This window comes from Streptomyces sp. NPDC002144 (assembly GCF_053593695.1).
On record NZ_JBSFDB010000002.1, the window covers coordinates 444,140 to 500,128 of the forward strand.

The 55,989-nt window shown below is 71.9% G+C and carries 51 protein-coding genes and 1 pseudogene (1 of these 52 running past the window's edge); 26 read left to right on the plus strand and 26 right to left on the minus strand.

Features of this window, described 5'->3' with window-relative positions; genetic code table 11:
* Positions 1-1,611, minus strand: a pseudogene (locus tag ACWCQ1_RS04540) (hypothetical protein); its annotated part reaches 702 nt to the left of the window's first position; the annotation flags it as partial.
* Between the two features lie 283 nt (positions 1,612-1,894).
* Between ACWCQ1_RS04540 and ACWCQ1_RS04545 the strand changes: the two are divergent.
* The gene (locus ACWCQ1_RS04545) at positions 1,895-2,710 is read left to right on the plus strand and encodes a DeoR/GlpR family DNA-binding transcription regulator (protein ID WP_133045144.1); all 816 of its coding nucleotides are present in this window, start codon (positions 1,895-1,897) and stop codon (positions 2,708-2,710) included.
* Between the two features lie 92 nt (positions 2,711-2,802).
* A complete protein-coding gene (locus ACWCQ1_RS04550; RefSeq protein ID WP_358599930.1) occupies positions 2,803-3,273 on the plus strand; it encodes an SRPBCC family protein in 471 nt (156 codons plus the stop codon).
* Positions 3,274-3,333: 60 nt separating this feature from the next.
* On the opposite strand, the gene ACWCQ1_RS04555 is transcribed toward ACWCQ1_RS04550, so the two are convergent.
* Positions 3,334-4,458, minus strand: coding sequence for an L-cysteine desulfhydrase Cds1 (locus ACWCQ1_RS04555; protein WP_133045142.1), 1,125 nt, complete (start codon positions 4,456-4,458; stop codon positions 3,334-3,336).
* Between the two features lie 328 nt (positions 4,459-4,786).
* Between ACWCQ1_RS04555 and ACWCQ1_RS04560 the strand changes: the two genes are divergently transcribed.
* Positions 4,787-5,110 (plus strand): hypothetical protein, encoded by a 324-nt coding sequence (locus ACWCQ1_RS04560; protein WP_133045141.1) that lies wholly within the window; start codon positions 4,787-4,789, stop codon positions 5,108-5,110.
* A gap of 214 nt (positions 5,111-5,324) precedes the next feature.
* The gene (locus ACWCQ1_RS04565) at positions 5,325-5,849 is read left to right on the plus strand and encodes an ATP-binding protein (RefSeq protein ID WP_451025831.1); all 525 of its coding nucleotides are present in this window, start codon (positions 5,325-5,327) and stop codon (positions 5,847-5,849) included.
* 79 nt (positions 5,850-5,928) lie between these two features.
* Here ACWCQ1_RS04565 and ACWCQ1_RS04570 read toward each other — a convergent pair whose 3' ends face one another.
* From ACWCQ1_RS04570 to ACWCQ1_RS04580, 3 genes are read right to left on the minus strand one after another with little or no spacing between them, the layout of a single operon-like run.
* Entirely contained in the window at positions 5,929-8,490 is a 2,562-nt protein-coding gene (locus ACWCQ1_RS04570; RefSeq protein WP_451025832.1) for an ABC transporter permease, read from the minus strand.
* Positions 8,487-9,236: an ABC transporter ATP-binding protein gene (locus tag ACWCQ1_RS04575; protein ID WP_451025833.1), complete on the minus strand. Its 750-nt coding sequence runs from the start codon at positions 9,234-9,236 to the stop codon at positions 8,487-8,489. Before ACWCQ1_RS04575 ends, ACWCQ1_RS04570 begins: the two co-directional genes overlap by 4 nt.
* Positions 9,233-9,514 (minus strand): SHOCT domain-containing protein, encoded by a 282-nt coding sequence (locus tag ACWCQ1_RS04580; protein WP_451025834.1) that lies wholly within the window; start codon positions 9,512-9,514, stop codon positions 9,233-9,235. Before ACWCQ1_RS04580 ends, ACWCQ1_RS04575 begins: the two co-directional genes overlap by 4 nt.
* Positions 9,515-9,693: 179 nt before the next feature.
* On the opposite strand from ACWCQ1_RS04580, the gene ACWCQ1_RS04585 reads away from it, so the two are divergent.
* The 3 genes from ACWCQ1_RS04585 to ACWCQ1_RS04595 are packed head-to-tail and all read left to right on the plus strand — an operon-like array spanning position 9,694 to position 11,755.
* Positions 9,694-10,254, plus strand: coding sequence for a TetR/AcrR family transcriptional regulator (locus ACWCQ1_RS04585; protein WP_451025835.1), 561 nt, complete (start codon positions 9,694-9,696; stop codon positions 10,252-10,254).
* Positions 10,255-10,265: 11 nt separating this feature from the next.
* The gene (locus ACWCQ1_RS04590) at positions 10,266-10,850 is read left to right on the plus strand and encodes a DUF4865 family protein (RefSeq protein WP_358599914.1); all 585 of its coding nucleotides are present in this window, start codon (positions 10,266-10,268) and stop codon (positions 10,848-10,850) included.
* Positions 10,847-11,755: a phosphotriesterase family protein gene (locus ACWCQ1_RS04595; protein ID WP_358599911.1), complete on the plus strand. Its 909-nt coding sequence runs from the start codon at positions 10,847-10,849 to the stop codon at positions 11,753-11,755. Before ACWCQ1_RS04590 ends, ACWCQ1_RS04595 begins: the two co-directional genes overlap by 4 nt.
* Before the next feature lie 16 nt (positions 11,756-11,771).
* Here ACWCQ1_RS04595 and ACWCQ1_RS04600 read toward each other — a convergent pair whose 3' ends face one another.
* Both ACWCQ1_RS04600 and ACWCQ1_RS04605 read right to left on the minus strand, forming a co-directional pair.
* Complete coding sequence (locus ACWCQ1_RS04600; protein WP_133045133.1) at positions 11,772-12,299, minus strand: SMI1/KNR4 family protein; 528 nt, start codon at positions 12,297-12,299, stop codon at positions 11,772-11,774.
* A gap of 34 nt (positions 12,300-12,333) precedes the next feature.
* Positions 12,334-13,803: a ketol-acid reductoisomerase gene (locus tag ACWCQ1_RS04605; protein ID WP_451025836.1), complete on the minus strand. Its 1,470-nt coding sequence runs from the start codon at positions 13,801-13,803 to the stop codon at positions 12,334-12,336.
* 88 nt (positions 13,804-13,891) lie between these two features.
* Between ACWCQ1_RS04605 and ilvY the strand changes: the two genes are divergently transcribed.
* Positions 13,892-14,740, plus strand: coding sequence for an HTH-type transcriptional activator IlvY (gene ilvY / locus ACWCQ1_RS04610; RefSeq protein ID WP_451025837.1), 849 nt, complete (start codon positions 13,892-13,894; stop codon positions 14,738-14,740).
* Between the two features lies 1 nt (position 14,741).
* Here the strand turns inward: ilvY and ACWCQ1_RS04615 are convergent, their stop codons facing one another.
* Entirely contained in the window at positions 14,742-15,197 is a 456-nt protein-coding gene (locus ACWCQ1_RS04615; protein ID WP_451025838.1) for an RpiB/LacA/LacB family sugar-phosphate isomerase, read from the minus strand.
* 20 nt (positions 15,198-15,217) lie between these two features.
* Complete coding sequence (locus ACWCQ1_RS04620) at positions 15,218-16,459, minus strand: ROK family protein (protein WP_133045129.1); 1,242 nt, start codon at positions 16,457-16,459, stop codon at positions 15,218-15,220.
* Between the two features lie 157 nt (positions 16,460-16,616).
* Here ACWCQ1_RS04620 and ACWCQ1_RS04625 point away from each other — a divergent pair, with 157 nt between their 5' ends.
* A complete protein-coding gene (locus tag ACWCQ1_RS04625; RefSeq protein ID WP_451025873.1) occupies positions 16,617-17,750 on the plus strand; it encodes a methyltransferase in 1,134 nt (377 codons plus the stop codon).
* On the opposite strand, the gene ACWCQ1_RS04630 is transcribed toward ACWCQ1_RS04625, so the two are convergent.
* Complete coding sequence (locus tag ACWCQ1_RS04630) at positions 17,751-18,599, minus strand: class II fructose-bisphosphate aldolase (protein ID WP_358599906.1); 849 nt, start codon at positions 18,597-18,599, stop codon at positions 17,751-17,753.
* 20 nt (positions 18,600-18,619) lie between these two features.
* On the minus strand, positions 18,620-19,501 hold the full coding sequence (locus tag ACWCQ1_RS04635; protein ID WP_451025839.1) for an SIS domain-containing protein: 882 nt from the start codon (positions 19,499-19,501) through the stop codon (positions 18,620-18,622).
* A 486-nt stretch (positions 19,502-19,987) separates the two neighbouring features.
* On the opposite strand from ACWCQ1_RS04635, the gene ACWCQ1_RS04640 reads away from it, so the two are divergent.
* Both ACWCQ1_RS04640 and ACWCQ1_RS04645 read left to right on the plus strand, forming a co-directional pair.
* Complete coding sequence (locus ACWCQ1_RS04640) at positions 19,988-21,826, plus strand: glycoside hydrolase family 15 protein (RefSeq protein ID WP_133045126.1); 1,839 nt, start codon at positions 19,988-19,990, stop codon at positions 21,824-21,826.
* Between the two features lie 21 nt (positions 21,827-21,847).
* Complete coding sequence (locus tag ACWCQ1_RS04645) at positions 21,848-23,350, plus strand: amidohydrolase (RefSeq protein ID WP_451025840.1); 1,503 nt, start codon at positions 21,848-21,850, stop codon at positions 23,348-23,350.
* Between the two features lie 19 nt (positions 23,351-23,369).
* On the opposite strand, the gene ACWCQ1_RS04650 is transcribed toward ACWCQ1_RS04645, so the two are convergent.
* From ACWCQ1_RS04650 to ACWCQ1_RS04665, 4 genes are all read right to left on the minus strand, one after another.
* On the minus strand, positions 23,370-23,666 hold the full coding sequence (locus tag ACWCQ1_RS04650) for a hypothetical protein (RefSeq protein ID WP_133045125.1): 297 nt from the start codon (positions 23,664-23,666) through the stop codon (positions 23,370-23,372).
* 105 nt (positions 23,667-23,771) lie between these two features.
* Entirely contained in the window at positions 23,772-24,758 is a 987-nt protein-coding gene (locus tag ACWCQ1_RS04655) for an alpha/beta fold hydrolase (RefSeq protein ID WP_451025841.1), read from the minus strand.
* Between the two features lie 128 nt (positions 24,759-24,886).
* Positions 24,887-25,870, minus strand: coding sequence for a S1C family serine protease (locus tag ACWCQ1_RS04660; protein ID WP_207929830.1), 984 nt, complete (start codon positions 25,868-25,870; stop codon positions 24,887-24,889).
* Between the two features lie 574 nt (positions 25,871-26,444).
* Positions 26,445-27,554 (minus strand): GNAT family N-acetyltransferase, encoded by a 1,110-nt coding sequence (locus tag ACWCQ1_RS04665; protein ID WP_451025842.1) that lies wholly within the window; start codon positions 27,552-27,554, stop codon positions 26,445-26,447.
* Positions 27,555-27,922: 368 nt separating this feature from the next.
* Here ACWCQ1_RS04665 and ACWCQ1_RS04670 point away from each other — a divergent pair, with 368 nt between their 5' ends.
* Positions 27,923-29,095: an acyl-CoA dehydrogenase family protein gene (locus ACWCQ1_RS04670; protein ID WP_451025843.1), complete on the plus strand. Its 1,173-nt coding sequence runs from the start codon at positions 27,923-27,925 to the stop codon at positions 29,093-29,095.
* A 3-nt stretch (positions 29,096-29,098) separates the two neighbouring features.
* On the opposite strand, the gene ACWCQ1_RS04675 is transcribed toward ACWCQ1_RS04670, so the two are convergent.
* Both ACWCQ1_RS04675 and ACWCQ1_RS04680 read right to left on the minus strand, forming a co-directional pair.
* Positions 29,099-29,923 (minus strand): SMP-30/gluconolactonase/LRE family protein, encoded by an 825-nt coding sequence (locus tag ACWCQ1_RS04675; RefSeq protein ID WP_358599886.1) that lies wholly within the window; start codon positions 29,921-29,923, stop codon positions 29,099-29,101.
* A gap of 97 nt (positions 29,924-30,020) precedes the next feature.
* Positions 30,021-30,719 carry a FadR/GntR family transcriptional regulator gene (locus ACWCQ1_RS04680; protein WP_451025844.1) on the minus strand — a complete coding sequence of 233 codons (699 nt, stop codon included), beginning with the start codon at positions 30,717-30,719 and terminating at the stop codon, positions 30,021-30,023.
* A gap of 308 nt (positions 30,720-31,027) precedes the next feature.
* On the opposite strand from ACWCQ1_RS04680, the gene ACWCQ1_RS04685 reads away from it, so the two are divergent.
* Genes ACWCQ1_RS04685 through ACWCQ1_RS04710 form a run of 6 tightly spaced genes read left to right on the plus strand, consistent with a single transcriptional unit; the run spans position 31,028 to position 37,753 of the window.
* Complete coding sequence (locus ACWCQ1_RS04685; RefSeq protein WP_358599880.1) at positions 31,028-31,924, plus strand: proline iminopeptidase-family hydrolase; 897 nt, start codon at positions 31,028-31,030, stop codon at positions 31,922-31,924.
* 32 nt (positions 31,925-31,956) lie between these two features.
* A complete protein-coding gene (locus ACWCQ1_RS04690) occupies positions 31,957-33,687 on the plus strand; it encodes an ABC transporter substrate-binding protein (RefSeq protein ID WP_451025845.1) in 1,731 nt (576 codons plus the stop codon).
* The gene (locus tag ACWCQ1_RS04695) at positions 33,684-34,709 is read left to right on the plus strand and encodes an ABC transporter permease (protein ID WP_451025846.1); all 1,026 of its coding nucleotides are present in this window, start codon (positions 33,684-33,686) and stop codon (positions 34,707-34,709) included. Before ACWCQ1_RS04690 ends, ACWCQ1_RS04695 begins: the two co-directional genes overlap by 4 nt.
* 5 nt (positions 34,710-34,714) lie before the next feature.
* Positions 34,715-35,683 (plus strand): ABC transporter permease, encoded by a 969-nt coding sequence (locus tag ACWCQ1_RS04700; protein WP_451025847.1) that lies wholly within the window; start codon positions 34,715-34,717, stop codon positions 35,681-35,683.
* Positions 35,676-36,719 (plus strand): ABC transporter ATP-binding protein, encoded by a 1,044-nt coding sequence (locus tag ACWCQ1_RS04705; protein WP_358599868.1) that lies wholly within the window; start codon positions 35,676-35,678, stop codon positions 36,717-36,719. Before ACWCQ1_RS04700 ends, ACWCQ1_RS04705 begins: the two co-directional genes overlap by 8 nt.
* Positions 36,716-37,753, plus strand: a complete 1,038-nt coding sequence (locus ACWCQ1_RS04710) for an ABC transporter ATP-binding protein (RefSeq protein WP_451025848.1) — start codon at positions 36,716-36,718, stop codon at positions 37,751-37,753. Before ACWCQ1_RS04705 ends, ACWCQ1_RS04710 begins: the two co-directional genes overlap by 4 nt.
* Positions 37,754-37,757: 4 nt before the next feature.
* Here ACWCQ1_RS04710 and ACWCQ1_RS04715 read toward each other — a convergent pair whose 3' ends face one another.
* Entirely contained in the window at positions 37,758-38,201 is a 444-nt protein-coding gene (locus ACWCQ1_RS04715) for a hypothetical protein (protein WP_451025849.1), read from the minus strand.
* Positions 38,202-38,467: 266 nt separating this feature from the next.
* Between ACWCQ1_RS04715 and ACWCQ1_RS04720 the strand changes: the two genes are divergently transcribed.
* Positions 38,468-40,285: a protein kinase domain-containing protein gene (locus tag ACWCQ1_RS04720; protein ID WP_451025850.1), complete on the plus strand. Its 1,818-nt coding sequence runs from the start codon at positions 38,468-38,470 to the stop codon at positions 40,283-40,285.
* A 103-nt stretch (positions 40,286-40,388) separates the two neighbouring features.
* Positions 40,389-41,060, plus strand: coding sequence for a LuxR C-terminal-related transcriptional regulator (locus ACWCQ1_RS04725; RefSeq protein WP_133045111.1), 672 nt, complete (start codon positions 40,389-40,391; stop codon positions 41,058-41,060).
* 139 nt (positions 41,061-41,199) lie between these two features.
* Here the strand turns inward: ACWCQ1_RS04725 and ACWCQ1_RS04730 are convergent, their stop codons facing one another.
* Positions 41,200-42,255: a glycoside hydrolase family 5 protein gene (locus ACWCQ1_RS04730; RefSeq protein WP_358599857.1), complete on the minus strand. Its 1,056-nt coding sequence runs from the start codon at positions 42,253-42,255 to the stop codon at positions 41,200-41,202.
* A gap of 193 nt (positions 42,256-42,448) precedes the next feature.
* On the opposite strand from ACWCQ1_RS04730, the gene ACWCQ1_RS04735 reads away from it, so the two are divergent.
* Entirely contained in the window at positions 42,449-43,495 is a 1,047-nt protein-coding gene (locus ACWCQ1_RS04735; protein ID WP_358599854.1) for a LacI family DNA-binding transcriptional regulator, read from the plus strand.
* Between the two features lie 13 nt (positions 43,496-43,508).
* Here ACWCQ1_RS04735 and ACWCQ1_RS04740 read toward each other — a convergent pair whose 3' ends face one another.
* The gene (locus ACWCQ1_RS04740; protein ID WP_451025851.1) at positions 43,509-44,321 is read right to left on the minus strand and encodes an SAM-dependent methyltransferase; all 813 of its coding nucleotides are present in this window, start codon (positions 44,319-44,321) and stop codon (positions 43,509-43,511) included.
* A gap of 199 nt (positions 44,322-44,520) precedes the next feature.
* Between ACWCQ1_RS04740 and ACWCQ1_RS04745 the strand changes: the two genes are divergently transcribed.
* Positions 44,521-45,807, plus strand: a complete 1,287-nt coding sequence (locus tag ACWCQ1_RS04745; RefSeq protein WP_451025852.1) for a PP2C family protein-serine/threonine phosphatase — start codon at positions 44,521-44,523, stop codon at positions 45,805-45,807.
* Positions 45,808-45,873: 66 nt separating this feature from the next.
* Here ACWCQ1_RS04745 and ACWCQ1_RS04750 read toward each other — a convergent pair whose 3' ends face one another.
* Entirely contained in the window at positions 45,874-46,314 is a 441-nt protein-coding gene (locus tag ACWCQ1_RS04750) for an ATP-binding protein (protein ID WP_208786152.1), read from the minus strand.
* A 233-nt stretch (positions 46,315-46,547) separates the two neighbouring features.
* Between ACWCQ1_RS04750 and ACWCQ1_RS04755 the strand changes: the two genes are divergently transcribed.
* The 4 genes from ACWCQ1_RS04755 to ACWCQ1_RS04770 all read left to right on the plus strand — a co-directional run bounded on the left by ACWCQ1_RS04755 (position 46,548) and on the right by ACWCQ1_RS04770 (position 51,003).
* Complete coding sequence (locus ACWCQ1_RS04755) at positions 46,548-47,426, plus strand: helix-turn-helix domain-containing protein (protein ID WP_451025853.1); 879 nt, start codon at positions 46,548-46,550, stop codon at positions 47,424-47,426.
* The gene (locus tag ACWCQ1_RS04760; RefSeq protein WP_133045104.1) at positions 47,423-47,683 is read left to right on the plus strand and encodes a DUF397 domain-containing protein; all 261 of its coding nucleotides are present in this window, start codon (positions 47,423-47,425) and stop codon (positions 47,681-47,683) included. Before ACWCQ1_RS04755 ends, ACWCQ1_RS04760 begins: the two co-directional genes overlap by 4 nt.
* Before the next feature lie 33 nt (positions 47,684-47,716).
* Entirely contained in the window at positions 47,717-48,523 is an 807-nt protein-coding gene (locus tag ACWCQ1_RS04765) for an SAM-dependent methyltransferase (protein WP_451025854.1), read from the plus strand.
* A gap of 197 nt (positions 48,524-48,720) precedes the next feature.
* Positions 48,721-51,003 carry a glycosyl hydrolase family 95 catalytic domain-containing protein gene (locus ACWCQ1_RS04770; protein ID WP_133045102.1) on the plus strand — a complete coding sequence of 761 codons (2,283 nt, stop codon included), beginning with the start codon at positions 48,721-48,723 and terminating at the stop codon, positions 51,001-51,003.
* A 123-nt stretch (positions 51,004-51,126) separates the two neighbouring features.
* On the opposite strand, the gene ACWCQ1_RS04775 is transcribed toward ACWCQ1_RS04770, so the two are convergent.
* The 5 genes from ACWCQ1_RS04775 to ACWCQ1_RS04795 form a co-directional block, all read right to left on the minus strand.
* Complete coding sequence (locus ACWCQ1_RS04775; RefSeq protein WP_451025855.1) at positions 51,127-52,047, minus strand: DUF6807 domain-containing protein; 921 nt, start codon at positions 52,045-52,047, stop codon at positions 51,127-51,129.
* Between the two features lie 90 nt (positions 52,048-52,137).
* Positions 52,138-53,418 carry an NAD(P)/FAD-dependent oxidoreductase gene (locus ACWCQ1_RS04780; RefSeq protein ID WP_133045100.1) on the minus strand — a complete coding sequence of 427 codons (1,281 nt, stop codon included), beginning with the start codon at positions 53,416-53,418 and terminating at the stop codon, positions 52,138-52,140.
* Complete coding sequence (locus ACWCQ1_RS04785; RefSeq protein WP_133045099.1) at positions 53,415-54,209, minus strand: amino acid ABC transporter ATP-binding protein; 795 nt, start codon at positions 54,207-54,209, stop codon at positions 53,415-53,417. The genes ACWCQ1_RS04780 and ACWCQ1_RS04785 overlap by 4 nt, the downstream gene beginning before the upstream one ends.
* A complete protein-coding gene (locus tag ACWCQ1_RS04790) occupies positions 54,206-54,973 on the minus strand; it encodes an amino acid ABC transporter permease (protein ID WP_358599839.1) in 768 nt (255 codons plus the stop codon). Before ACWCQ1_RS04790 ends, ACWCQ1_RS04785 begins: the two co-directional genes overlap by 4 nt.
* Positions 54,974-54,983: 10 nt before the next feature.
* Positions 54,984-55,922: a substrate-binding periplasmic protein gene (locus ACWCQ1_RS04795; RefSeq protein WP_451025856.1), complete on the minus strand. Its 939-nt coding sequence runs from the start codon at positions 55,920-55,922 to the stop codon at positions 54,984-54,986.
* Positions 55,923-55,989: the final 67 nt, after the last annotated feature.

Genomic DNA, 55,989 nt, shown 5'->3' on the forward strand with positions numbered 1-55,989 from the left:
GGCCGGTCCGGGGGCCCGGTCGGTGAGGCTCGCGCCGACGATGGCGCCGGCGCCCAGGAGCAGGGTCGCGGTGGAGGCGACGGCGACGACGAGGGGGGCGCGGTCGGTGAGCGTGGCCATCGCGCGCGTGGTGGCGATGGCGCGGGTGCGGGCGGGGTCGACGGATTCCCCGGGGTGGTCGAGCTCCACCTCTCCCAGCTCGGTGCGGCGCAGCAGCCAGGCGCGCCGTCCGAGGCCGGCGCACAGCACCAGCAGGACGAGAAGCAGGACGGGGATCACGGACGCCTGCCAGGTCAGCAGGACCGGCGGGCCGGCGAGGAACGTGCCGGTGCCGTCCAGCCAGTCGGACACCCGCTGGGAGACACCGCCGGACATCACTCCGCCCAGGGCGCAGGCCAGCATCGCGACGGCGGGTCCGCCCAGGCCGCGCAGGACCGCACGCCGGTCGGGGGCGGTTCGGTACAGCGCACGGGCGATCACGGCGAGGGCGACGACCAGGGCCCCCTGGATCAGGGCGAGCCCGCCGAAGGTGGTGCCGCCACCGGGCAGCCGGCCGGCCGACTCCCACCCCGGGCGCTCCCAGCCCGCGTATCCGGCGGCGAGGAGCAGCAGAAGGAGGGCGGCGAGCAGCAGGCGTCGTACCAGCCGCGTGTCGAGTTCCTGGTCGAGGCTGTTCTCGGTGCGCCCCCGGCGGCAGACCACCCACAGCACGACGAGAGCGGTGGCGGCGAGGGCCGTGTACAGCAGGACGCCCAGGGTCTCGAGTACGGCGGGACCGTCCGGTCCGCGGTCGAAGCGCGAGGCGGACGAGGCGACGGCCGCGGCGACCGTCAGCAGTCCGGCGGCGGTGTGGGCGGCGCGCAGCCGGGCGACCAGGCGGCGGCCGTACCAGAAGCCGGGGCGGCCCAGGGATGTGTGGTCGCCGTCCTCGTCGGGCTCGTCGAGGTGGGGGACCGGCCGCACCGACTCGTACGCGCTCCAGGTGCGGCGGGAGAGGTACCACAGCAGCCCGGTCAGCGCGGCGGGCACCACGGCGGCCAGCGCGAGGCGGCGCCCGGGTCTGCTCCACCAGCCGTCGTGCGAGAGGTCGGGCGACAGGAAGCCCAGCCAGGAGTGCCGCTCGGCGCACGCGCGTGTGCCCGCGCACTGCCAGGCGGCGAGGTCGAGGGCCACCTCGCAGGCGGCCGCGACCAGCAGCACCGTCAGGGTCAGACCGACCAGCCGGACCAGCAGTCCGTAGAAGCGCACGGTGCGCGACCGGCCCCGCGCGGTGGGCCGCATCCAGTGGGCGAGGTTGGCCACCATGAAGGGCAGCAGCAACAGCCACAGGGCGCGGGCGCTGTTCCCGGAGGTGAGATTGCACCAGACGTACGCCTCCGGGACCGGTCCGGCCCGGTGGTCGTCGGGTCTGTGCTCCGCGTCGACGTCCTCGGTACGCCGGAAGAGGGCCGCCGTGTCGTCGCCGGCGATCCGCACCGTGCGCGGATCGTCGAGCATCTCCTGCGGTGTCGTCCCGCCCACGCCGTGGACCAGCAGTTCCAGGGCGATCCCGGATCCCCCGGGCCCCTCGGCGGGGTCGGCGTTCGAGACACGTTCCTGCGCACGTTCCACTGTTCGCACTTCCCCCGTGACGCGCCGTCGGCATGTGTCCGTGCGGGCACAAGGGTTGCCGCTGGGGCAGCCGCGTACACCTCTTCTCACGGAATTTCCCCGATACGTGTGCCGTAGGAGGAAGGCGTGTGGCGCGGGTGGCGCGGGATCGGCGTGCCGGTCGGTGGCGTCATCGGCGGGGGCACGTGCGAGGATGGGACCTCCCGCGCACCGGACGCGGGAAAGAATGCCCTCGTCGGAGGGGGCGTGGCGGGCTGATTGAGGCGAAAGGACCGGAGCGTACGTGAGTGAGAATCAGAACCTCCTCGCGGAGCAGCGGCGCTCCCTGATCCTGGACGAGGTGCGGCGCCGGGGCGGGGTTCGTGTGAACGAGCTGACGCGCAAGCTCGGCGTGTCGGACATGACCGTGCGCCGTGATCTGGACGCGCTGGCCCGGCAGGGCGTGCTGGAGAAGGTGCACGGCGGCGCGGTGCCGGTGGTCGAGGCGAGCACGCACGAGCCGGGCTTCGAGGCCAAGTCGGGTCTGGAGCTCACGGCCAAGGAGGACATCGCGCGCGCGGCGGCCGAGCTGGTCACGCCGGGTACGGCGATAGCGCTGTCGGGCGGTACGACGACGTACGCGCTGGCGCATCAGCTCGTCGACGTGCCCGATCTGACGGTGGTGACCAACTCGGTGCGGGTGGCCGACGTCTTCCACGCGGCGCAGCGCACCACGGGTCCCCGGCAGGGCGCGGCCACGGTGGTGCTGACCGGCGGGGTGCGCACGCCGTCCGACTCGCTGGTGGGGCCGGTGGCCGACCAGGCGATCGCGGCGCTCCACTTCGACGTGCTCTTCCTCGGTGTGCACGGGATATCGGTCGAGGCCGGCCTGTCCACGCCGAACCTCGCGGAGGCGGAGACCAACCGTCGTCTGGTGCAGTCGGCGCGGCGGGTCGTGGTGGTCGCCGACCACACCAAGTGGGGTGTGGTGGGCCTGAGTTCGTTCGCCGCGCTGGAGCAGGTCGACACGCTGGTGACGGACGCCGGGCTGGCGGGCGAGGCGCGCGAGGAGATCGCCGAGCATCTGCGGCGGCTGGTGGTTGCGGGCGAGGAGGAGTGATCCCGGCCGGGCGGTGCTGACATCTGACGGACCGCCAGTTATCGTGACGTTGCCCCGGTCAACCACCCTTCCCGTCAAGGGGGTTCACGTCCATGGCCCATCGTCTGCGTCCCGTCGGACTCGACTTCGTCGACACGGCACCCGTACGGCTGGTGTTCGCGCGGGAGATCTCCGCGTCACCCAAGGCGGTCTTCCACGCCCTCAACGACGACGTGCCGGGGTGGGCGGAGTGGTTCGCGGCCGTGACGCACGCCCGCGCGATCGACGGCGGGGCGGGGCGTGACATCCGGCTCAGGGGCGGCGGACGCTTCCGCGAGACGGTGATCGCGGCGAAGGAGGCGGAGGTGTACGCCTACCGGGTGGACGTGACCAACGCGCCCGGGGCCCGCGCCCTCGCCGAGGAGTGGCGGCTCGTGCCGGCCGGGACCGGCACGCGGGTGCAGTGGACGTTCGGCGCGGACGGGACGGCCCTCTTCCGCTTCGCCCTGAAGACGGCCCGCGCAGGACTCGGCCGGGCCTTCCGCGACGCGGTCGTGTCACTGGACCGGCGCCTGCAGAGCTAGGGCCTGCTGCGAAAGTCCCGCCTCCCCCGCGACGCCGGGCACGCTCCCCGCCCAGAGGCCCTAGCAGGGCCACACGCCCGTTTCCAGCAGGGAGTCGATCGCCGTGGTGTACGGCTGGATGTCCAGGCCCTGCTCGGTGAGCCACGTGTCCGAGTAGTACTTGTCGAGGTAGCGGTCGCCCGGGTCGCACAGCAGGGTCACCACGCTCCCCCGCCGGCCCTGGGCCACCATCTCGGCGACGATCTTCAGCGCGCTCCACAGCCCGGTGCCGGTCGAGCCGCCCGCCTTGCGGCCGATGGCCCGCTCCAGGGCCCGTACGGCGGCCACGCTGGCCGCGTCGGGCACCTTCATCATCCGGTCGATTGCGCCGGGCACGAAGCTCGGTTCCATCCGGGGCCGGCCGATGCCCTCGATGCGCGAGCCGCAGTCGCAGGTGACGTCCGGATCGCCGGTGGTCCAGCCCTCGAAGAAACAGGAGTTCTCGGGGTCGGCGACACAGATGCGGGTGTCGCGCTGGGTGTAGTGGACATAGCGGGCCAGGGTCGCGGAGGTGCCTCCGGTGCCGGCCGTGGCGACGATCCACGCGGGCTCGGGGAACCGCTCCAACTCCAGCTGCCGGAAGATGGATTCGGCGATGTTGTTGTTGCCGCGCCAGTCCGTGGCCCGTTCCGCGTAGGTGAACTGGTCCATGTAGTGGCCGCCCGTCTCCACCGCCAGACGGGCGGACTCCTCGTACATCCGGCGCGAGTCGTCCACGAAGTGGCACCGCCCGCCGTGGAACTCGATGAGGCGGATCTTCTCGGCGCTCGTCGTGGCGGGCATGACCGCGATGAAGGGCACGCCGATCAGCTTCGCGAAGTACGCCTCGGAGACGGCCGTCGAGCCGCTGGACGCCTCGATCACCGGGCGGTCCGGACGGATCCAGCCATTGCACAGGCCGTAGAGGAACAGCGAGCGGGCGAGGCGGTGCTTGAGGCTGCCGGTGGGGTGGGTGGACTCGTCCTTCAGGTACAGGTCGATGCCCCACCTCTCGGGGAGCGGGAAACGGAGAAGGTGCGTGTCCGCCGATCGGTTCGCGTCGGCCTGCACTTTCCGGACGGCTTCTTTCAGCCAGTCGCGATAGTCGGCGTCGCTGTGGTCGACGTCGAGGGTCGCGCCGGTCCGGGTCTGCTGGGGGGTGGTCACGGCGGGGCTCCTTACGCTGCGCGCCGACGGCACATCGCGCTGCCGACGCACCGATCATATGCACCTTCCACACGCTTCTCACCTGCATAAACACCACTTTGAGCAGCCCAAAGCACGGCCTGGGGCAGCGGCGCGGGGGGCGTGGGGGCGCATTCGCGCGAGTGCTCCGGGCGCCCGGGCCGTACGGGCCGTGCGCACTGGTGCTCGACGCCGGGTGCGGGCAGACTGCACCGAACGGGGACGCACACTGGATCACGAACGCGCTGAGCCAGGGCCCAGGTGGGCGCACAGGCCGGCGCGACCGGACGCGTACGAGGGGGCGGGCGGCATGGCGGAGCCGGAGTTCACGGCGACGGGCGTGCGGATCGGGAAGCGGCTGCGTTCACTCACCCGGGCCGGGCAGGTCCGGATCAGCGACGGCAGGCTCGAGTTGCTCACCAGCTACGGCAGCGAGATCGACAGCGCGCCGGTGCAGGCCGTACGGGCCTCGAAGCCCTGGTTCGCGGCGGAGGACCGGGCGCTCGCGGACCTCAACGGCAAGCGGTACACGCTGACCCTGGGCGAGCACGATCCGGCGCCGGGCGAGCCGGGGCCGCCGGCGGCGCGCCGGTTCATCGAGGCCGTGCGGCGGGCCGCGGGGCGCGGCGGCTGAATGCGTGGTCCGACGACGGAGGGCGACGGCTTCTTCACGATGAGTTGCGCTCTGGCATCCCCTGCGTCACGCTGGTCTCACGTCACTCTGGGTTTACCGGCGACAACGCTGCGAACCAGCCGCCGGGCACGACAGCAGCCGTCCGTTTCTCACCGGCCCGTTGCTGGATCCGAATCCCGTGTTCTTCCGGACCTCAAGTCGGGGAGTCGCAGCCGTGATCAGTCACCCAAGCAGGCACTGCACGGTGGAGCTCCAAGCCCTGCCGTCGCGGATCGGCCAGGTCCGCAGAATCCTTTCAGCGCAGTTGCGCTACTGGCATATGGACGCCCTCATAGACCGTGCGGCGCTCGGTCTGACCGAACTGCTGAGCAATGTGCACCGGCATGCCCAGCCGGACAAGGTGTGCACCGTGGAGATCGAGCTGCTGCTGGACCGGCTCACCGTCTCCGTGCGTGACCACGACCCCCGGCTGCCCGAGGTGCGGGACGTGGAGTCCTCCGCCACGAGCGGGCGCGGGCTGGCCATGGTGGCGGCCGTCAGCGAGAGCTGGGGGGTGCGCCCGGACGGTGAGTCGGGCAAGGTCGTCTGGTTCACGCTGCCCGCCGCGTCGGCCGCGCTCGCGGCACCGGCCCGTCCACCGCGCCGCGTGGCCGAGAAGCCGGTGCGCCGGTTCGTCGAGGCCGTGGCCGAGGGACACCGGGCCGGACACGTTCCTGCCCGGTCGGCCGTCGGCAGTTGATCGGACATGCTCCCGCCCGGTCAGCCGTTGGCGGTTGACCGGGCGGTGATCGTCCGAGCGGGTCGGCCCGTCGGCGCGCCTATTCGGCGGCTATCGCGTGCAGCACGTCCAGATGTGCCGCACGCCGGGCCGGGCGGAGGCCCGCGAGGGCGCCCGCGGCGAGGCCCACCAGGGCCACGACGAGCAGTCGGGCGGGCGGGATCGCGAAGGCGAAGCTGCTGTCGGCGGCACCGTCCGAGGCCCTGACCAGGACCCAGCCGAGGAAGGCGCCCAGGCCGAGCCCGCCGGCGGTGCCGAAGGCGGCGACCAGGACCGACTCCCAGCGGACCATGGCCCGCAGTTGCGCGCGGGTCTGGCCCACCGCGCGCAACAGGCCCAGTTCGCGCGTGCGTTCATGGATCGCCAGGGTCAGCGTGTTGGCGATGCCGAGCAGTGCGATGAGGACCGCGAGGGCGAGCAGCGCGTAGACGAGCGTGAGCATCATGTCGATGCCGCCGGCCGAGGACTGCGCGTACTCATGGCGGGTCTGGACGCTGGGGTTGCCGTACCGCGCGGCCACTTTCCCGACCGCCGCCTTGCCCGCGTCCGCGCTCACCCCCTTCTTGAACGTGACGGCGACCAGGGTGTCGGAGTCCTGGGTGCGGTGCGGGGCCCAGGCCGCCCGGGTGATGACGTAGTCACCGGCGAGTTCGGACCGGCCGTACAGGGCGCGGACGGTGAAGGTCTCCTTCTTGCCGTCGGTGAAGGTGAGTCGGGCCCTGTCGCCGGTGGTGAGGTGCTGTTCGGCCGCCTCCTTGCGGGTGATGGCGATGCCGTCGGTGCCCAGGTCGCGCAGGGAGCCCTGGACGGTGCCGAGGTCGAAGGTGCGTTGCAGGGCGACGGGGTCGGTGACCGTCAGGGCCCGTCCCGCGCCGTCCACTTTCGCCACTCCGCGGCCGAGGCCCACGGCGGTGTCGACCTGCGGCAGGCGCTGGATCGCTCCGGCCAGGCGCGGGCTCAGTCCGCTGCCGCCCGCGCCGAAGGACGGGGTGCTGACCGCCACGTCGCCGGCGAAGGAGCGGGAGACGGTCTGGTCCATGGTGGCCTTGAGGGAGGCGCCGAAGACCGTGAACAGGGACACGACCGCCACGCCGATCATCAGCGCACTGGCCGTGGCGGCCGTCCGCCTGGGGCTGCGCAGCGCGTTGCGGCGCGCCAGAGCGCCGGTGACGCCCCGGAGCCTGCCCAGCGGCGCGCCGAGGACGTTCAGGGCGGTGGTGGCGGCGACCGGGCCCAGGACCACGAACGCGACCAGGGCGAGTACGGCGCCGAGTCCCGCCGTCCACACGGACGGTGAGACCAGCACTCCGCTGAGCGTCGCCGCGACGGCGAGGGCGGCCAGGCCCAGGCCGGTGACCGCGCGGGTGCGGGAGGCGCCGGAGGTGTCGACGGCCGTCTCGCGCAGGGCGGCCAGCGGGGCGGTGCGGCCGGCGCGTACGGCGGGCAGGAGCGCCGAGCCGAGGCAGACCACGATGCCGACCGCGAGCGGCAGTGCCATGGACAGAGCGCTGATCACCAAGTCGCCGTCGGGGAAGGGGAATCCGATCGCCGGGAAGAGTGCCTGCAAGCCGGCGGCGATGCCGATGCCGCCCGCGAGGCCCGCCGCCGACGCGGCCACGGCGACGGCGGTTGCCTCGACCAGGGAGGTCGCGGTGACCTGCCGGCGTGAGGCACCGAGGGCCCGCAACAGGGCGTTCTCGCGGGTGCGTTGGGCGACGACGATGGCGAAGGTGTTGTGGATGGAGAAGGTCGCGACCAGCAGGGCGACGCCGGAGAAGACGAGGAGGAAGGTGGTGAAGATCGTCAGGAACTGGCTGGAGATCATGTCCGTGTTCTCCTGGGCCGACTCCTGACCGGTGATCGCCTCGACGCCCCTGGGCAGGACGGGAGTCAGACGCTCGACGAGCTGCTTCTCGCCGATGCCGGGTCCCGCCCGCACCTTGATGGTCGCCGCCTGTCCGGTCCTGGCCGTGAGGTACTTCTCGGCGTCGGCGCGGGTCATGCCGGTGAAGGTCACCTGGGCCATGCCGTCCTCGCCCCCGAAGGTCGCGAGACCCACGATCGCCACCTTGACGGGGTCCGGGGTGCGCAGTGTCGTGGTGTCGCCGATCTTCAGGTCGCCCTTCTTCGCGGCGCCCCGGTTGACGACGACCTCGCCCGTCCGCCGCGGGGCGCGGCCCTGGGCGAGTCGGTACGGGTTCAGCTTCGGGTCGGTGATCCAGTTCCCGGCGAGTGTGGGCGGGCCCTGGCCGCCGATGGCCTTGCCGTTCCTGCCGACGAGCTGGCCGGCGCCCTCGATGTCGGGCTCGGCGGCCGCGACGCCCGGCACCCTGGCGAGGGTGCCGGCCAGGGAGGTGGGAACCGGCTGCCGTACGCCCTGGCTCTCGCCGGGCGCGGTGATGGTGTCCGTGCTGCGGACGACGGCGTCCGTGCCGCTGGTCGCGTCGCCGAACATGGTGGCGAATCCGGCGCGGAGCGTGTCGCCCATGACGAGGGTGCCGGCCAGGAAGGCCACGCCCAGGAAGACGGCGACGAAGGTGCCGGCGAAGCGGCGCTTGTGGGCGCGCAGGGAGGTGGCGCTCAGCCGGACGGCGGCGTTCATGACGGCACCTCGAAGGCCTTCATCCGGTCCAGGACCCTGTCGGCGGTGGGGGCTTCCATGCGGTCGACGAGGCGTCCGTCGGCGAGGAAGACGACCTCGTCGGCGTGGGCGGCGGCCACCGGGTCGTGGGTGACCATGACCACCGTGCGGGCGGTCTCGCGCGCGGTGCGGCCGAGCAGGCCGAGGATCTCCCCACCGGCCCGGGAGTCGAGGTTGCCGGTCGGCTCGTCGGCGAAGACGACGTCCGGACGGCCCGCGAACGCCCGTGCCACGGCGACGCGTTGCTGCTGGCCGCCGGAGAGTTCGGCGGGCCGGTGGTGCAGGCGGTCGCGCAGACCGACGACGTCGATCAGCGCGTCGATCCACTCCGGGTCGTCCCTGCCGCCCGCGAGGTCCAGGGGCAGGGTGATGTTCTCGGCGACGGTCAGTGTGGGCACCAGGTTGAACGCCTGGAAGACGAAGCCGACGCGGTCGCGGCGCAGCAGGGTGAGCCTGCGGTCGTCGAGGGCGCCGAGGTCGGTGTCGCCGATGTGGGCGGTGCCCGAGGTGAGCGTGTCGAGGCCGGCCGCGCAGTGCAACAGCGTGGACTTTCCGGAGCCCGAGGGGCCCATGATCGCGGTGAAGCGGCCGGCCGGGAAGTCGACGCTCACCCCGTCCAGGGCCCTGACCTCGGTGTCGCCGCGGCCGTACACCTTCACGGCGTCGACGACCCGGGCGGCCGTCCGCACGGTGGTCGCGGTCGTCATGCCGGACCGCCCTTGCGGCCGAACTGCTCGTCCAGGACGGACAGCCGGCGCCAGTACTCGTCCTCGTCGATCTCACCGGAGGCGAAGCGCCGGCCGAGCACGGCGAGGGGCGAGTCGCCGGTGGGCCGGTCGTCCGTCCGGTACCAGGGTCCGCGGCGGCCGCGGCGGACGGTACGGCGCAGGAAGGCGGCGACGCCGATCACGACGGCCGCCCAGATCAGCGGGAAGAAGAGGATCCAGGGGCCGGGGCCGCCGTGCCAGTCGGCGAGGGTCTGCATCTCGGGTCATCTCCTCAAGAGGGTCCTGTGGGTGATGCCTCGAGACTCGCGCCGGAAGGGGGTCCGGGTCGTCGTACGGCCAGCGGCAGTGCGCCTACCTCCCGGGGAGTACGAGCGCCTTCCCCCGGCTGCTTCCTCCGCCCTCGACGGCTGTAACTACTAGTATGTACAGTGGCTTCATGAGCACTGCGGACCGACTCGTCGAATCCACCCGCGAGCTGCTGTGGGAGCGCGGTTACGTGGGCACCAGCCCGAAGGCGATCCTGGAGCGGGCGGGCGCCGGACAGGGCAGCATGTACCACCACTTCAAGGGCAAGCCGGATCTCGCGCTCGCGGCGATCCGGCGGACGGCCGAGGAGGTGCGGGCCACCGCGGAGGGAGTGCTCGGCGGGCCGGGGACGCCGTACGAGCGCATCGAGGCGTATCTGCTGCGCGAGCGCGACGTGTTGCGCGGCTGCCCGATCGGCCGACTGACCATGGACCCGGACGTCATCGCGAGCGACGAACTGCGTGCCCCGGTCGACGAGACGCTCGACGCCATCCGCGAGCTGATCGCCGGGATCGTCGAGGAGGGCAAGGAACAGGGCCTGTTCGGGCCCGCCCTGGACGGCGAGGAGATCGCCGCGACGGTTCTCGCGACCGTGCAGGGCGGTTACGTCCTGGCCCGCGCCTCCGGCTCCCCCGCCGCCTTCGACGCCGGCGTCCGCGGACTGCTCTCCCTGCTCGCACCCCCGGCCTGAGGAGGCACCGGATGCACGCCATGCAGTACGAGCTGACCCTGCCCGCCGACTACGACACGGGCATCATCCGTGCCCGTGTCGCGCGGATCGGGCATCTGCTGGACGGCTGGGAGGGGCTGGGTGTCAAGACGTATCTCCTGCGCGAGCGCGGGCGGTTCGGGTCTCCGGTCAACCAATACGCGCCCTTCTATCTCTGGAACACCATGGAGGGCATGAACGCCTTCCTGTGGGGCGGTGCCTTCCAGGGCCTCAGCGATGACTTCGGGCGACCGTCGGTGCGGCAGTGGTCGGGAGTGGCGTACGAGGAGGGGGGCGCCGCCGGTTCAGTCGCCAGGTTCGCGGTGCGCGGGCGCCGACCCGTCCCGGAGGGAGCGGAGTTGGCCCAGGTCATGGGCGACGCGGCGCGGGAGACCGAGCGGCTGGCCGGGGAGGACGGGGCGGTGCTCGCGGCTGCCGCCGTGGACACGAGCCGTTGGGAGCTGGTCCACTTCTCGCTCTGGGAGCACGACGCGCCCAAGGCCGAGGGAGATGTGTTCCAGGTGCTGCACACGTCGGCGCCGGGCCGGGAGCGGTTGCCGCGGGGGCGACAGTGGTGAGTGCGGTCCGCACGGTACTGGGGGACGTACGGCCGCAGGAGCTGGGTGTGTGCGACGCGCACGACCATCTGTTCTTCGGCACTCCGCTGCTGCCGGGCCAGGAGTTGCGGTCCCTGGGCGCGGCGCGGGAGGAACTGGCCGCGTTCCGGGCTCAGGGGGGCGGCGCGGTGGTGCAGTGGACGCCGTACGGACTGGGGCGGCGGGCAGCCGATCTGCCGTCGCTGTCCCGGGAGACCGGGGTGCACGTCGTCGCGGCGACCGGGCTGCACCAGGCCGCCCACTACACCGAGGACGCGCTCGCCGGGCTGCGCGGGAAGCTGGCCGAGGTGTTCGTCTCCGAACTCACCGACGGTATCGGCGTGTCGGGGGTGCGGGCGGGGCTGATCAAGGTCGCCGGAGGCTTCCACGCCCTCGACGCGCACGCCCGCTGGACGATGACCGCGGCGGCCGAGGCGCACCGGGCGACGGACGCCCCGATCGCCGTGCACCTGGAGCTGGGGACGGGCGCGCTGGACGTACTGGACCTGCTGTGCGGGGAGTTGGGGGTCCCACCGCACCGGGTGATCCTCGGCCACCTGAACCGCTCCCCCGACCTCGTGGTGCAACGCCAGGCCGCGGAGACGGGTGCGTATCTGGCCTTCGACGGCCCGTCACGTACCCATCACGCCACCGACTGGCGCATGCCCGACGCCGTGGCGGCCCTCGCCGAGGCGGGCTTCGGTGACCGTCTGCTGCTCGGCGGGGACACGGTGACGGACAGCGCCCGCTCGGTCAACGGCGGCCCGGGGATGCCGTATCTGCTGCGAAGGGTCCGGCCGCGGCTCTCCCTCCTGCTGGGCGACGACCTAATGGACCGCATCTTCACGCGGAACCCGGGGCGCGCGTTCGGGGTGGAGTGGCGCTGACCGTCCGGGACCGGCCTCAGCGGCAGAGTTCGTCGAGGTCGTCGGAGAAGGTCGGGAACTCCGCCTGTGCCTCGGCGATGATCTCCTCGGCCGGGCGGCGCGGAGACGTGGCGTGCTGCTCGGCGAGTTTCGTCAGCTCCGCGTTCGGCCGGGCGTCGCGTCGGCCGAACTCGACGACCTCCATCGGTCCGAGGCCGTCGGCCAGCAGCCACAGGAAGTCGGAGAGGCTGCCGGCGACCACGCCCCGCTCCCCCTCCGAACCGAGGAACACCACGGGCTGTTCCGGGAGCGGTCGCCCGGGTCGCACATACCAGAGGGCGACAAGACCGCCGGTGCCGTCCTGCCCGAACACCCGGTAGGCGTCACCGTCGACCTCCCGGTTCCCGGTCCAGTTGCGCAGCCAGTCAGTGGTCTCCTCGGCGGAGTCGAAGGCATCGTACGGCTCGAAGTCGACGCCCTCACCGTCGTCGTAGTCGAACTCCACCTGGGCCACGGCGGCCAGGGCGGCCGGAAAGCGGCGGTCACCGCCGGTTCTCTCAGTCATGCGCGCAGGCTATCCGCGGCCACTGACACTCGGCCTAGTCCACGGAGATGTCCACCGAGGGACGCAGTTTCGCCGCCGCCGCCAGGGCCTCGTGGACGGGGTGGGTGTCGAAAGCGTCCAACATGGGCCTGTCGGCGGGGTTTTCGGCGGCCGGGTAGGCGATCTGCTCGTAGGCGGACTGGAATCGCGGACCCCAGCGGCGGGTGCCGAGGCGGGCGGTGCGGGAGCAGTTGTCGACCATGTGGGCGACGTTGCGGGCATGCATGTACGGGAGCAGGGAGTCGACAGCCTCGATGACGGACTCGTTGACGATCTCCGACCAGGGGTGGCCGCGCTCGGCGAACTCGTCGATCTGGGCGGTCATCGTGGCGACGAACACGCCGGCGGTGAACGGGTCGACGGGCAGCTCGTGTCCGGCGCGCCGGGCGTGTGCGCGCTCGCTGACCGACCACATCGGGGACCCCCCGATCTCGCTCATCGGGCGGCTGCCCAGCCGCCGTTCGGCGAGGATCACGCTGCGCAGTTCGGTGCCGTCGGCGACCTCGTCGTAGATCTCTGTGACGATCTCGCGGGCGGGTGCGTAGGTGGCCGTGTACGCGCGGTCGAAGACGTCACGGGCGGCCGGATCGAGGTTCTCGCGGACGGCACGCAGTCCGGTGCGGGAGATGGTGCGGGCGACGGGGCCGGTGACGTTCTCGCAGGACCGCTCGTAGGCGGTGACCTCGTCGTCCCCGGCGAGGCGGTAGCGGGTGTAGAGACTCTCGACGATGCCGTGGACCGCGCCGAGCAGGATGGCGCGTTCTCCGACGATGTCGGAGAGGTACTCGCTCTCGAGCGTGGTACGGAAGGTGTACGGCGATCCGAGCGCGACCGACCAGCCCAGCGCGAGGTCGCCGGCCCGTCCGGCCGGGTCGGCGTGGACGGCGTAACTGCTGTTGATCCCGGCGCCGTTGATCTCCTCCCCCTGTTGGTACAGGCGCCGCACGGAGTCGCCCATGCCCTTGGGACAGACGGCGATGACACCGTGACCGGGCGGGAACTCCCCTCCCGTTTCCCGGAGGTGGCCGAGCAGGAAGCCGTGCGAGAGACCGATGACCGCACCGGGCTTGAGGGCCGCGAAGATCTCCCGGTGATGGGTGGCGAGGGCGGCGTCCGCGATCAGCAGGATCAGCAGGTCGCTGTCGGCGGCCACGGCGAGCCAGTCGCCGAGCGTGCCGTCCTCCTCGGTGAAGCCATGGGCACGGGCGTCGGCGGCCGAGGCGGAGCCCGGGCGCAGCCCGACGGTCACCCGGATGTCCGTTCCGGCGAGGGAGTCACGCAGGTTGAGGGCCTGGGCGCGGCCCTGCGGGCCCCAGCCGAGGACGCCGACGCGGTCGACGCCGGCGAAGGCCTGCGGCAGCAGCGGGAAGAGGTGTCGGCCGCCGCGCAGGATGGTCTCCGCGCCGCCGGGCACGTCCATCGTCTCGAGCGGAAACACGCGGGAGGTGCAGGTGGTCGAGGGCATGGTCGAGTTGTAGGCTCCGGGCGAACGTTGCGGCAAGCGCAACTTGTGCAGCGCCGTGTTGCGCGATACGAAAGGGCCAGGTGAGCCGGTGCGGGACGACCATCGGGAGTTGCGGCTCTTCCTGCATCTGGCGCAAACGCTGAACTTCGGGCGGACGAGCCTGGACTGTCACGTCAGCCCGGCGACGTTGACGCGGACGGTGCAGCGGCTGGAGGCGGATCTCGGGCATCGGCTCTTCGAGCGCGGGCCGCGCGGGGTGTCGCTGACGCCGGAGGGGCACCGGTTTCGCGAATACGCCGTTCAGGCACTGGAGTTGTGGCGCTCCTACCGGGAGGAACACCCCGACCCGGCCCGACTCACCGGCCGTCTGGCGCTGTTCGCCACGGTGACCGCCTGTCAGGCCCTGCTGCCGGACCTGTTGGCTCCCTTCCGCGCCGCCCATCCGCAGGTGCGCCTCGATCTGCGCACCGGCGACGCGGCGGCCGCGCTGGCCCGTCTCGACGAGGGCGAGGTCGACGCGGTCGTGGCGGGGATCCCGGCGCGGCTGCCCGAGCCGCTGATCAGCCGCACGGTGGCGGTCAGCCAGTTGGTCCTCGTCACGGCACGCGGACTTCCGGATCCGCAGCTCGACGGTCCGTTCGTGCTGCCCCACCGGGGGCTGGTACGTGAGGCGGCCGACCGCTGGTTTCGCGCCCGGGGGGCGACACCGGACGTCGTCTGCGAACCGGACGGTCACGAAGGGCTGTTGACGCTGGTCGCCCTCGGTTGCGGCACCGGAGTGGTTCCCCGCCTGGTACTGGAGCACAGCGCGGTGCGCGACCGGCTGACGGTGGTGTCCACGGATCCGGCGCCGGATGTGCTGCCGATCGGGTTGTGCGTCCGGCGGGCGGATCTGCGGCGGCCGCTGGTGGCGGCGCTGTGGAGTGTGTGCCAGTGAGTCAGGGGGTCGCCCTGTCTCCGTCGAGACGTTCGACGCGCTCCACGTTCCGGCGGTCCTCCGTGTCCGTGCTGGCCTCGGCGGCGAACCAGGCGTCGAGGATCTCCTTCAGCAGGGGCTCCGACGTCAGCCGCAGACTGAGGGCGAGCACGTTGGCGTCGTTCCAGCGGCGGGCGCCGTCCGCGGTGTAGGCGTCGGTGCACAGGGCGGCCCGTACGCCAGGGACCTTGTTCGCGGCGATGGAGGCGCCGGTGCCTGTCCAGCAGCACACGACCGCCTGGTCCGAGGCGCCGGAGGCGACGTCCCGAGCGGCCGCCTCCGAGGAGGCGGCCCACTGGGGGTCGTCGCCGGGGCTCAGCGCGCCGTGCGTCACGACCTCGTGACCCCGCTCGGTCAGCTGCGCGAGGAGCGAGCGCGCCACGGGTTCGTCCATGTCGGAGGAGACGGAGATCCGCATGCCCCGAGAGTACGTCGCGCTCAGGCTCCGAGCGCGGCCAGGGGATCGTCCAGGACCGGCTGCCACGCCAACTCCGCCGCTCCGACCAGGCTGTTGTGATCCAGGGTGCAGGGCAGGATCGGCACGCTGCCGCTCTGCCCCCACAGGCTGCGGTCGGCCACGACGGCGCGCAGCCGGTCGGGGTCGGCCTCGAGGAGGGTGCGGTGCAGGCCGCCGAGGATGATGCGGTCGGGGTTGAGGATGTTGACGAGGCCTGCGAGGCCCAGGCCGAGGCGGTCGATGAGGGTCTCGGCGGCCGTACGGACGGTCGGGTCGGCGTAGTGGTCGCGGACCAGGTCGTCGGCCTGTTTGAGCAGGGAGTCCGCCGGGCCCGGATCACGCCCGGCGGCCGTCAGCAGGGCCAGCGGGTCGGCCTCGACGTCCAGGCAGCCGCGGCTGCCGCAGTGGCAGGGGCGGCCCGCTGGATTGACGGTGAGGTGGCCGACCTCCAGGGCGAGGCCCGAACTGCCCGTGTGCAGACGGCCGTCGAGGACCAGCGCGCCGCCCACGCCCCGGTGTCCGGTGGCCACGCACAGCAGGTCCCGGGCGCCGCGGCCGGCGCCGTGCCGGTGTTCGGCGAGGGCGGCGAGGTTGACGTCGTTGGCCGCGAAGGCCGGTCCGGTGATCCCGGCCGCGCGCACACGCTCCGCGAAGATCCGCCGGACGGGGGCGCCGACGGGCCAGGCAAGGTGGAGGGGGTTGAGGGCGAGGCCCTCGGGTTCGGCGACGGCGGACGGTACGGCGAGACCGGCGCCGACACAGCGCCGTCCCGTCTCCCGCAGCAGCTCCGCGCCCGCCTCGACGACCGAGCCGAGCACCTTGGCCGGGTCGGCGTCGACGGTCTCGCAGCCGGGCGCGGTGGCGACGATCCGTCCGCCGAGGCCCACCAGCGCCGCCCGGAACCCGTCGGCGTGCACCTGGGCGGCGAGCACGACCGGCCCCTCGTCGGCGACCGCCAGCCGGTGCGAGGGCCTGCCCTGCGATCCGGCCGCCGCGCCGGGCCGGGCGTCGACCCTGATCAGCCCGAGTGCCTCCAGCTCGGCGGCGACCGCACCGGCCGTCGCCCGGGTCACCCCGAGCTCGGCGGTGAGCACGGCCCGGGTCGGCGCACGTCCGGTGTGCACGAGCTCCAACGCGGGCCCGAGCGCACCGCGCCCCCGGTCCAGCCGCGTCCTCGAGGTGGTCCCTTCCCCCGCCGGCCGGGGGTCCGCCTTGCCGCTCATGAGGGCGAGTCTCCCATGATCCGCAGGCGCCGGGGCCACAGGCGGCCGACCCTGCCGTACGCGATCCAGGTGCGGGTCCGGGACAGCAGCCCGCCCGTCCTCCCCGATCAGCCCTGAGCTGGGGCTCCGCTAGCCTGGTCGGACGATGAACGACCGTATGACGACGCCGTGGGGCGAGCTCGCGCTGGCCCGGTTTCCCGAGGATCCGCGCGACCGGCTGCGAGCCTGGGACGCCTCCGACGAGTATCTGCTGAGGCACCTCGCGCAGGAGAAGGTACCGCTGGAGGGCACGGTCGTGGTCGTCGGGGACCGGTGGGGCGCGCTGGTGACCGCGCTGGCGGAGCACCGGCCCGCGCAGATCACCGACTCCTTCCTCGCGCAGGAGGCCACCAGGGCCAATCTCGCCCGCAACGGCGTCGAAGCGGGTGCCGTAGAGCTGCTGACCACGCAGGACGACCCGCCCGAGCGGATCGATGTGCTGCTGGTGCGGGTGCCGAAGAGTCTCGCACTGCTGGAGGACCAGCTGACGCGGCTGGCGCCCGCCGTGCACGAGGGGACGGTGGTCGTCGGTACGGGGATGGTGAAGGAGATCCACACCTCGACGCTGCAGTTGTTCGAGCGGATCCTCGGGCCGACCCGCACCTCACTGGCGGAGAGGAAGGCGCGGCTGATCTTCTGCACGCCGGATCCGACGCTGGAGCGGCCGGGCAATCCGTGGCCGTACCGTTATGCGCTGCCGGACGGCATCGGTCCGGTCTCGGGGCGGACGGTCGTCAATCACGCCGGGGTGTTCTGCGCGGACCGGCTGGACATCGGGACGCGGTTCTTCCTGGGGCATCTGCCCAGCGCCCGGGGCGGTCGGCGGGTGGTGGACCTGGGCTGCGGGAACGGGGTCGTCGGGACGGCGGTGGCGGTCGCCGACCCGGACGCCGAGGTGCTGTTCGTTGACGAGTCGTTCCAGGCGGTGGCCTCGGCGGAGGCCACGTACCGGGCGAGCGGGGTGGCGGGACGCGCCCAGTTCCGGGTCGGGGACGGGCTGGCCGGGGTGCCGGCCGGGAGCGCGGACCTGGTGCTGAACAATCCGCCGTTCCACTCGCACCAGGCGACGACCGACGCCACGGCCTGGCGGATGTTCACCGGGGCGAAACGGGTGCTGCGGCCAGGTGGTGAGCTGTGGGTGGTCGGCAACCGGCACCTTGGGTACCACCTGAAGCTGCGCCGGCTGTTCGGCAACAGTCAACTGGTCGCCAGCGACCCGAAGTTCGTGGTGCTCAAGGCGGTCAAGCGGTAGTCAGGCGAGGGTGCGGACGATGTCCGTGACCGTGCGCACCATCGCCTCGCGGCCCACGCTGAGGTACTGGCGCGAGTCGACCGCCTCGGGGTGGGCGGCGAGGAACTCCCGGATGGCGGCCGTCATGGCGATGTTGAGCGCGGTGCCGACGTTGACCTTGGCGATGCCGCCCGCGACCGCACGGGCGAGTTCGTCGTCGGGCACGCCGGAGGAGCCGTGCAGGACGAGCGGGACGTCGAGCACGGCGGACAGGCGTTTGAGCAGGCCGTGGTCGAGGGTGGCGGTGCGGGTGGTCATGGCGTGGGTGCTGCCGATGGCGACGGCGAGCGCGTCGACCCCGGAGTCGGCCACGAAGGCGCGGGCCTGGTCGGGGTCGGTACGGGCACCGGGGGCATGGGCGTCCAGCGCGGGCCGCCCGCGCTTGCCGCCGATCTGACCCAACTCCGCCTCGATCCACAGACCTTGGCCGTGCGCCCACTCGGCGGCGGCGCGGGTCGCGGCGAGGTTCTCCTCGTAGGGCAGCCGGGCCGCGTCGTACATGACCGAGCTGAAACCGGCGCCGGGCGCCTGGCGCAGCAGGTCGTCGCTCTGGACGTGGTCGAGGTGCAACGCGACGGGGACGGCGGCTCGTTCGGCGGCGACGACGGCGGCCCGGGCCAGCGGCAGCAGGCGGCCGTAGCGGAAGTTGACGGCGTTCTCGCTGACTTGGAGGACGACCGGAGCTCCGGCGGCTTCGGCACCGGCGATGACGGCCTCGACGTGTTCCAGCGTGATGATGTTGAAGGAGGGGACGGCGGAGTGCGCCGCTGCGGCCCGGGCGACGAGTTCACCGGTGGTGGCGAGGGGCACGGCTGCTGCCTTTCTGGGCGTCAGGGCGCGAGGATCACGGAGCGGGTGAGATGGCGGGGCCGGTCCGGGTCGAGGCCGCGCGCGGCGGCGACGGCGACGGCGAGGCGCTGGGCCCGGACCAGTTCGGCCAGCGGGTCGAGGTCGCCCGCCACCCACAACCCGCCCGTGAGCCGCACCTGTTCGGCGAGCCCGTCGGGGGCCTCGCCCAGCATCCAGGTCGCGGTGCCGCGGGTGGTGATGCTGATCGGTCCGTGGCGGTACTCCATCGCCGGGTAGGCCTCGGTCCAGGCGAGGGAGGCCTCGCGCATCTTCAGTCCCGCCTCGTTCGCCAGCCCCACCGTCCAGCCCCGGCCGAGGAAGGTGAACTGCGTGCACTCGACCAGCCCTTCGGGCAGCGGGGTCGCCAGCGCGGTGCGGGCGTCGGCGACCACGGCGTCCGTGTGCAGCCCGAGGTGGGCGCGGAGGAGGGTGAGGGCGGTGGTGGCGAACCGGGTCTGTACGACCGAGCGTTCGTCGGCGAAGTCGAGCACGACGGCCTCGTCGGCGGACGTCATGACCGGGGTGCCGGGGTCGGCGGTGATGGCTGTCGTCCGCGTGCGGCCCTTCAACTCGGCCAGCAGGTGCAGGACTTCGGTGGTGGTGCCGGAGCGGGTCAGGGCCAGGACACGGTCGTAGGCGCGTCCGTGCGGGAACTCCGAGGCGGCGAAGGCGTCCGTCTCGCCCTGCCCGGCGCCCTCGCGCAGTGCCGCGGCCGACTGGGCCATGAAGTACGAGGTGCCGCAGCCGACGATCGCGACCCGCTCCCCCGGCGCCGGGAGCGCCCCGCCGTGCCGTTCCGCTTCGGCGGCGGCGCGCGTCCAGCACTCCGGCTGACTGGTCAGCTCGTCCTCGACATGGCTCATGCCGGAACCCTCCCTGCTCGTGATTGTTCTTGCAAGATATAGCCGACTTTCGAGCATAATCAAGCAGTCAGGACAAGATCGGGTGCGCCGGGCTGCCCCGCGGGATCGCCGGAGAGCGGGGAACGGAGGGCGCTGATGTCGCGGGGTGCCCGTTGTAAGGCGCTGCGGGAGTTGCTCGTGGAGCGCGGCGGGCTCGACGTCACGGACCCGGCGCGGCGCGGTCGTGCACGGGTGTCACGGCACCGTCGTCACCAACGCGCCCGACGTCGCAGCCGTACGAGTCGGCGTTCGCGCGGTCTGCGGGACGAGGTGGTTGGCCATGACGGGCACGGCCGGGAGCGAGGGCATGGTGCGCCGGGTCGAGGAGGCGGGGCTTCGGGGCGTGACCGGCCGGCGCGGGGCGCCTCTCCCCGAGATCCCCGCGCTCACGGCGTCGATTCCGCCTAGGCTGAGGGCGGGACGCGTGTCCGGGGCAGGGAGGCCACGATGGGCGCACGAGTGATCGACCAGGGGGTCCCCGGGGCCGGCCCGCGCTATCTTCCGATCGCCGAGCACGGCCTGATCGGCGATCTGCGCACCGTGGCCCTGGTCGGGACCGACGGCACCATCGACTGGTACTGCTGCCCGGCCTTCGACGCGCCCAGCGTCTTCGCCTCGATCCTGGACGCCGAACGCGGCGGGTGCTTCGAGCTCGCCGCCACCGTGCCGGCCAAGACGAAGCAGTTCTACTTCCCCGACACCAACGTGCTGATCACCCGGTTCTTCACCGAGGACGGCGTCGGCGAGGTGCAGGACTTCATGCCCGTGAACGGCGGGAAGGTGGAGACCGAGCGGCATCGGCTGATCCGGCGGGTGGTGTGCGTGCGCGGCTCCATACCGTTCCGCACCCGGGTCGCCCCGCGCTTCGACTACGGCACCCGGCCGCACACCGTGCGCATGGTCGGCGAGGCCGCCGTCTTCGCCTCCGACGGGCTCTCCCTCGCCCTGACCGCGACGGTGCCGCTCGCGGCCGAGGGTCTGGACGCGCGGGCCGACTTCAAGCTCTCGGAGGGCGAGACGGCGGTGTTCGCGCTGGACCAGGTCGGCGGTGACCTCCAACCGCGCCGGTGCGCGAAGCTGGAGGCGGAGGAGCAGTTCGGCACGACCGTGGCGTACTGGCGTCGCTGGCTGTCCGCCTCCAAGTACCGGGGCCGCTGGCGGGAGATGGTGCACCGCTCCGCCCTCACCCTGAAGCTGCTCACCTACGCGCCCACCGGTGCGATCGTCGCCGCACCGACGACGAGCCTGCCCGAGCAGCTGGGCGGCGAACGCAACTGGGACTACCGGTACGTGTGGGTGCGCGACGCCGCCTTCTGTGTGTACGCGCTGCTGCGCCTCGGGTTCACCGACGAGGCCGAGGCGTTCATGAAGTTCCTGACCCAGCACGTCAGTCCGTCGACCGACGGGCACTCCGCCCCGCTGCAGATCATGTACGGCATCGACGGCCGCACCGACCTCTCCGAACGCGAACTCGAGCACTTCGAGGGCCACCACGGCTCCGCTCCGGTACGGGTCGGCAACGCGGCGGCCGACCAGCTCCAGCTCGACATCCACGGCGCCCTCATCGACTCGATCTACCTCTACGACAAGTGGGCCAAGCCGATCTCCAGCGACCAGTGGGACGACGTGTGCGCGCTGGTGGAGTGGGTGTGCGAGCACTGGAACCAGCCCGACGAGGGGATCTGGGAGACCCGCGGCGGCCGCAAGAACTTCCTGTACTCGCGGCTGATGTGCTGGGTGGCGATCGAGCGGGCCATCCGCATGGCCAACCGGCGTGGGCTGCCCGCCGATCTGCCGCGCTGGCGCGAGGCCCGGGACACGATCTACCGGCGGATCATGACCCACGGCTGGTCCGAGGCCCGCCAGGCCTTCGTCCAGCACGAGGACGACGACGTCCTGGACGCGGCCGTCCTGATGATGCCCCTGACGAAGTTCATCGCCCCGACCGACCCCAAGTGGCTGTCCACGCTGGACGCGCTGACCAACGAGCTGGTGTCCGACTCCCTCGTCTACCGCTACGACCCGACAGCCAGCCCCGACGGACTGCGCGGCGACGAGGGCACCTTCTCCATCTGCTCGTTCTGGTACGTCGAGGCCATGGTCCACGCCGGCCGCATCGACGAGGCCCGCCTGGCCTTCGAGAAGATGCTGACGTACGCCAACCATCTCGGCCTGTACGCCGAGGAGATCAGCAACACCGGTGAGCAACAGGGCAACTTCCCGCAGGCGTTCACCCATCTCGCCCTGATCAGCGCCGCGTTCAACCTGGACAAGGCCCTCGGCTGACGACCCCTGTGGGAGCCTCCGGTGACGACCCTCGACAGCATGCCCGGCCGCCCGGCGGACGGCCTCGACGCGCAGACCCTCACCCGGGTGCGGCTCGGCCCGGGCGGCCCGCTGGGCAGCGTGCGCGTCACCGAGGGGCATGTCGTCGCCGTCATGGAGGGCGAACTGGACGGCGGCGGGCTGGACTTGGACGGGCGCACCGTGCTGCCCGGCCTGTGGGACGCGCACGCGCATGTCGCGCAGTGGGCCGGGAACCGTCACCGGGTGGACCTGTCCGGGCATGCCTCGGCGCGGGCGGTGGCCGACGCGGTACGGGCGCACACCGCCGGTCTGCCGGCCGGCGAGACGGTGACGGGGCAGGGTTTCCGGGACGGGCTGTGGCCCGACGCGCCGCACAAGGCGCTGCTGGACGCGGTGTGCCCGGACCGGCCGGTCGTGCTGATCAGCGCCGATCTGCACGCCGTGTGGCTGAACTCGGCCGGTCTGGCGCTGGTCGGCCGGGGGGACCATGCCACGGGACTGCTGCGTGAGCACGAGTGCTTCGAGGCGATGCGCGCGCTGCCCGAGGTGCCCGCGGAGGTGCAGGACCGCTGGGTGGACGAGGCCTGCCGGGACGCGGCGGCGCGGGGTGTCATCGGGGTCGTCGACTTCCACTTCTCCGACAACATCGCCGACTGGAGCCGACGTTCGGCGCACCGGCCGCCCGCGGTGCGCGTCCGGGCCGCCGTCCATCCGCGGCACCTGGAGACGGCGATCGAGCGCGGTCACCGGACGGGGGACGTGCTGCCCGGTACCGGGGGCCGGGTCGAGGTGGGCCCGCTCAAGCTGTTCACGGACGGTTCGCTCAACACCCGGACGGCGCTGTGCTGCGACCCGTACCCCGGGCTGGAGGGTACGCGCGAGGAGTACGGCAGCCAGGAGACGTCGTACGACGAACTGGTCCGTCTGATGCGGCGCGCGGCTGGCCGGGGCATCGAGCCCGCCGTGCACGCGATCGGCGACCGGGCCAACTCCCTTGCGCTGGACGCCTTCGCGGCCGTCGGCTGCCGGGGGCGGATCGAGCACGCCCAGTTGCTGACGGCCGCCGATGTGCCGAGGTTCGCGGAGCTTGGGGTGACGGCGAGTGTGCAGCCCTCGCACGCCACCGACGACCGTGACGTGGCCGACCGGCACTGGGCCGGGCGTACCGGGCGGGCCTTCGCCTACGCGGATCTGCTGGCGGCGGGCGCCCGGCTGGAGTTCGGCTCCGACGCGCCCGTCTCGCCGCTGGATCCCTGGCTGGGCATCGCCGCCGCCGTCCACCGCACGAACGACGGACGCCCCGCCTGGCACCCCGAGCAGCGCGTCCCGGTACGGGCCGCGCTCACGGCGTCGGCAGGCGGCCGCTCCGCGCTCCGGCCCGGCGACATGGCCGACCTGGTGATCGTGGACGTCGACCCACTGGACGCCGACACGCACACCCTGCGCGAGATGCCGGTGCACGCCACGATGCTGGGCGGCCACTGGACCCACGGCCCTTGGTGACGCCCCGGCGCGGAGCCCGCTAGGGGGTCACCACGGTGTGTGCCGGATAGACCTTCGGCTGCACGTCCGGGACGCCGAGGTCCCTCAGGATCGGCAGGATGCTCTCGCCGAACTCCCGGAACGCCTCCTCGGACTCCCAGACGTCCACGACGAGCCAGCCGTCGTCCGTGGGGGCGGCGGTGTGCGAGATGAGCCCGGCCACCGGCCAGTCACCGGGGGACTTGACCGGGCCGGGCCGGCCGGCCACCTTCTCCGCGCTTGACTCGTACTGCTCGCGGGTCATCCCCGGAACATCGAAAACCGCGACGATCGCCATGCTGACTTCCCTGGCTCGGAGGTAGGGGAACTCCGGCCAGTCGACCAGCCGCAGCGGCCGCCCGCACGCGGACCTGAGCCGATCAGGGCACGGTCGCGCTCGTTGTCAGTCCCGGAGGGAGGCGAGCCAGTCGGTCAGGAGGTGGTTGGTCTCCTCGGGGCGTTCCTGCTGGATGAAGTGGCCGCAGCCGTCGAGGACGTGGCACGAGGTGAGGCCGGGAAGGGTGGTGGGGTACGCCTCGATCGCGTCCGCCAGCCACGTCGTGGAGGCGTCGAGCGCGCCGCCGGCGAAAAGGGCGGGCTGCTTGAGCGGGGCGCCGTGGTGGGGGGCCAGGTCCTCCCAGTCACGGTCCATGTTCCGGTAGCGGTTCAGTGCCCCGGTCAGTCCGGTCCGCTCGAACTCCTCGGCATAGACGTCGAGTTCGTCCTCGGCGAGCCAGGCCGGGAGGGGCCCGGCCGGGAAGCGCTCGCGCAGTGTCCCGCCCCGGGTGACGAAGTGCGGGTCGGGAGCGCCGGGCGCCGGCATGGTGTCGGCGGACAGGGCGGCGTAGAACCCGGCGAGCCAGCCGCGGACGTCCGGCTCGATCTCGGCCTCGGCGCGGCCGGGCTCCTGGAAGTACGAGACGTAGAACTCCTCCTCGCCGCCCATCCCCGCGAAGACCTCGCTCGGCCGGGGGCCGCCGGGTGGTGTGTACGGCACGCTCAGCAGGCCCACCGCGCGGAAGACGTCGGGCCTGAGCAGCGCGGACATGGCGGCGATCGTGGCGCCCCAGTCGTGCCCGACGATCACCGCGGACCGCTCCCCCAGGGCCTCGACCACGGCCACGTTGTCCGCGACCAGGTCGAGCATCCGGTACGAGGTCACCGCGTCCGGCCTGGAGGAACGGCCGTAGCCACGGACGTCGATCGCCGCGGCACGGTACCCGGCGGCGGCCAGGGCGGGCAGTTGGTGGCGCCAGGAGTACCAGGACTCCGGGAAGCCGTGCACGAGCAGGACCAGGGGTCCGCTGCCCTGCTCCACGAGGTGGGTGCGGCCGGCCGGTGAGGACACCAGACGGTGGGTACGGTCGGTGACGGCGTGGGGGTACGACACGGGTCCTCCCGGGGTGGGTGCCTGCGGTGGCCACTGCCGATCATGCGGCGGCCGGCGCGGCCCACACGACACTTGTTGCCGCTTCGGCAACAACGCCGCTTCGGCAACCCCGGGCAGAAGAAGCGGACTCAGTCGTCCGCGACGAGTTCGACCGGCGTGGCGATGACGTCCACCAGGGCCTCGCCGCGCAGGGCGGTCAGGGCCAGCGGGTGGCCTATGGCGTCCTCCAGCATCAGGCGCTGCAAGGACTGGGCGCTGCTGACGGATTCGCCCTGGGCGGTGACCAGCAGGTCACCGGTGCGCAGGCCGGCGCGGGCGGCCGGGGAGGCGGGGACGACCTCGACGACGCGCAGACCGGTGGCGACGCCCGTGCGGGCCCGGAGCGTGGGCGGGAGCGGGGCGGGGATGCCGGCGACACCGAGGTAGGCGCGGCGGACCCGGCCGGTGGAGAGCAGGGCCGCGATGATCTTGCGGCTGGTGTCGTTCATGGGGATGGCGAGGCCCAGTCCGACGTCCGCGATGGCGGTGTTGATGCCGACCACGCTGCCGTCCGCCGTGGCCAGGGCTCCGCCCGAGCTGCCGGGGTGAAGGGTGGCGTCGGTCTGGACGACGTTGTCGACGACCCGCGTCGCCGTGCCGGCGCTGGTCGGCAGGGAGCGGCCCAGGGCGCTGACCACGCCGGCGGTGACGCTGCCCGCCAGGCCGAGCGGGTTGCCGACCGCCACGACCAGTTGGCCGACCCGCAGCGCGTCGGCCTCGCCGAGGCGGGCCGGGGCCGGGGTGGGTCCGTCGGCGCGGACCACGGCGAGGTCGGACAGCGGGTCGGCGCCGATGACGTGGAAGGGAGTGGTGGTGCCGTCGGCGAAGGATGCCGTACCGGCGTCGGAGTGCCCGACGACGTGGGCGTTCGTGAGCAGGAAGCCGTCGTCGGTGAAGACCACCGCGGAGCCGGTGCCGACCACGAAGCGGCCTCGGGCGCGGCGGTGCGCGACGCTGAGGGACGCCACCTTAGGGGTGAGCTCGGCGGCGACCGAGGTGACGATCCGGGAGTAGGAGTCGAGCGCGGCCTGCTCCGCAGAGGAGCGGTCGGGCCCGGAGAGTGTCTCGGCCACGAGTCGACCTTTCCGCCTGCCCCGGGGCTTCTCCATGCGCCCAGGGGCCCGGATTACATGCTTACACCCATGCATCCGCGAGCGGATCGGGCTTCGCTGCGAGCTGACACGTCGCTCCCGCTCGGCCGGATTGAAAGCGCCCCGACTTCACTGCGCAAACACCGCCCCCGGCTTCACTGCGCGCTGTCACCGCGCCCTGACCCCGCTGCTCGCGGACAGCGCCCCCGGCCCCCTGCGGACCACCACCGCGCCCCGCTCACTGCGGGCCCCCACCACACCCCCGACTTCGCACCTCGCAGACAGCGCCCCCCGCCCCCTGCGGGCCCACACCGCACCCCACTCACTGCGGCCCCCCACCACACCCCCGACTTCGCACCTCGCAGGCGACACCCCCGGCCCCTACGGCTTGACGCAGCGCCCGCCGCTTCCGCGCGGGCTGACACCGCGCCACCGGCTTCGCTGCGGGCCGACCCCGCGTTCCGCCCTCCACTTCGCACAGACAACGCCCCGCGCTTCCCGCTGGCTGATACGGTCGCCGGCTTCCTGCGGGCCGACCCCACCCGCCGCTTCACGCTCAGCCCGCGCGGCGGCCCTTGACGCTCGCCTCCGCGCGGCTGCGCAACGTGCCGGCCGTCCGCAGGAGGCGGTCGGCGGGGGCGCGCAGTTCGGGGTGGGCGTTGACCGTGTTGCGCAGGCCGCGCACGGGCCGGCGCCACAGCCGGTGGGCCGCCGCGACGGGGTGGGGGCGGCTGGCGAACCCTTCCGCCACCCGCAGCTCGCGGGTCTTGAGCCAGTCCTTGTACTCCTTGTCGCCGCGCCCCAGGTCCATCAGCGTCACGCCGTTGCGGGCGGCGGCCTCCGCGGTGCGCAGGTGCATCATCAGGCCCGGCGAGTACCGGTGCAGTTCGGGGTCGTAGGCGGTGAACCACGCGGCGAGGACCGTGCGAGATCTCGGCCCGAAGTGGGCGGCCACCGGCCTGTCGCCGGCGTAGAGGACGGACAGGACGCCGGTGAAATGCTCCTCGCGGACGTCGAAGAGATGGTTGACCAGATCGACGATCCACGGCCGGGCGAACCGGTCCATCCGCCCCGTTCTGCGGTACTGGGCGGACTTCCACTGCATGAGCCGGCGCAGCATCCACGGGTCCCGCTCGTCGAACTCGAACCGCACCTCCCCCACGTCGCGGCCCAGCCGGCGCTCCTTCTTCAGGGTCGTCTTGGCGTGCCCCGGGTAGGCGCCGCGCAGCCACTGCGCATAGCCGCTGGGGTCGGGCTTGAGGTCGACCACCGGGGAGGCGAAGGTCCCCGTGACATGTCTGGCGAAGGGTGTCTGCTCGGCGACGAGATGATCGAACTCGAAGATGGACAGTCCGCAGGCCTTCAGCAGTTCCTGGGCGTTCCAGGTGACGCCGGGGCGGTGCACGAGGGCCTGGCAGTCGGAGAGGCCCAGGCCGATGGCCTTGCCCACGCCGAGGGCGTTGCGCTCGTAGGGGAAGAAGCCGACCGGTGAGCCGTTCTCGCGCAGGACGGCGACGCGGGTGCCGGAGCGGTGTCCGCCGATGCCGAGGGTGAACTCCGGGGCCAGGAAGGGGTTGGAGTACTCGGGTGACTCGTCCATCGCGCGGTGCCACGCCTCGCGGAGCGATGCGTTGAGCTCGTCGACTCTGTGGACCGTGACATCCACGTCAGATCAACCGCCCTTCCACGGGTTCCGTGCGGAACGTGCCGGCCGTGACGCAGGCCGGTAGGGCGTGTGGACTGCTGTTGCTGGATCGCATCGGCGACCGCTCCCCCCGTGACGCGCTGTCCGCGTCGTACTTCTTTGAGTATCAGCCGATTCCACGCCGTGTACACGGTCGTTCCGTGATTGACCGCCACGTTCCGGACCACCCGGCGAGGATCAAACGTCGCGAAACAGTACGCATGTTGTCAAGACCGTCCACCGCTACGGAAGATACCGGTGGCCGTTTCACAGGTGCCCGCGGCCGGGCGCCGTTGACACGTGGTGGCTTCCGCGTCACGGTGAGGGCCCGTCGTGCCCGGAGGTCCGCCATGGCTCCCTCGTCAGCGCCCCGCACCGACACCGGCATCGTCGAGCGCGTCCGCGCGCTCCGCCCCTTCATCGAAGAGCAGGCACTGCGCACGGAGCTGGAGCGCAGGGTGCCGGACGAGGTCGTGGCCGCCCTGACGGACGCCGGGGTCTACCGGATGAACGTTCCCCGGCGCCACGGCGGTTACCAGACCCGGCCGCGCACCCAGGTCGACACCTTGGCCGAAATCGCCGCGGCCTGCGGATCCACCGCGTTCGCGGCGCTGATCCAGGCGGGCTGCGCGTTCATCGCGGCGCTCTTTCCCGACGAGGCGCAGGAGGAGATCTTCACCGGTCCCGATGTACGGGTCGGCGGCACCCTCGTCCCGGACGCGGTGGCGGTGGCCACCGACGGCGGCTATGTCGTCAACGGGACCTCGGGGTTCGCGACCGGCTGCCGGCACGCCGACTGGCATCTGCTGACGGCGCGGGTGGAGACCGCCGACGGACCGCCCGAGGTGCTGTGGACCGCCGTGCCCATGGCCGAGCTGGAGATCCTCGACGACTGGTTCGTCTCGGGGCTGGCGGGCAGTGGCAGCGACAGCGTCGTGGCCCGTGACGTGTTCGTCCCGGCCCACCGGGTGCTGCCCGTCGGACCGATGCTGGCGGGTGAGCTCCCCTCCAAGACCAACGCCGACGACCCCTTCTACCGGACTCCGGTGCTGCTGATGTTCTGCGCCTGGACGGCGCCGGCCGCCCTCGGTCTGGCGCGGGCGGCGCTGGAGGGGTTCACCGAGCGGATCCACCGGCGGGGCATCACGTACACCTTCCACCAGCGGCAGAGCGAGGCGGCGGTCACGCATCTGCAGGCGGCCGAGGCGGCGATGAAGCTCTCCTGCGCCGAATCGCTGACGGGCGACTTCCTCGCCCGCATCGAGGCGGGCGAGCCGTTCGGCGTGGCGGAGCGGGCCAGGATCCGGGCGCAGAGCGGCTATGTGGCCCGGCTGTGCAAGGAGGCCGTGGACATCGTCGCCTCCGCGTCCGGCGCGTCGTCGCTGCGCCGGGAGGTGCCGATCCAGCGGGCGGTGCGCGATGTGCAGGCCCTGAATCTGCACTCCTTCGTCAATCCCGCCACCAACCTGGAGCTGTACGGACGGGTCCTGTCGGGGCTGGACGCGGGGACGCCGTTCCTGTGAGTCCTACGGCGCCGGTACCTCGACGGGGACCGTGAGCACCTGGCCGCTGCCGGGCGCCACCAGCTCGTCCCCGGTCATGCCCTGCCACCGTGCGGCCGTGACGAACAGCGTCCGGCCTCCGAGCGCGCAGGCGAACGCGCCCCGGTCCAGGGTGACCGTCCGCAGGACGCCGCCGCCCTCATCGACGCGCACACAGCACCGGTTCGGTACGTCGGCGTACCAGACGGCGTTCTCCGCGTCGACGCAGATGCCGTCCGGGGTGCCCTCGCCGAGGTCGGCCCAGACGCGCCGCCCGGACAGTGAGCCGTCCGGGTCCACGGTGAAGGCGACCAGTTGATGCCGGTAGGAGTCCGCGACGATCAGGGTGGAGCCGTCGACCGTCATCGTCATGCCGTTGGGGAAGGCGAGGTCGTCGGCGACCTCGCGGGCCTCGCCGTCGGGGGTGACCAGGTGGACGAACCCGGGCCTGACGGCCTCCCCGGCCATCGGGTCGAAGCCGATCCGGTTGACGTACGCGTTGCCGCGGTCGTCGACCACGATGTCGTTCCAGCCGGGGGCGCCGAGATCGGCGTACGTCACCAGGCTTCCGTCGGGCTCGCGGCTCAGCAGTCGCCCCTCGGCGGACGAGACGATCAGCAGACGGCCGTCCGGGAGCCATTCGGTGCACAGGGGCAGGGACGCCACCCGGGCGACCACCTCGCTGCGGCCGGACGGATCCACGGCGACGACCTCGCCCGCGGACCAGTCGGAGAAGTACAGCCGTCCGCCGTGGATGCGCGGGGACTCCAGCAGGCCCCGTCCGGTGAGCAGCGTGGACACCTCGGTCATGGTGGTCACATCCCTTCGATCGAGCCGGCCCCCTCACTTTTCAGGCGCCCCTCACTTTTCAGACGAAGAGGAGTCCGCCGGATCGACACATCCGGGGTCAGGACAGATCCACGGCCTTCACCCGGGTCAGGACGTCCCGGATCATCTCGGCACTGATCATGAAGTGGCGTCGCGCGATCCGCTCCGCGCGCTCGGGCTCGCCCGCCGCGATGGCCTCGTACAGCGCCTTGTGGTCCTCGCCGCCCTGGTGGAAGCGGGTGCGCTCGCCCTTGCCCCAGGGTTCGACCGGGAAGCCGAGGCTGATCCGGGCGAGCAGGTCACGGCTGAGCATGACGATCTGCGGGTTGCCGGTGGCGGTGCGCACCGCCTGGTGGAAGGCGCTGTCCGCGGTCTGCTCGTCGCGGGGCGTGCGGGCGGACAGGTAGGCGCTCAGGGCGTCCCGCATCGGCTCGAGGTCCTCGGGTCGCCGACGCCGGGCCGCGGTCGCGGCCACCATGCCCTCCACGAGACCCCGCAGGTCGAAGAGTTGCTCGAACTCCTCCCAGCGCGGTACCAGGGTGTGCCGGACGGCCGCGGCGGTCGACTCGGTCCAGCTGTCGCGCACGTAGGCCCCGCCGTTGCGACCGCGGCGGATCTCCACCACGCCGACGGCCTGCAGACGGGCGACCGCCTCGCGCACGGTGGGCCGGCTGACCCGCAGCAGCCGGATCAACTCGCGTTCCACGGGGAGCCGTTCACCGGGCAGGAAGTCGCCGACGGCGATCGCGGTCAGCAGCCGGTCGCAGACCTCGTCCACGGCGGAGGCCACCCGTACGGGGCGCAGCTCGGACGAGGGCGCACCGCCGAGCAGGACACGGTCCAGTACGCGGGAGAACTCGCCGCCGGGTTCGGGCGGCTCTGGTACGGATGTCAGCTGGTGCCCCCTTGTTCGCCGCTCCTGTTACCGCGCGCGGGCCACGTTAATCCGCTGTTACGTCTTGGCCTGGCCCGACTAAAAGGTCTTGTGCGCTGACCATTTACCCAATCAGTATCTCACCCATCCGTCACACCCATCTTGTTTCAGCCAGCGGCCGGTTCCCTACGGCCGGTCTGGGAGGCTTCCCCGTGGCGATCCCCGAACCGAACCGCACCGGAACCGTCGACTTCAACGGCTGGTCCACCTGGTACCGGATCACGGGCGAGCCGGGCAGGACACCCCTGGTGGTCCTGCACGGCGGACCCGGCGCCGGTCACAACTACACCCTGAGCATCGCGGGCATCTCCCGGCAGGGCCGTCCCGTCGTGCACTACGACCAACTGGGCACCGGCCTGTCCACCCATCTGCCCCACAAGGGCGCCGACTTCTGGACCGTCCAGCTCTTCCTCGACGAACTCGACAACCTGCTCGCGAAGTTGGGCATCGCCGACGCCTACCATCTGCTCGGCCAGTCCTGGGGCGGGATGCTCGCCGCCGAACACGCCGTGCGCCGCCCGCCCGGACTGCGCGGTCTGGTCATCGCCAACTCCCCGGCCTCCATGGAGCTGTGGCTGGCGGCGGCGGCCGAGCTCCGGGCCGAACTGCCGCCGGAGGTCCAGCACACCCTGTACGCCCACGAGACGGCAGGGACCACCGACCACCCCGACTACCGCGCGGCCGAACAGGTCTTCAACGAGCGCCATGTGTGCCGCGTGACCCCCAACCCGCCCGAAGTACAGGCCACCTGGGACAACATCGCGGCCGATCCGACCGTTTACCACACGATGAACGGGCCGAACGAGTTCCACGTCGTCGGCACGCTCAAGGACTGGACCGTCGTCGACCGTCTGCATCTCGTCGAGGTGCCGACCCTGCTGGTGTCCGGCCGTCACGACGAGGCGACCCCCGAGACCCTCCACCCCTTCGCCGAGCGCATCCCCGACGTGCGCTGGCACATGTTCGAACACTCCAGCCACATGCCGCACGTCGAGGAGGAGGAGCTCTACCTCCGGGTCGTGGGCGCCTTTCTCGACTCCACCGACTGATCCCCCACCTTCCCCGAGGGGAGTTCCCCGCGATGTCCCGCAGCACCAGACGGGGCGCGCTCACCGCAGCCGCCGTCGCCCTCGCCCTGACCGCAGCCGCCTGTTCCTCCTCCGGCGGCGGCTCCTCCACCGGCCCGACCGGCTCGTCCTCCGGCTCCGGTACCGGCTCCGCCGCCTTCCAGCCGCAGCACAAGGGCGGCACCCTGAAGCTGGTCGCCCACGCCGCCGCCGGCAGCTTCGATCCGCAAGTCAACTACACCCTTCAGTACTGGCAGTTGTACCAGTCGCTGTACGACGGGCTGCTCGCCTTCAAGAAGGTCGGCGGCCAGGAGTCCTTCACGGTCGTCCCGGATCTCGCCACGGCGATGCCGAAGGTCACCAACGGCGGCAAGACCTACACCTTCACGCTGCGCAAGGGCGTCACCTTCTCCAACGGCAAGGCGCTGACCACCGACGACGTGGTGGCCTCCTTCGAGCGCATCTTCAAGGTCTCCAGCCCCACCGCCGGCACCTTCTACAACGGCATCGTCGGCGCCGACGCCTGTCTGAAGAAACCGGCCGGCTGCACGCTGCCCAAGGGGGTGATCGGCGACGCGAAGACGAACACGGTCACCATCAACCTCACCGCCGCGGACCCGGAGTTCCCGTACAAGCTGGCCGTCCCGCACGCCAGCATCCTGCCCAAGGACTCCCCCGCGAAGGACGCCGGGACCAAGCCGCTGCCGTCGACCGGCCCGTACACGGCGGCCTCGTACGACCCCAACCGCGAGCTGAAGCTCGTGCGCAACCCGCACTTCAAGGAGTGGTCGCGCGACGCCGAGCCGCAGGGCTACCCGGACGTCATCGACTACACCTTCGGGCAGACCGTGGAGTCGGAGGTCACGGCCGTGGAGAACGGCCAGGCGGACTGGATGTTCGACGCACCTCCCGCCGACCGGCTCAACGAGATCGGCACCAAGTACGCCTCCCAGGCACACGTGAACCCGCTGACGGCGTTCTGGTACGCCACCCTGAACGTGAACTCGGCGCCGTTCAACAACAAACTGGCCCGCGAGGCGATCAACTGGGCCGTCGACCGCTCCGCCGTGGTGCGGCTGTACGGCGGCACCAACCTCGCCTCCCCCGCGTGCACGATCCTGCCGCCCGGCTTCCCCGGTCACGTCGACTCGTGCGACTACACCAAGGGCGGCGGTACGACCTGGAAAGCGCCGGACCTGGCCAGGGCCAAGGCCCTGGTGAAGCAGTCCGGCACCGCGGGACAGCAGGTCGGCATCGTCGTCCAGGACGACGACGTCAACAAATCGATCGGACAGTACCTGCAGAGCCTGCTGACGCAGCTCGGCTACAAGGCCACCCTCAAACCGCTGTCGGCGAACATCCAGTTCACCTACATCCAGAACACCAAGAACAAGGTCCAGCTGGCGCTGACCTCCTGGTACCAGGACTATCCGGCGGCCTCGGACTTCCTCAACGTGCTGTTCTCCTGCGCCTCGTTCCACCCGGGCAGCGACTCCAGCATCAACATCTCCGGTTTCTGCGACAAGAGCGTCGACGCGAAGATGCAGACCGCGATCAGGACCGCGCAGACCGACGAGCAGGGCGCGAACCGGCAGTGGGGCGCGATCGACCAGGACGTCATGGCCCAGTCGCCGGCCGTCCCGCTGATCAACCCGAAGATCATCGACTTCACGTCGAAGCGGCTCGGCGACTACCGGTTCAGCAAGCAGTTCTACATGCTCGTCGGGCAGACGTGGGTCAAGTGACCGCCACCCAGCCCTCGTCCACCGCCGAGGCCCGGCGCTCGCCGGGCCCCTGGCGGACGGCCGCCGCCGACCTGTCGCGCAACAGGTCGGCAGTGGCCGCGGCCGTCGTCCTGCTGATCGTCGTCACGGCGAGCCTGTGCGCGCCGCTGTACGCGGCGCACATCGCGCACACCGACCCCTTCCAGTCCCATGTCTCCGGCACGACCGTCGTGGGCGGGAGGACGGTGCCGGTGCTCACCCCCAGCAGCACCGGCCTCGGCCTCGGTGTCACGCCCATCGGGCCGACCTGGGACCCAGCGCACTACTTCCTGGGCGCCGACAACCAGGGCCGCGACGTCATGGCGCGCCTGCTGTACGGCGGACGCACCAGCCTGTTCATCGGGTTCACCGCGGCCGTGCTGACCTGCCTGGTGGGTACGGCCGTCGGGGTGGTGGCCGGCTACGCGGGCGGCGTGGTGGACTCCGTCATCTCCCGCGTCCTGGACGTCATCTGGGCCTTCCCCGTCTATCTGCTGGCCATCTGCCTGTCGGTGGTACTGCTCACCAACGGGCTGCACCTCGGCCCGCTCACCCTGGACGCGGGAAGCCTCTGGCTGCCGGTGACGATCATCGCGGCGATCTATGTGCCGTACATCGCCCGGCCGTTGCGCGGCCAGGTGCTGGTGCTGCGGAACAAGGAGTTCATCCACGCCGCCGTCGGTTCCGGGGCCCCGACCCCGCGCATCCTGCGCCGGGAGGTGCTGCCGAACGTCCTGCCGACGACGATCGTCTTCGTCCCGCTGATGACCGCGCTGGCCATGCTCACCGAGTCGGCCCTGTCGTTCCTGTCGGTCGGTGTCCAGCCGCCCGACGCCAGCTGGGGCACGATCATCGAGGACGGCCTCGGACTGCTGTACACACGCCCCGCGGTGACCATCGCACCGGGGCTGCTCATCGCCCTGACCACGGCGGTCCTCAACGTCCTGGGCGACGGGGTCCGCGACGCGCTCGACCCGGGCGCGCGACTGCGCGGAGGGGTGTGACGCCCATGCTGTCCTTCGCCCTCAAACGGTTCGCCTCCGCCCTGATGGTGATGTTCGCCATCAGTGTGCTGGTGTTCCTGATCTTCTTCGCCACCCCGGGGGTCGACCCGGCCGCCCGCATCGCGGGCCGCAACGCCGACCCCGCCACCCTCGCCCAGGTGCGGCACTCCTTCGGCCTCGACCGGCCGATGCCCGTGCGCTATCTGCTGATGATGCGCCACCTGCTGATCGACCGGGACCTGGAGTCCTTCGTCAACCGCGGCTCCCGGGTGATCCCGCAGATCCTGCAGGCCACCCCGGTGACCCTGTCGCTGGTCGTCGGCGCCGCCCTGATCTGGATGGTGGCCGGTGTCGTCATGGGCACGGCCGCGGCCACCCTGCGCGGAAGGGCCGCCGACCCGCTGATCATGCTCGTCGGTGTGGTCGGCGTCTCCCTGCCGGCCTACTGGCTCGGCGAGGTCGTCAACCTCGTCACCCAGAAGCAGTTGCACTCCTCGGTCTTCTCCTGGGTGCCGCCACCCGGATACGTCGCCATCGGCCGCGACCCCGGCCAGTGGGCGCTGCACATGCTCTTCCCGTGGCTGACCCTGGCGCTGCTGTACGCCGGGATCTACGCCCGTCTCCTGCGCGGCGAGGTCGTCACGGCGCTGAACGAGGACTATGTGCGCACCGCCCGCGCCAAGGGCCTGTCCGAGCGGCGCATCCTGCTGCGGCACGCCCTGCGCTGCTCCCTGATCCCGATCGTGTCGCTGTTCGGCCTGGACTTCGGCGCGCTCGTCGGCGGCGCCGCGCTGCTGACCGAGGTCGTCTTCGGCCTGCCCGGGATCGGCAAGCTCACCTACGACGCCCTGCAGAACCTGGACCTGCCGGTGATCATGGGGACCGTCCTGTACGCGGCGTTCTTCGTGGTCCTCGCCAACGCGCTCGTCGACATCCTCTACGCCCGACTCGACCCGAGGGCCCGCCATGCCTGACCAACCCCTGCTGGACGTACGCGACCTGCGGGTCTCCTTCCGCACCCGTCAGGGCACGGTGACGGCCGTGGACGGTATGTCCTTCTCGGTCGCACCCGGCGAGATCCTGGGCGTGGTGGGCGAGTCGGGCTCCGGCAAGAGCGTGTCGATGCTGGCCGTCCTGCGGCTGCTGACCAACCCGAACGTGACCGTGTCGGGCGAAGTGCTCTTCCGGGGACGGGACTTGCTGACCCTGCCCGACAGGGAGATGCGGGCGGTACGGGGCCGGGAGATCGCCATGGTCTTCCAGGACCCGATGACCGCGCTGACCCCCGTGTACACCGTGGGCTGGCAGATAGCCGAGCAGATCCGGGCGCACGAACCGGTCTCCCGTCGTGCGGCGCACGCCCGGGCCGTCCAGCTGCTGTCCGACGTCGGCATTCCCGACGCCGCCTCGCGCGTGAACGCCTACCCGCACGAGTTCTCCGGCGGCATGCGCCAGCGGGCGGTCATCGCGATGGCGCTGTCCTGCGGCCCGTCCCTGCTGATCGCCGACGAACCGACGACCGCTCTCGATGTCACGGTGCAGGCCCAGATCCTCGACCTGATGCGGCAGTTGAACGAAGGCGGATCCGCCGTCGTCCTGATCACCCACGACATGGGGGTGATTTCGCAGATCGCCGACCGGGTCCTGGTGATGTACGGCGGGCGGGCCGCCGAGGAGGGCCCGCGCAGGGCGGTGTTCCACGGCCCCCGGCACCCCTACACCTGGGGGCTGCTGGACTCGGTGCCCCGCGTCGACGGCCCACGGCTGCGGCGGCTGCCCACCATCGCGGGCGTGCCGGTCACGCCGGGCAGCCTGCCGGAGGGCTGCGCGTTCGCGCCGCGCTGCCGGCTGCGGCACGAGCGGTGCGAGGAGCGGCCACCGCTGTCCGTGGGCGACGGCGACGCGGCGCACCGGGACGCCTGCTGGCTGCCGTCCGGCGGCCGCGCGGCGCTGCGTCTGACGACGAGGACGGCGAGGGAGAAGGACACGGACACGGAGGCGGCATCGTGACGGCACAGGAGGTGGTGGCGGTGGGGCAGACCCCCTCGTCGGGCGGTGAGGTCCTGCTGCGTGCCACGGACGTCAGCAAGCACTACACCCTGCGCCCGGACGGCCTCGCCCGGCGCCGGCGGGTCCTGCGGGCCGTGGACGGCGTGTCCCTCGAGGTCCGCACCGGGGAAACACTCGGCGTCGTCGGCGAGTCGGGCTGCGGCAAGTCGACCCTGGGCCGCTGCCTGGTGCGGCTCACCGAACTGACCGGCGGGCGAGTGGAGTTCGACGGCAAGGACATCACCGGCCTCTCCTCGCGGCGGCTGCGTCCGCTCCGTCCCGGCATGCAGCTGGTCTTCCAGGACCCGCAGGCCTCGCTCAACCCCCGCCGCCGCGCCGGGGACATCGTGGCGGAGCCACTGCTCGTGCACCGGTACGGCGACGCCGCCGCGGTCCGCCGCCGGGTCGCGGAGCTCTTCGACGTCGTGGGACTGTCGTCGGCGCACCGGGACCGCTATCCGCACGAATTCTCCGGCGGCCAGCGCCAACGCATCGGTATCGCGCGGGCACTCGCCACCGAACCGAAGCTGATCGTGGCCGACGAGCCCGTTTCCGCTCTGGACGTGTCGATCCAGGCCCAGGTGCTCAACCTCTTCGCCGACCTCCAGGAGCGGTTCGGTCTGACGTACGTGTTCATCGCCCACGACCTCGGTGTGGTCCGGCACGTCTCCGACCGCATCGCCGTGATGTACCTCGGCGAGATCGTCGAACTCGGCGCAACCGAGGCCCTGTTCGGCGCCCCCGCCCACCCGTACACCGAGGCGCTGCTGTCGGCGGTCCCGGACATCGACGACGGCACCGGCACGGCGGAGGCGTCACGGCGGGAACGCGTCGTCCTCAGCGGCGAAGTCCCCAACCCCGTGAACAAACCGACCGGTTGCCCGTTCCGCACGCGCTGCGCCCACGCCCGCGATCTCTGCGCCCGGGAACGCCCCTCGCTCACCGGCACCGCTTCCGGCCGCCTCGTCGCCTGTCACTACCCCCTGGCCGGCTGAGGCGTCACTCGGCGGTGAGTTCCGCCCGCGGGCCGAAGCCGGAGAGCTCCTGGATCTCGCCGCCGAGCCTGCTGCGGAAGCCCTCCAGCAGCTCCGGCTCGGCGCTGACCACCCACCGGGTCCCGACCAGGTGCTTGCCGCCGTAGCCGCCGGCGGCGTCCAGCCAGGCCAGCTTGTACTTCTCTTCGGGGAACGTGGTGATGACACGGTCGGCCTGCTTCGTGTGGCACACGCCCTGCCGCAGCTCCTCCGCGTCGACCCGGATCCGGGGCTTGGCGCAGCCGATCAGCCCGGCGATCACCTCCACCTTCGCCGGCGCCACGACCCCGGCCTCGGGGGCGGCCGTCACCGCGGTCCTGCTTCGCTGCGCCCTGTCGTCCCCCTCTCCGGTACAGGCCGCGGCCAGGGGCAGCAGGGCCAGGCTGCCGGCCAGGGTGGCACCGCGCATCAGACGGGCAGTGGGCGGGATGCGTCCTGTGCGTCGTTGCGGTGACTGCCGTACCACGTGGTTCTCCGTATCCGCGTACCCGGGGTGTTCCGCCCGGGGGTACGGATCACGACCTGCGGTTGTTCACCATGCGCAGCGACTCGTGTGACAGAAGTGATCGAAACTCGGTCTTCACGCCGTCACTGCGTTAGCCTCGTCTTCCCTTCACAGCCGAACTGGCATACGGCGAACATCACTTCGGGGGACTCGTGTCAGAAAACCGGCCGGTGCCACCGGACTCGACAGCGGACGAGGCGACCGTGCTGCGGCAGACCGGCGCCGCGCCCTTGCACCGGGGCGACCCGCGCCGCATCGGCCCGTACGTTCCGCTGGCGTTGCTCGGCAGCGGCGGCATGGGGCGGGTCTATCTCGCCCGCACCGAAGAAGGCGAGCCCGAACTCGTCGCGGTGAAGGTGATCAGGCCGGAGTACGCGGACGATCCGGGCTTCCGGCGCCGCTTCGAGCGCGAGGCCTCGGTGCACGACCTCGTCCGCACCCCGCGCACCCCGCGGCTGTGCGGCACGGGTTTCGAGGACGAACTGCTGTGGATGGCCACCGAGTACCTGCCGGGCCTGGACCTCGCTGACGCGGTGCGCGAGGACGGCGCCCTGGCGCCCGGCGCGGTGTGGAGGCTGGCGGCGGAGCTGGGGCACGCGCTCGCCGACCTCTCCGCGGCCGGGATCGTGCACCGGGACCTGAAGCCGTCCAATGTGCTGTTGTCCGTCAGGGGCGCCCAGGTGATCGACTTCGGCCTGTCGAAGGCCGTCGACGCCAGCGCCCTCACCGGCACAGGCAACCGGGTGGGCACTCCGGCCTACATGTCGCCCGAGCACCTGCGCACGGGCATCTGCGACACCGCCTCGGACGTGTTCTCCCTCGCCGGGACGCTGGTGTACGCGACCACCGGGCACGCCCCGTTCGGTGACGGCACCGGCGTCGACGTCATGCACCGGGTCGCCTTCGAGGAGCCGAGCGCCGAGCTGCTCGGGGAGGTCGCGACGGCGGACCCGGAACTGGCCGCGCTGCTGTCGGCCTGTCTCGCCAAGGAGCCGGAGCGGCGGCCCACTCCACGCGAGCTGAGCGACGCGGCCGCGCCCCACGTGGAAGTGACCGGCTGGCCCGAGCCGTTGGCCGGCAGAGTGCTCGCCCGGCAGCGGGCGTACGAGGTACTGGGCCGCCTCCCCCTCGACAGGGCGTCCCGTTTACGCACGTCGGACGACCGCCCGCCGGCGGACGAACCCGCTCCTCCCACGCCCGGGCCCGTCGCGGGGCAGCCGGCCCCGCCCGCGCACACGCCTCTGCCCGGCGCGGAGCAGACAGCCCCTCCCCGGCGCGGTCCCATCGCGGAGCAGACAGCCCCTCCCCGGCCCGGGTCTCCGGAGAAGCCGGCCGCTCCGCGCAAGGCCCGCTCCAGGGCCGTGCGCAAGCCGCTGCTGGCCGTCGCCGCCGGTGTCGTGCTGTGCGTGGCGGCCGCGGGCGTCCTCGCCCTCGACCGCGACCAGAACCATTCCGCGTCCGCGGCCCCGCCCGGGGCCGGTACGACACTGGACGGCACCCTGCCCGGCGGTGCCGTCGCCTCGGCGTCCAGAGCGGCGGACGCGCGGGCCGCGTCCGGCAAGAGCGTGGACGGCGGGGCGGACAGGAGCGCCGAATCCCCCACCCCGTCCGGCGCCTCGACCACGGCCGGCGCCCATCCGGGCGGCTCCTCCTCGGCGCCCTCCGCCTCCGCCCCCGCACCGACGGCGGGCGGCGCCACCTCCGAACCCGCGAGCGGAACCTCCGAGCCGGCGAGCGCGCCCTGGAACTCCGACTGCACGTACTACAACGGCAACGGCCGCACCAGTGAGGGCGACAGCGGGAAGAAGGTCCTGCAGGTGCAGTGCATGCTGACCAAGCGCGGTTACGACATCGGGAGTTCCGGCGTGGACGGCGAGTTCGGCGCCGACACCGAGGCCGCCGTCGAGCGCTTCCAGAGCGACAAGGGACTCTCCGTCGACGGCGTGGTGGCCCACGACACGTGGAACGCCCTGCGCGAAACCGACTGACCGCGTGATCCAAACCACAATCGAGACGTAGCCGTATCGATAAGGACGGGACTATGCTGACTCCCACGTGAACGAAACCGTTTCGTTCAGAGGAGAGCACGCCATGACCTCCGTACTCGTCGTCCATGACCAGACCCTGCAGCGCCTCGGCCTCCGGATGCTCCTCGCGGCCGAGCCCGATCTCACCGTCGTCGGCGAGACGGCGAACCCGCTCGACGCGGCCCGTATGAGCACCGAACTCCAGCCGGACGTCGTGGTCATGGGCAGCCGGGTCGACGACGCGGACGGTCTCGACGCCATCCGCGGCATCACCCGGCGGACCCTGCCCGGCGAACGCCGGCCGCGCGTCCTGGTCCTCATCCCGGCCGGCTGCGAGACGCATTCCTACGCCACCCTGCGCGCCGGGGCGGGGGGCTTCCTCCTGCAGGACGCGACGCCCGAGGAACTGGCCGCCGCCGTACGGGTGGTGGCCGCCGGCGACGCCGTCATCACCCCCGGCCTGACCCGGGCCCTCATCGACACGGTCCGGCAGCAGCAGCCCGTCCGCCGGCTCACCCGGGAGACGGAGCTGCACGCGCTGACCGAGCGCGAGCGCGACATCCTCACCGCGGTGGCCTCCGGCTGGTCCAACGCCGAGATCGGCGAGCGGCTGTGCATCGCGCCGACCACCGTCAAGTCGCACGTCAGCCACATCCTCGCCAAGATCGGCGCCCGGGCCCGGGTGCAGGCGGTCGTCTTCGCCTACGAGTCCGGGCTGGTACAGCCGGCGGCCTGAGGAACGCCGACGGTCCTCACACAGCGGGTCGGAGCACCGGGGCGACCCCCATCCGCACAGGCCACCCCCACTCCCATGCCCGCCCCGAGCGACCTCGCCACGACAGCCGGCGCAGGTGGCTGTCGTGGCGAGGAGTCGGTCAGGACTTGACGGGTTTGCCGCGGCCCCAGCCCCAGGCCAGCCGGTCGGCGCCGGACTGGTTCGTCGTCTCCAGCCAGGGCCGGTCGGTGGTGCCGGTCAGCTTCTGCATCGAGTAGATGTCGTCGGTGCGCAGACCGGGCCAGTACACCGAACCCATGCCGAGCTTGCGGAAGGTGTCGGTGTCGGCCTGGATGAAGTTGATCGGGTTGCTCGACGGCGTCGGCACGTTGTAGTTCAGGCCCGTCGTCATCTCGGCGCCGAACTCGTCCGCGACCGTGCGGCTCGCGCAGTCACCGAGGCGCTCCTTGAGGTCGGCCACCCACTGGTCGTAGGTGGCGTAGCTCTTCCAGAAGCCGTAGTGGTGCAGGGAGAGGTAGGTGCCCTTCAGCCGCGGGTCGGCGCAGACCGTGGTGACGTGGTCGTTGTAGCCGGCGCCGCTGACGAAGACGCGGTTGCGCGGCACGGACGGGTAGGTCGCCAGCCACTTCGCGGCGATGTCGGCCCATTGGGCGTCGGTGTAGCCGTGCGGCTCGTTCATCGGCTCGAAGTAGACGCGCGGGTCGTGCTGGTACGCCTTGACCACGGTGTCCCACATGGGCCAGAAGGTGGCCTCGTCGTCGATGAAGCCGTCCCGCTTGTCGCCCGTGCCCTCCCAGTAGGACACGATCACCTTGAAGCCGCGGTCGGAGGCGGCGTCGATGACCGCGCGGTACGACTTCCAGTAGGCGCCGTTGACCGTGTACGGGTTGATCGGCAGGCGGACGGTGTTGGCGCCGAGGTTGGCGCGGAAGGCCGAGATGATCCGGCTCGACTTGGCGTACGTCTGAGCGTAGTTGTCCGAGGTCGACAGGCCGGAGAGCTGCAGGTAGTCGTCGGCGAAGTTGTCGCGGGGGTCGGCCCAGTTGACGCCCCGGAACTGGCTCGTACCGGTCGGCGCCGCGGCGGAGGCGGGGCTGCCGGCCAGCATCGCGCCGCTGACCGCGGCGATCGCGACGGCCGCGCCGGTGGCGCGCAGACGGAAGGCGAGGCGGTTTCCGGTGGGGGTCTTGCGCATCGACGTGCCCTTTCGAGAGGTGGCTCGGCGCTCCGCATGTTTACGTAAACATCTGGTTCGTGTGACGGATGTTTACGTAAACTCGGCGGCGCCGGAATCGTGACATCCGCCTCAGCGGCCGTCAAGGTTTCCCACGCGTAACATCCGGTGCACCACGCATCGGGTCAGGGAATCGGGTCGAGGGAGGCACACCATGGTGGAACGGGGCGGCTCCGGCGTGCCCGGCGGGCGCCGCAAACAGCGTGTCTCGATGGCCGACGTCGCCAAACTGGCGGGCGTCTCCTCGCAGACGGTCTCCCGGGTGTCCAACGGCCATCCCGGGGTGATCAGTTCGACCCGCGAGCAGGTCCTGGCCGCGATGCGGGAGCTCGGTTACCGGCCCAACAGCGCGGCCCGCGCCCTGCGGTACGGCCGGTTCAACACCATCGGCGTGATCCTGTTCAGCCTGTCCTCGACCGGCAACAGCCGTACGGTGGAGGCGATCGCCACGCAGGCCGCGGCCGAGGGGTACGCGATCACCCTGATCCCCATCGACGTGCCGACCCAGGACAACGTACTGGGCGCCTTCACGCGGATGGGCGAGCTGGCCGTGGACGCCGTCATCGTCATCATGGAGATCCATCTGCTGGACACCGGCACGGTCCAACTCCCGCCCGGGGTCCATGTGGTGGTCGTGGACTCCGACGCCGGCGACCGCTACAGCGTGGTCGACACCGACCAGGCCGACGGCGCCCGCAAGGCCGTACGGCATCTGCTGGACCTCGGCCATCGCACCGTGTGGCATGTCACCGGGCCCGAGACGTCCTTCGCCGGGCAGCGGCGAACCCAGGCCTGGCGGGCGGTACTCGAGGAGGCGGGGTGCCCCGTCCCGCCGCCGCTGCACGGGGACTGGTCGTCGGAGTCGGGCTACGCCGCCGGACAGGAGCTCGCCCGGCAACCGGACTGCACGGCCGTGTTCGCCTCCAACGACCAGATGGCCCTGGGCCTGCTGCGCGCCTTCCATGAACTCGGCGTCCGAGTCCCCGAGGACATCAGCGTCGTGGGCTTCGACGACATCCCGGACGCCGCGTTCTTCGTCCCGCCCCTGACCACCGTCCACCAGGACTTCGCGGAGGTGGGCCGGCGCTGTGTGCAGGGGGCGCTGGACCAGATCCGGGCCCGGGGCGGCGCCCGGCCGGGCACGGACCTGGTCCCCACGAGCCTGGTGGTCAGACGGAGCACGGCACCGCCCCCCGGCTGACGCACTCCCGTGGCTACGGCCGCTTGCGGCCCACTCCCGCGTACACCCAGTACTCCGACGGGTTGTCCGGGAGCTCGTCGGCGGGGTCCGGTCGCCACAGAGGGACGTGGACCAGGCCCGGTTCCACCAGGTCGAAGCCGGAGAACAGGCCGAGGATCTCGTCGTGGGAGCGGGCGGTCACCGGCGAGGTGGCCCGGGACCGGTACAGCCGGCCCACCGCGTCGGCCGTGTCCGGACGGTCCTGGTTCGTCGCGTGGGACAGCGCCAGCCAGCTGCCCTCGGGCAGCGCGTCCCGGAAGGCGGCGGTGATCCCGGCCGGGTTCTCCTCGGCCGTGATGAAGTGGAGGATCGTCACCATGAGGACGGCCACGGGCTGGTCGAAGTCGATCAGCTTGCGCACCTGCGGGGAGCCGAGGACGTCGGCCGGCCGGCGGATGTCGGCGTCGACGATCTCCGCGTCGGGGTTGTCGGCCAGCAGAGAGGCGCTGTGGGCGACCGCCACGGGGTCGTTGTCCACGTAGACCACGCGGGCACCGGGGCTCGCCGCCTGGGCGACCTCGTGGACGTTGCCCTGGGTGGGGATGCCGGAGCCGAGGTCGATGAACTGCCGTACCCCGGAGTCGACCAGGAAGCGCACGGCGCGGCCGAGGAAGGCCCGGTTGGCGCGGGCCAGCGTGCGCACCTGGGGGTCGATGGCGGAGAAGGCGGCCACCGCCTCGCGGTCGATGGCGAAGTTGTGCCGGCCGCCCAGCATCGCGTCGTACATCCGGGCGACACTGGCCTTGTCGGGATCGGTTCCGGGCTCTTGATCCGTGCTGTCGGGCACCACAACATCCTTCCCCGTAATGGATCTTGACGCACCATCATATAGTTGCCCGAGACGCACGGCGCCCCGTTGACCTGCCGCGCGGCCGGAGCCCCCCACCCGGAAAGGCACGACCCTGCGGAACGAACCGCGCAGCCGCACCGATGACATACCCGCCCAGCCCTCGCTCCGCCGGTCGGTCTTCTCGCCCGCCGCAGACGTGATCGGTACGGAGCTCGATCTCCGGCTGACCGGAAGCCAGGTGACGCACGCGCTGACGCCCGGCTTCTGCGACGCGGCCTCGGTGTATCTGCTGGAGCGCTGGCGCCGAGGGGAGAGCGCGTCCCTGACCGCGGACCCGCCCCGGATCGAGGCGCGCCGACTGGCGCTGCGGGTGGGAACGGACGCGCACGAGGACTGGGAGGCCGTCCTGCCGGTCGGCGAGGTGATCGTCTTCCCGCGCGGAACGCCCCACGCCCGCGCCCTGGTCTCCGGGCAGACGCAGTTGCTCGACGCCGTCGACGCCCAGACCGCGAGCCGGCTGATCGCCTCCGGCGACCGCGAGGCCCGGATCCGGGACGTGCTGTCGGTGGCGTCCTTCCTGGTGATCCCGCTGCGGCTGCGGGACGTCACGCTGGGGTTCGTGGTCTGCACCCGGGGTCCGGCGCGGGAGGCGTTCCAGCCGGCGGAGGTGACGGCCGTGGAGGCGCTGGCCGCCCGGGCGTCCGTCGCACTCGACAACGCGCGCCGCTACGAGCACGAGCGGCGCACCACGCTGGCGATCCGCAACAGCCTGCCGCCCGGACCGCTGCAGGAGTTCGAGGGCTGCCGGGTCGCCCACGGCTCGCTGTCCGCCGGTCCGGACACGGTCATCGGCGGTGACTGGTACGACGTGCTCGAGCGGCCGGACGGGCGGGTCAGCCTGATCGTCGGGGACGCCATGGGGCACGGCCCCGAGTCGGCCGTGGCGATGCTCCAACTGCGCACCGCGGTGCGGACGTTGGCGGCGCTGGACATGCCGGCGGACGAGCTCGTACAACGGCTCGACGCGCTCGCCTGCGCGACACCGGGCGCCTCGTTCGCGACCTGCATCTACGCCGAGTGGGACGCCCGCCGGGGCCTGTGCACCCTGGTGGGCGCCGGTCACCCTCCCCCGCTGCTGCGTGGACCCGACGGACGCACCGTCCCGGTCCCCCTGGTCGGTGCGGGCCTGCCCCTCGGGCTCGGCACCGGGCACTACGAGGCGACCGTGCTCAAAGTGCCGGAGCCGGCGCTGCTGGTGCTCTACAGCGACGGACTGGTGGAGTCCCGCGACAGCGACATCGACCACCAGATAGTGCGCCTCGCGCGCACGCTGGACTCGGCCACCGAGGCCCGGGCGGACAGCGGCGGTGCGGAGGACGAGCTGCCCGCGCTGTGCCGGCACATCCTGCACTCCCCCTCCGACCCGACGGGCGCGGACGACCGCACCCTGCTGCTCGCCGAGCTGACCCCCGTCTTCGACTGACCCCCCGGTCCGACGACGTCCCTGACCCCCCGTCCGAGGACGCCCGGACCCCCGTGCCGGGCGCCCTCAGACCCTCAGGGTCGCCCACACGGCGTTGCCGCCGGTGAGCCGGGAACGGTCGACCCCCCAGGTGTCGGACAGCTCCTCGACCAGGAGCAGCCCGCGGCCGCCCTCGTCGTCGGGGCCCGGCTCGCGTCGCGGCAGGCCGCGGCCCGAGTAGTCGTGGTCGTGCACCTCGAGGCGCACGCAGCCCTCGGAGACCATGCCGATGCCGCACAGGATCCGCGCGCTGAGCGTGTGCCGGATGGCGTTGGTGACGAGTTCGGACACCAGCAGCACGGCGTCCGCGCACAGCTCGCCCGGCAGCAGCCAGCCGGTCATCCGGGTGTTCAGGGAGCGGCGGGCGACCCGGACGCTGGAGCGGTGCGAGGGCAGCTCGATCCAGTGCGCGCGTTCGGGGTCGGCTACGTCTAACAGCTGGGGGGAGGACGTCGCGTGGGGGGACACGGTGGTGGCCTTCCTGGGGCGGGCGCGGTCGGGCGAGCCGAGACGTGCAACAGGCCGACGGGGACGGGGGATTCCGTGTGATCGTCGAAACGAATCACACAAGTCACTATGCTCGCATCCAAGTTCAACGTGCAACCGGCTGCCTGATAATTTCAACAAGCCGGTATCCGACTGGTCGCTTCAACAAGTGACTGTCAGACTCGCACCGGTGACTGTCCTTCAGGAGGTAGGGCGTGAGCGAAGGCCGTTCGAGCGCGGCGGGCACCAACAGTGCGCCCACCGTTCTGCGCATGATCCTGGGCCGGCGGCTGCAGGAAAGGCGCCAGGACGCGGGGGTGTCGCTGGACGACGCGGCGCGGGCCCTGCGGGTCACGTCCCTGACCATCCGCCGTCTGGAGAAGGCGGAGGTCGCCCTCAAACCGCTCTACGTCGAGAAGCTGCTGGAGACCTACGGGGCGGACCGGCAGGAGATCGACGAGTTCGTGGAGTACGCCGAGCGGGCCAACGAGCCCGGCTGGTGGCACACGTACCGCGACGTCGTGCCCACCTGGTTCAGCGCCTACGTGAGCCTGGAGACCGGCGCGAAGACGCTGCGCACCTACGAGCCGCACTATGTGACGGGCCTGCTGCAGACCCGTCGGTACGCGCGCGAGGTGCTGAGCGGCGGCTTCCCCAACGAAGGGGACGAGGAACTCGACCGGCGCGTGGATCTGAGGCTGCGCCGCCAGCGCCTGCTGGAGAGACCCGACGCGCCCACGCTGTGGGTCGTGATGGAGGAGGCCGTGCTGCACCGGGTGGTCGGCGGCCCCGAGGTGATGCGGGAGCAGATCGAGCGGCTCCTGGAGGTCTCGGAGCTGGAGCACGTCAGTGTCGACGTCGTCCCGTTCACCGCGGGCGCCCATGTCGGCGCGTGTGCTCCCTTCACGTACTTCCGTTTCGAGGAGCGCGAGCTTCCGGACATCGTCTACACCGAGGTCCTCTCCGGTGCCATGTACCTGGACCAGCGCTCCGACGTCGTCGCCCATCTCGAGGCGCACAGCCGCATGTCCCTGCTGACGTCCGACGCGCACAGCAGGGCACTCCTGAACCGCATGCGCAAGGAGTACTCATGACCACGATCGACGACCGTGCCTGCGACGTCTACAACGGCATGCCCGCCGCCGACCTCGGCGAGCACGGCTGGGAGTCTCCCTGGAGCGGCCCCAACGGGGGCCAGTGCGTGGAGACCAAGCAGCTCGCCGACGGCCGCGTGGCGCTACGGCAGTCGACCGATCCGGCCGGTCCCGCGCTGATCTACACCCCGGAGGAGATCGCCGCGTTCGTCGCGGGCGTCAAACGGGGTCTCGCCGACCATCTCACCACTGGCTGACTCCCCCTCGCACCCCCCTCTGAAAGGTTCAGGATGACCAACTCGCCCGCGGCGCGGGACATTGACACCAGCCGGCCCCACTCCGCCCGCATGTACGACTACTACCTGGGTGGCAAGGACCACTTCGACATCGACAAGCAGGCGGCCGAGACCGTCGCGGCGGCCTACCCCGGCATCTTCGTCTGCGCCCGCGAGAACCGTGCCTTCATGCACCGCGCCACGCGCGTGCTGGCCCGGGAGCACGGCATCCGCCAGTGGCTGGACATCGGCACCGGCGTCCCCACCGAGCCGAACCTGCACCAGGTCGCCCAGTCCGTGGTCCCCGACGCCCGGGTGGTGTACGCCGACAACGACCCGCTGGTGCTGAAGTACGCCGAGCGACTGATGCGCAGCACGGCCGAGGGCCGCACCACGTACATCGAGGCCGACGTCAACGACCCGGACTCGCTGATCGACGCCCCGGAACTGGCCGAGATACTGGACCTGCAGCAGCCGGTGGCCCTGTCGCTCAACGCGCTGATGCACTTCGTGACGGACGCCCAGGACCCGTACGGCATCGTGAACCGTCTGCTGGCGGTGCTCCCCTCGGGGAGCGCGCTGGCTCTGAGCCACTGCACGCCCGACTTCGCCCCGGAGACCTGGCAGAAGGTCACGGACATCTACAACGGCGCCGGCACGCCGGTGCAGTTCCGCTCGAAGGACGAGGTCACGCGTTTCTTCGACGGGCTCGAACTGCTCGACCCCGGGGTCACCGTGGGCCACCGCTGGCGTCCGGACGGCGAGCCGACGGCCACGGACGCCGAGGTCAGCCTGTGGACCGGGGTGGGCATCAAGCCGTAGCACCGCACCGCCGCATCGAGGCCCTCCCGTCGGCCGCACGACACCGACGGGAGGGCCTCGCTGTGTCCGCAGGACCTTACATCGGATCTCTCTTCAGCATGCTGAACTCATTGACGCCTCCTGTGCCTCTGCCTACGCTCCATCGAGCGATAGGTCCGATGATTGCTGGACATGCTCTGGCCAGGAGGCACTCCGTCATGACCTCGAGAAGAACCGTCCTCGGCTCCGTCCTGGGCGGCACGGCGGCCGCCGTCGCGTTACCCGGAGCGGCCGAGGCGGCGGCCCCGGACGCGGCTTCCGGCAAGGCGGACCGTTGGAGACTGCGCAACCGGATGGACTCGGACGGAGCGTGGGCCGGCTTCCTGCGCGGACAGGACCTGGTGTGGCACAGGCTCCCCACACTCTGGTACGAGGGCCCGTTTCTCGGGGACGGCCGGCTGGGCAGCATGGTGTACCGGGACCCGGACACGGGCGGCGTCCGCTTCACCGTGCAGCACGGTGAAGTCCAGGACCACCGGCCGGAGTTCGGCAGCGGATGGGGCACGGCGAGGCTGCCCGTGGGGCATCTGACCCTGGACCCGGTGGGCACGATCACGGCCGTCGACTGGCGGCTGAGCCTGTGGGACGCCGAACTGACCGGCACGGTCACCACGGACAAGGGCACGCTCACGCTCGCCGCCCTGATCCACGACGGCGTCCTGGCCGCCCGCGTCAAGGCGACCGGCGACGAGGTGGTCCGCTGGACCTTCCACCCCGAGGAGGCCGTCAGCCCCCGGAAGATCCAGGAGGCACCCCCGGCCGGATACGTCCCCAACCCGCCCTGGACCACGCGGACCACCGGCGACGTCGAACAGGTCCTCCAGGCTCTCGTGGGCGGCGGTCAGACCGCGACGGCCCACCGCCGCACCGGCGACACCCTCCTGCTCACCGTCGCCCACAGCCACCCCTCGGACACCCGCGCCGGCGAGCTGTCACTGAAGAAGATCCAACGGGCCCCCTCGTACACGGCGTTGCGGTCCCGGCACACCGGCTGGTGGCACGCCTTCCACCGCAAGAGCTTCGTGTCGTTCCCCGACCAGCGACTGCAGAGCTTCCACTGGATCCAGCTCTACAAGGTCGCCTCCGCCAGCCGCGCGGGCGGCCCCGTGATGGCCACCTCCGGCCCCTGGCTGGAGCCCACGCCCTGGCCGGCCGTGTGGTGGAACCTCAACGTCCAGCTGGAGTACTGGCTCATCCACGGCTCCAACCACCTCGAACTCGACTCCCTCGTCAGCACGTTGCGCCAGAACCAGGAGCAGCTGGCCGCCAACGTGCCCGCCGCGTACCGCTCCGACAGCGCCGGGATCGGGCGCAGCTCCGACATGTTCGCCGAACGCGCGGTGGGGCAGCCGGGAACGGGCGCCGAAGTGGGCGACCTGACCTGGGCGTTGCACAACGCCTGGCTGAGCTACCGGCACACCATGGACGAGGGGCTGCTGCGCGACACCATCCATCCCCTGCTCAGCAGAGCCGTCAACTACTACTGGCACTTCCTCCAGCCCGGCGACGACGGCAGACTGCACCTGCCCTCCACGCTCTCACCGGAGTACCCGGTGGTCCCGCCCAGGGACACCAACTACGACCTCTCCCTGATCCGTTGGGGCTGCACCGCCCTGCTGGAGATCACCGACCGGCTGGGCATCGACGACCCGCTCCGGGCGCGCTGGCAGGAGATCCTCACCAGACTCACACCCCATCCGGTCGACGACAACGGCTTCATGATCGGCGCGGAGACCCCGTACGCGCAGTCCCACCGCCACTACTCCCACCTGCTGATGGTCTACCCGCTCTACCTGGTCAACTGGGACCAGCCGGAGCAGCGGGAGCTGATCGAGAAGTCCGTGGTGCGCTGGCACGCCCTCACCGGCGCCCACCGCGGTTACAGCTACACCGGCGCCGCGTCGATGTACGCGATGATGGAGAACGGCGACACCGCGCTGTCGTACCTGAAGAAGTTCTTCGATCCGACCACGCGCTACCCGTGCCGGGCCAACACCCACTACACGGAGGCCGGTCCGGTCATCGAGACACCGCTGTCCGCCTCGCAGTCCCTGCACGACATGCTCTGCCAGAGCTGGGGCGGTGTCGTCCGGGTCTTCCCGGCCGTGCCGTCCGCCTGGGCCGACGTCACCCTGCACGACTTCCGCACGCAGGGGGCGTTCCTGGTCAGCGCGGTGCGCAAGGGTGGGGTCACCCGGTTCGTGCGGGTGCGCAGCCTGGCGGGCGAGCCCCTGGTGATACGGCACGGTCTGGGCGACGGTCGGCTGACCGCCGTGCTCGACGACGGGCGGGCCGCCCGGGTCGCTGTCGTGGCACCCGGCACGGTCTCCGTGGACCTGCCCAAGGGCCGCGAGGTCCTCCTGCACACCGGCCCCCGCCCCGACCTCACCATCGCCCCGGTGGCCGTCACCGAGCCGGGGGCCGCGTGGGGGCTGCCGTAGCCCCGTCCGTCCTGCCGGCGAGCCGTACGTCCACCGCGGTGAGCGCCGGCGCGAGCGGTCCCGGTGCCAGGAACGCGAGAGGTACCAGCATCCAGGCCCACAGGGCGGCGGTGATCGGCGCGGTCACCAGGGCAGACTTGCCAGGTGTGCGCCCACGCGGTCGCGGTCCCAGGCGCCGTCGGCGACCAGGACGCGGTAGCGGTAGGCGAAGGACTCGCCGGGCGGCAGGGTGAACTCCTCGAAGTACGCCCAGGAGACGGCGATCATGGCGAACGGCTCCATGTGTGTGAACCAGTGCGACTCGTGGATCGCCGACTTCTGGTCCAGGTTCTCGGGCGCGTGCGCGAAGACGAGGGTGGAGTGCGCGTCGGCCTCGTCGTGCTCGGCGGTGCAGGCGAGCCAGGCGCCCCGCGAGCCGTTCAGCTTCTCGCCGTCGAGGTCGGGGCCGAAGACCGTGCCGCCCGTGAAGTCACGAGGGCCGCGCCAGCCGAGGCCGGTGTATCCGGCCGCCTCCCGGCCGGCGGTGGTCGGGGAGCCGAAGACGAGGGGGTCGTCACGGGTGTTGGTCAGATGGATCGACCAGTCCAGCGCCCAGGCGCCGGCCTCCTCGTCGACGGAGTGGACGGCGATCCCGCGCCGCTCGCGCGCCCACCCCGCGCCGCCGCGCGTGACCCAGGTGAGTTCCTCGGTGAAGGCGAGGCGGTCGTCGTCGACCGTCAGCTCGGCGAAGCCGTCGTGGCGCATCGAGCCGACGCGATCGGGCAGCGGCAGGTAACCCCGGCCGTGCACATAGGAGTTGCCGCCCCAGAAGTTCTGGCCCGAGAGATGACTGGCCGTCATCTGCAGGCCCTTGTGCCAGCGGTGGTCACTGGGCCGGTAGCCGGTCACCGTCCGTCCGGCGAGGGTGCGCACGGGGTGCGCGTACGGTTTGGGGGATTCGAAGGGGTCGGGGTCGGGGCGGTGGACGTACCGGAGGATCTCGGTGCCGCCCGCCGCCGCGACCGCGAGATGCTCGCCGTACGCGTGACTGACTCGGATGCCCATGCGCGCTCCAGTGGGGTGGTCTCCGTGCATGCCTCCGCAGCAGCACAGAAAGCGCTTGTGTCCTGGGCGACCCTAGGCGCGCGGTGAATGTCAGGACAACCCCTGTGCGGTGATCGACCGGTCGAAGCGGAACGGTGCCAGGACCTCCGGGCGGTGGCCGGTGCGGACGTACTCGGTCAGCCGGTGGCCGGTGACCGGGCCCAGGGTGATGCCGAGCATGCCGTGGCCGGTGGCCGCGAAGGCGTTGTGGTAGCCCGGCAGCCGGTCGACGACGGGCAGTCCGTCGGGCAGGAAGGGCCGTCCGCCGACCCAGGGATCGCGGATCTGGCCGACCAGGTCGTCGGGGTCCTCGAACCACTTCCCCAGGTAGTGCCTGCTGGCGAGGGCGACGGCGACCACACGGCGCCAGTCCAGCCGGTTGTTGTTGCCGCTCAGCTCCATCGTGCCTCCGATGCGCGTGGTCGAGCCGATGGGCGAGGCGACGGCCCGGCGCTCGCCGAAGTAGAGGGTGTGCCGGGGGGCCGGGTCGAGGTCGACGGAGAAGCTGTAGCCCTTGCCGGCCTGCAGCGGCAGGGGCCGGCCGAGGGCGCGGAGCAGACCGGCCGAGCGCATGCCGGCCGCGATGACGACGCCGGAGCAGGGAAGTTCGCCCGTGGTGGTCGACACGGCGGTGACCCGCCCCGCCGCCGTACGGAACCCGGTGACCCCGGTGTTCTCGTGCACCTTGACCCCCAGCGCGCCGAGCGCCTCGGCGAGCCCGCGCGCGAAGGCCTCGGGGTCGACCACGCCCTCCCCCTCCACCAAATAGGCCGCGCGCACCTGCGGGGACAACGCTTCGTCGAGCAGCCGGGCCTCCTCGCCGGTGACGACGTCGTCCGGCAGCGGATAGCGCCCGTCGGCCATCTCCCGCTGGAGCGCGAGGTGATGACGGGCCTCGGTCGGTGACAGGAACGCGTGCACCATGCCCGGGCGGGTCAGGGTGGTCCCGACGCCCGCCGCGCGCAGGCCGTCGAAGAGATCGAAGGTGTCGCGGTTCAGCTCGGCGATCGCCGTGTAACCGCGCCGGAAGGCGGCCGGTGTGCTGCTGCGCCAGAACCGCCACAGCCAGCGCGCGAACGCCGGATCGGGCAGCGGCCGCACATACAGGGGCGAGTCCGGGCGGCCCAGGGAGCGCAGGGCGTACCGCACGACACCCGGAGCGGGCACCGGCGTCGAATGGCTCAGGCAGACCCAGCCGGCGTTGCCGCGCGAGGCACCGGAACCGATGGCGCGTCGCTCGACGACCTCGACCGACATGCCCTCTCGGGCCAGGTAGTACGCGGCGCACAGCCCCACGACCCCGCCACCGACCACCACCAGGGGAGCACTCATGACGCGGACCCGTACGCGGCGAGGAACTCCCGGGTCCGGCGCTCGGCCGGCCGGTCGAGGACGTCCTGGGGCCGGCCCTCCTCCACGATCCGGCCGCCGTCGACGAAGACGACATGGTCGGACACCTCACGGGCGAAGGGCAGTTCATGCGTCACCAGCAGCATCGTCATCCCGTCCGCCGCCAGTTCACGCATCACGGTGAGCACCTCGCGGGTGGACTCCGGGTCCAGGGACGACGTCGGTTCGTCGAAGAGCAGCACTTCGGGCCGGAGCGCGAGTGCCCGGGCGATGGCGACGCGCTGCTGTTCGCCGCCGGAGAGTTGGTCGGGCCGGGCGAGTCCGCGGTGGGCGACACCGACCCGGCGCAGCAGGGTGACGGCCCGCTCCAGGGCCTCCGCCTCGGCGATGCCCGCCTTGCGCTGGGCCAGCACGATGTTCTCCACGGCCGTCAGATGCGGGAAGAGGTTGAACTTCTGGAAGACCATGCCGACGGTACGGCGCAGCGCGGGCAGATCCCGGCAGACGGTCCGCCCACCGCTGTGCACCACCTCGCCGGCCACCTCGACCGTGCCCCGGTCGGGCCGTTCCAACAGGTTGACGCAGCGCATCAGGGTCGTCTTGCCGCCGCCGCTCTGCCCGATGACGCTGACGATCCGGCCGCGGTCGACCTCCAGGCTCACGTCGTCGAGGACGAGACGCCCGTCGAAGGACTTGCTCAGCCCCTCGATCCGGACCACTGCGGCGGCGGGGGCTGCGGCCACGGTCTTCGCCGTGGCGACAGGCTCGGTCATACGACGGCCTCCTTCCGGTCACTGACGCGGTCGTTGACGTGGTCGAGGTCGGCGGCGAGCAGTGCTCGCGCGGCCCGCACTCTGCGCCGGCGCCGCGGGGAGAGCGGGACGCCCGCCCGGACCTTGCGCTCCAGCAGCAGGAGGAGCTGCGACAGCGGGTAGCACAGGGCGAAGTAGACGGCGGAGATGACCAGGTAGACCTCCAGCGCGCGGAAGGTCTCCGAGGTGATCAGCCGCCCCTCCGACATCAGCTCGGCGGCGGAGACGGTGACGAGCAGCGACGTGGACTTCAGCAGGTCGACCAGCATGGTGTTGGTGCCGGGCAGCGCCTGCCGTACCGCCTGCGGCAGCACGATGTGGGCGAAGATGCCCGCCTTGCCGAGACCCAGGGCCTCGCCGGCCTCCGTCTGCCCCTCGTGCACGCCGCTGATGGCGGACCGGAAGATCTCGGACAGGTAGGCGGCGTAGAAGACGATCAGGCTGAGACAGCCGGCCGTGAACACGTCCAGCCGGATCCCGGCCGAGGCGAGCCCGAAGTAGGTCAGGAAGATGATCGCCAGGAGGGGGACGTTCTTGAACACCTCGGTGTAGACGGCGGCGACGGCCCGGGCGGGCCAGAGCTTGCTGAGCCGCAGCAGTGCCACCACCAGGCCGAGCACCACCGCGCCGGCGAAGCTGACCGCCGTGTAGGAGACGGTCCGTCCGAGGGCGTCGAGCAGGTCGGGGCGGTAGTCGGACCAGGGGACCTGGAAGAGACCGGACATGGTCATCCCCTCACTTGCTGATGGACGGCGGCGTCCAGTTCGCGGGCCGGTCCACGCCACGGCGTGCGGTGGCGACATCGGCGGCGGGCTTGAGGAACTGCTCGGGGTCGCCGCCGTACTTCCGCACGAGCTCGGCCAGCTCCCCGTCGGTGTACATGGCGTCGATCTGTGCGGAGATCGCCTTCTCCAGCTTCCCCGCCTGCTTGGGGAGGTAGAAGCCGGTCTGGTAGGGCTGGAAGTACTGGTAGGCGGGCTTGGCCTTGACCTCGGCGGCGGTCGGCGGGGTCAGGTACTCAGTGCTGATCTTCAGGTCGGGGCGCTGCTTCTGCGCCGCGATGATGAGCAGCGGGTCGAGGAAGCCGACGTCGATGCGGCCGGCGCCGAGGTCGTCGAAGACGCCGTTGGCGTCCGGGTAGGCGTGCAGCTTGGCGCCGGGCACGGACTGGATGGACTTGACCCAGACGTAGCCCTCGACGGTGCCCAGGTTCAGGCCCTTGAGGTCGTCGACCGTCTTGTACGTCCTGCCGTCGCGCACCGCCATCGCCGGGGGCGAGTAGTAGGGCGGGTCGGTGAACAGGCCCTGCTTCTGCCGCTCGGCGGACCAGGCGACACCGCCGACGGTGATGTCCACCCGGCGGGACTGCACCCCGGCCAGCATCCCGGCGAAGTCGGTGACCTGCGGCTTGATCCGCAGACCGAGCTTCTTGGCGACGGCGGTGAGGATGTCACCGTCCAGGCCGACGATCTTGCCGGCCCGGACCGTGGTGTACGGGGCGTAGGGCTCGACGGCGACCTTGATGACCCCGGGTGTGAGGGTGCCGAGGGCGGCGGTCTTCGCCGAGACGTTCTTGGGGTCGTCGCCACCGCCGGAGCCGCACGCGGCCACCGTCGAGAGCAACGCCACGGTCAGGAGGGCGGATATGAGGGAACGGGAACGCGCACGGATCATCGGCTCGGGCCTTCCGTCTGGGCGCTGAAGGGACCCGCCGTTCACCGCGCTGTGCCCTCGGCGGGGT

Coding starts and splice junctions, on each gene's coding strand:
- ACWCQ1_RS04550 (WP_358599930.1), top strand. CDS start 2,803: ATGGCCCATCGTCTGCGTCCCGTCGGACTCGACTTCGTCGACACGGCA.
- ACWCQ1_RS04560 (WP_133045141.1), top strand. CDS start 4,787: ATGGCGGAGCCGGAGTTCACGGCGACGGGCGTGCGGATCGGGAAGCGG.
- ACWCQ1_RS04570 (WP_451025832.1), bottom strand. CDS start 8,490: ATGAACGCCGCCGTCCGGCTGAGCGCCACCTCCCTGCGCGCCCACAAG.
- ACWCQ1_RS04575 (WP_451025833.1), bottom strand. CDS start 9,236: ATGACGACCGCGACCACCGTGCGGACGGCCGCCCGGGTCGTCGACGCC.
- ACWCQ1_RS04580 (WP_451025834.1), bottom strand. CDS start 9,514: ATGCAGACCCTCGCCGACTGGCACGGCGGCCCCGGCCCCTGGATCCTC.
- ACWCQ1_RS04585 (WP_451025835.1), top strand. CDS start 9,694: ATGAGCACTGCGGACCGACTCGTCGAATCCACCCGCGAGCTGCTGTGG.
- ACWCQ1_RS04590 (WP_358599914.1), top strand. CDS start 10,266: ATGCACGCCATGCAGTACGAGCTGACCCTGCCCGCCGACTACGACACG.
- ACWCQ1_RS04600 (WP_133045133.1), bottom strand. CDS start 12,299: ATGACTGAGAGAACCGGCGGTGACCGCCGCTTTCCGGCCGCCCTGGCC.
- ACWCQ1_RS04605 (WP_451025836.1), bottom strand. CDS start 13,803: ATGCCCTCGACCACCTGCACCTCCCGCGTGTTTCCGCTCGAGACGATG.
- ACWCQ1_RS04615 (WP_451025838.1), bottom strand. CDS start 15,197: ATGCGGATCTCCGTCTCCTCCGACATGGACGAACCCGTGGCGCGCTCG.
- ACWCQ1_RS04620 (WP_133045129.1), bottom strand. CDS start 16,459: ATGAGCGGCAAGGCGGACCCCCGGCCGGCGGGGGAAGGGACCACCTCG.
- ACWCQ1_RS04625 (WP_451025873.1), top strand. CDS start 16,617: ATGACGACGCCGTGGGGCGAGCTCGCGCTGGCCCGGTTTCCCGAGGAT.
- ACWCQ1_RS04635 (WP_451025839.1), bottom strand. CDS start 19,501: ATGAGCCATGTCGAGGACGAGCTGACCAGTCAGCCGGAGTGCTGGACG.
- ACWCQ1_RS04640 (WP_133045126.1), top strand. CDS start 19,988: ATGGGCGCACGAGTGATCGACCAGGGGGTCCCCGGGGCCGGCCCGCGC.
- ACWCQ1_RS04650 (WP_133045125.1), bottom strand. CDS start 23,666: ATGGCGATCGTCGCGGTTTTCGATGTTCCGGGGATGACCCGCGAGCAG.
- ACWCQ1_RS04670 (WP_451025843.1), top strand. CDS start 27,923: ATGGCTCCCTCGTCAGCGCCCCGCACCGACACCGGCATCGTCGAGCGC.
- ACWCQ1_RS04675 (WP_358599886.1), bottom strand. CDS start 29,923: ATGACCGAGGTGTCCACGCTGCTCACCGGACGGGGCCTGCTGGAGTCC.
- ACWCQ1_RS04690 (WP_451025845.1), top strand. CDS start 31,957: ATGTCCCGCAGCACCAGACGGGGCGCGCTCACCGCAGCCGCCGTCGCC.
- ACWCQ1_RS04700 (WP_451025847.1), top strand. CDS start 34,715: ATGCTGTCCTTCGCCCTCAAACGGTTCGCCTCCGCCCTGATGGTGATG.
- ACWCQ1_RS04705 (WP_358599868.1), top strand. CDS start 35,676: ATGCCTGACCAACCCCTGCTGGACGTACGCGACCTGCGGGTCTCCTTC.
- ACWCQ1_RS04715 (WP_451025849.1), bottom strand. CDS start 38,201: ATGCGCGGTGCCACCCTGGCCGGCAGCCTGGCCCTGCTGCCCCTGGCC.
- ACWCQ1_RS04725 (WP_133045111.1), top strand. CDS start 40,389: ATGACCTCCGTACTCGTCGTCCATGACCAGACCCTGCAGCGCCTCGGC.
- ACWCQ1_RS04730 (WP_358599857.1), bottom strand. CDS start 42,255: ATGCGCAAGACCCCCACCGGAAACCGCCTCGCCTTCCGTCTGCGCGCC.
- ACWCQ1_RS04735 (WP_358599854.1), top strand. CDS start 42,449: ATGGTGGAACGGGGCGGCTCCGGCGTGCCCGGCGGGCGCCGCAAACAG.
- ACWCQ1_RS04760 (WP_133045104.1), top strand. CDS start 47,423: ATGACCACGATCGACGACCGTGCCTGCGACGTCTACAACGGCATGCCC.
- ACWCQ1_RS04765 (WP_451025854.1), top strand. CDS start 47,717: ATGACCAACTCGCCCGCGGCGCGGGACATTGACACCAGCCGGCCCCAC.
- ACWCQ1_RS04770 (WP_133045102.1), top strand. CDS start 48,721: ATGACCTCGAGAAGAACCGTCCTCGGCTCCGTCCTGGGCGGCACGGCG.
- ACWCQ1_RS04775 (WP_451025855.1), bottom strand. CDS start 52,047: ATGGGCATCCGAGTCAGTCACGCGTACGGCGAGCATCTCGCGGTCGCG.
- ACWCQ1_RS04780 (WP_133045100.1), bottom strand. CDS start 53,418: ATGAGTGCTCCCCTGGTGGTGGTCGGTGGCGGGGTCGTGGGGCTGTGC.
- ACWCQ1_RS04785 (WP_133045099.1), bottom strand. CDS start 54,209: ATGACCGAGCCTGTCGCCACGGCGAAGACCGTGGCCGCAGCCCCCGCC.
- ACWCQ1_RS04790 (WP_358599839.1), bottom strand. CDS start 54,973: ATGTCCGGTCTCTTCCAGGTCCCCTGGTCCGACTACCGCCCCGACCTG.
- ACWCQ1_RS04795 (WP_451025856.1), bottom strand. CDS start 55,922: ATGATCCGTGCGCGTTCCCGTTCCCTCATATCCGCCCTCCTGACCGTG.